At 44.8% G+C, this 57,671-nt stretch carries 55 protein-coding genes and 2 tRNA genes (1 of these 57 running past the window's edge); 23 read left to right on the forward strand and 34 right to left on the reverse strand.

Features of this window, described 5'->3' with window-relative positions; genetic code table 11:
• Positions 1 to 24: 24 nt before the first annotated feature.
• The 6 genes from BKB51_RS08275 to BKB51_RS08300 form a co-directional block, all read right to left on the reverse strand.
• Entirely contained in the window at positions 25 to 381 is a 357-nt protein-coding gene (locus BKB51_RS08275) for a hypothetical protein (RefSeq protein WP_085900616.1), read from the reverse strand.
• Between the two features lie 244 nt (positions 382 to 625).
• The gene (locus tag BKB51_RS08280) at positions 626 to 2,005 is read right to left on the reverse strand and encodes a TolC family outer membrane protein (RefSeq protein WP_085900617.1); all 1,380 of its coding nucleotides are present in this window, start codon (positions 2,003 to 2,005) and stop codon (positions 626 to 628) included.
• Between the two features lie 596 nt (positions 2,006 to 2,601).
• Positions 2,602 to 2,677: transfer RNA gene (locus tag BKB51_RS08285), tRNA-Phe, on the reverse strand.
• A gap of 126 nt (positions 2,678 to 2,803) precedes the next feature.
• Positions 2,804 to 3,007, reverse strand: coding sequence for a DNA gyrase inhibitor YacG (locus tag BKB51_RS08290; RefSeq protein WP_085900618.1), 204 nt, complete (start codon positions 3,005 to 3,007; stop codon positions 2,804 to 2,806).
• A 19-nt stretch (positions 3,008 to 3,026) separates the two neighbouring features.
• Complete coding sequence (locus BKB51_RS08295; RefSeq protein ID WP_085900619.1) at positions 3,027 to 4,202, reverse strand: ribonuclease E/G; 1,176 nt, start codon at positions 4,200 to 4,202, stop codon at positions 3,027 to 3,029.
• A 6-nt stretch (positions 4,203 to 4,208) separates the two neighbouring features.
• The gene (locus BKB51_RS08300; protein ID WP_085900620.1) at positions 4,209 to 4,799 is read right to left on the reverse strand and encodes a Maf family protein; all 591 of its coding nucleotides are present in this window, start codon (positions 4,797 to 4,799) and stop codon (positions 4,209 to 4,211) included.
• A gap of 256 nt (positions 4,800 to 5,055) precedes the next feature.
• Here BKB51_RS08300 and BKB51_RS08305 point away from each other — a divergent pair, with 256 nt between their 5' ends.
• Entirely contained in the window at positions 5,056 to 5,829 is a 774-nt protein-coding gene (locus BKB51_RS08305; RefSeq protein ID WP_085900621.1) for a substrate-binding periplasmic protein, read from the forward strand.
• Between the two features lie 2 nt (positions 5,830 to 5,831).
• Here the strand turns inward: BKB51_RS08305 and BKB51_RS08310 are convergent, their stop codons facing one another.
• The 8 genes from BKB51_RS08310 to BKB51_RS08345 all read right to left on the reverse strand — a co-directional run bounded on the left by BKB51_RS08310 (position 5,832) and on the right by BKB51_RS08345 (position 12,171).
• Positions 5,832 to 6,275 carry an arsenate-mycothiol transferase ArsC gene (locus BKB51_RS08310; RefSeq protein ID WP_085900622.1) on the reverse strand — a complete coding sequence of 148 codons (444 nt, stop codon included), beginning with the start codon at positions 6,273 to 6,275 and terminating at the stop codon, positions 5,832 to 5,834.
• 1 nt (position 6,276) lies between these two features.
• Positions 6,277 to 6,771, reverse strand: a complete 495-nt coding sequence (locus BKB51_RS08315; protein WP_085900623.1) for a UPF0262 family protein — start codon at positions 6,769 to 6,771, stop codon at positions 6,277 to 6,279.
• Positions 6,772 to 6,978: 207 nt separating this feature from the next.
• A complete protein-coding gene (gene hisD / locus BKB51_RS08320; RefSeq protein WP_085900624.1) occupies positions 6,979 to 8,271 on the reverse strand; it encodes a histidinol dehydrogenase in 1,293 nt (430 codons plus the stop codon).
• Positions 8,261 to 8,923, reverse strand: coding sequence for an ATP phosphoribosyltransferase (gene hisG, locus BKB51_RS08325; protein ID WP_085900625.1), 663 nt, complete (start codon positions 8,921 to 8,923; stop codon positions 8,261 to 8,263). Before hisG ends, hisD begins: the two co-directional genes overlap by 11 nt.
• Positions 8,924 to 8,999: 76 nt before the next feature.
• Positions 9,000 to 9,614 (reverse strand): DUF2948 family protein, encoded by a 615-nt coding sequence (locus tag BKB51_RS08330; protein ID WP_085900626.1) that lies wholly within the window; start codon positions 9,612 to 9,614, stop codon positions 9,000 to 9,002.
• Between the two features lie 34 nt (positions 9,615 to 9,648).
• The gene (gene murA / locus BKB51_RS08335; RefSeq protein ID WP_085900627.1) at positions 9,649 to 10,938 is read right to left on the reverse strand and encodes a UDP-N-acetylglucosamine 1-carboxyvinyltransferase; all 1,290 of its coding nucleotides are present in this window, start codon (positions 10,936 to 10,938) and stop codon (positions 9,649 to 9,651) included.
• 189 nt (positions 10,939 to 11,127) lie between these two features.
• Positions 11,128 to 11,682, reverse strand: coding sequence for a dCTP deaminase (dcd, locus tag BKB51_RS08340; protein ID WP_047764680.1), 555 nt, complete (start codon positions 11,680 to 11,682; stop codon positions 11,128 to 11,130).
• A 222-nt stretch (positions 11,683 to 11,904) separates the two neighbouring features.
• Positions 11,905 to 12,171 (reverse strand): hypothetical protein, encoded by a 267-nt coding sequence (locus BKB51_RS08345; RefSeq protein ID WP_085900628.1) that lies wholly within the window; start codon positions 12,169 to 12,171, stop codon positions 11,905 to 11,907.
• A 99-nt stretch (positions 12,172 to 12,270) separates the two neighbouring features.
• Between BKB51_RS08345 and BKB51_RS08350 the strand changes: the two genes are divergently transcribed.
• Positions 12,271 to 12,345: transfer RNA gene (locus BKB51_RS08350), tRNA-Thr, on the forward strand.
• A 152-nt stretch (positions 12,346 to 12,497) separates the two neighbouring features.
• Here the strand turns inward: BKB51_RS08350 and BKB51_RS08355 are convergent.
• Positions 12,498 to 12,707 carry a hypothetical protein gene (locus BKB51_RS08355; protein ID WP_085900629.1) on the reverse strand — a complete coding sequence of 70 codons (210 nt, stop codon included), beginning with the start codon at positions 12,705 to 12,707 and terminating at the stop codon, positions 12,498 to 12,500.
• Positions 12,708 to 13,087: 380 nt separating this feature from the next.
• Between BKB51_RS08355 and BKB51_RS08360 the strand changes: the two genes are divergently transcribed.
• Positions 13,088 to 13,615 (forward strand): hypothetical protein, encoded by a 528-nt coding sequence (locus BKB51_RS08360; protein ID WP_085900630.1) that lies wholly within the window; start codon positions 13,088 to 13,090, stop codon positions 13,613 to 13,615.
• Here the strand turns inward: BKB51_RS08360 and BKB51_RS20630 are convergent.
• The gene (locus BKB51_RS20630; protein ID WP_125911810.1) at positions 13,527 to 14,216 is read right to left on the reverse strand and encodes a hypothetical protein; all 690 of its coding nucleotides are present in this window, start codon (positions 14,214 to 14,216) and stop codon (positions 13,527 to 13,529) included. The two genes, BKB51_RS08360 and BKB51_RS20630, sit on opposite strands and share 89 nt — an antisense overlap.
• Positions 14,217 to 14,461: 245 nt before the next feature.
• Between BKB51_RS20630 and BKB51_RS08365 the strand changes: the two genes are divergently transcribed.
• Positions 14,462 to 15,400 carry a CE1 family esterase gene (locus BKB51_RS08365; protein ID WP_158090180.1) on the forward strand — a complete coding sequence of 313 codons (939 nt, stop codon included), beginning with the start codon at positions 14,462 to 14,464 and terminating at the stop codon, positions 15,398 to 15,400.
• Between the two features lie 16 nt (positions 15,401 to 15,416).
• Here the strand turns inward: BKB51_RS08365 and BKB51_RS21240 are convergent, their stop codons facing one another.
• Both BKB51_RS21240 and BKB51_RS08375 read right to left on the reverse strand, forming a co-directional pair.
• Positions 15,417 to 17,792 carry a calcium-binding protein gene (locus BKB51_RS21240; protein ID WP_085900632.1) on the reverse strand — a complete coding sequence of 792 codons (2,376 nt, stop codon included), beginning with the start codon at positions 17,790 to 17,792 and terminating at the stop codon, positions 15,417 to 15,419.
• Positions 17,793 to 18,041: 249 nt separating this feature from the next.
• Complete coding sequence (locus tag BKB51_RS08375; protein WP_085900633.1) at positions 18,042 to 18,239, reverse strand: hypothetical protein; 198 nt, start codon at positions 18,237 to 18,239, stop codon at positions 18,042 to 18,044.
• Positions 18,240 to 18,470: 231 nt separating this feature from the next.
• Here BKB51_RS08375 and BKB51_RS08380 point away from each other — a divergent pair, with 231 nt between their 5' ends.
• Complete coding sequence (locus tag BKB51_RS08380) at positions 18,471 to 19,109, forward strand: hypothetical protein (RefSeq protein WP_085900634.1); 639 nt, start codon at positions 18,471 to 18,473, stop codon at positions 19,107 to 19,109.
• A gap of 37 nt (positions 19,110 to 19,146) precedes the next feature.
• On the forward strand, positions 19,147 to 20,304 hold the full coding sequence (locus BKB51_RS08385; RefSeq protein WP_085900635.1) for an amidohydrolase: 1,158 nt from the start codon (positions 19,147 to 19,149) through the stop codon (positions 20,302 to 20,304).
• Positions 20,305 to 20,820: 516 nt separating this feature from the next.
• On the opposite strand, the gene BKB51_RS08390 is transcribed toward BKB51_RS08385, so the two are convergent.
• Together BKB51_RS08390 and BKB51_RS08395 are read right to left on the reverse strand one after the other, a co-directional pair.
• Complete coding sequence (locus BKB51_RS08390) at positions 20,821 to 21,963, reverse strand: trans-sulfuration enzyme family protein (protein WP_085900869.1); 1,143 nt, start codon at positions 21,961 to 21,963, stop codon at positions 20,821 to 20,823.
• A gap of 222 nt (positions 21,964 to 22,185) precedes the next feature.
• Complete coding sequence (locus tag BKB51_RS08395; protein ID WP_085900636.1) at positions 22,186 to 22,509, reverse strand: HlyU family transcriptional regulator; 324 nt, start codon at positions 22,507 to 22,509, stop codon at positions 22,186 to 22,188.
• 267 nt (positions 22,510 to 22,776) lie between these two features.
• On the opposite strand from BKB51_RS08395, the gene BKB51_RS08400 reads away from it, so the two are divergent.
• Positions 22,777 to 23,280: a PAS domain-containing protein gene (locus BKB51_RS08400; RefSeq protein WP_085900637.1), complete on the forward strand. Its 504-nt coding sequence runs from the start codon at positions 22,777 to 22,779 to the stop codon at positions 23,278 to 23,280.
• An 11-nt stretch (positions 23,281 to 23,291) separates the two neighbouring features.
• On the opposite strand, the gene BKB51_RS08405 is transcribed toward BKB51_RS08400, so the two are convergent.
• From BKB51_RS08405 to BKB51_RS08430, 6 genes are all read right to left on the reverse strand, one after another.
• Positions 23,292 to 23,684, reverse strand: a complete 393-nt coding sequence (locus BKB51_RS08405; protein WP_085900638.1) for a hypothetical protein — start codon at positions 23,682 to 23,684, stop codon at positions 23,292 to 23,294.
• Positions 23,685 to 23,785: 101 nt separating this feature from the next.
• Positions 23,786 to 25,240: an Asp-tRNA(Asn)/Glu-tRNA(Gln) amidotransferase subunit GatB gene (gatB, locus tag BKB51_RS08410; RefSeq protein WP_085900639.1), complete on the reverse strand. Its 1,455-nt coding sequence runs from the start codon at positions 25,238 to 25,240 to the stop codon at positions 23,786 to 23,788.
• Between the two features lies 1 nt (position 25,241).
• Positions 25,242 to 26,723 (reverse strand): Asp-tRNA(Asn)/Glu-tRNA(Gln) amidotransferase subunit GatA, encoded by a 1,482-nt coding sequence (gatA, locus tag BKB51_RS08415; protein WP_085900640.1) that lies wholly within the window; start codon positions 26,721 to 26,723, stop codon positions 25,242 to 25,244.
• Positions 26,723 to 27,010, reverse strand: coding sequence for an Asp-tRNA(Asn)/Glu-tRNA(Gln) amidotransferase subunit GatC (gatC, locus tag BKB51_RS08420; protein ID WP_085900641.1), 288 nt, complete (start codon positions 27,008 to 27,010; stop codon positions 26,723 to 26,725). Before gatC ends, gatA begins: the two co-directional genes overlap by 1 nt.
• 311 nt (positions 27,011 to 27,321) lie before the next feature.
• A complete protein-coding gene (locus tag BKB51_RS08425) occupies positions 27,322 to 27,762 on the reverse strand; it encodes a YbaN family protein (RefSeq protein WP_085900642.1) in 441 nt (146 codons plus the stop codon).
• Between the two features lie 188 nt (positions 27,763 to 27,950).
• Positions 27,951 to 28,646, reverse strand: a complete 696-nt coding sequence (locus tag BKB51_RS08430) for an NnrU family protein (RefSeq protein WP_085900643.1) — start codon at positions 28,644 to 28,646, stop codon at positions 27,951 to 27,953.
• 248 nt (positions 28,647 to 28,894) lie between these two features.
• Here BKB51_RS08430 and ruvX point away from each other — a divergent pair, with 248 nt between their 5' ends.
• From ruvX to BKB51_RS08445, 3 genes are all read left to right on the forward strand, one after another.
• The gene (gene ruvX / locus BKB51_RS08435; protein ID WP_085900644.1) at positions 28,895 to 29,383 is read left to right on the forward strand and encodes a Holliday junction resolvase RuvX; all 489 of its coding nucleotides are present in this window, start codon (positions 28,895 to 28,897) and stop codon (positions 29,381 to 29,383) included.
• A gap of 339 nt (positions 29,384 to 29,722) precedes the next feature.
• A complete protein-coding gene (locus BKB51_RS08440) occupies positions 29,723 to 29,941 on the forward strand; it encodes a PLD nuclease N-terminal domain-containing protein (RefSeq protein ID WP_085900645.1) in 219 nt (72 codons plus the stop codon).
• Between the two features lie 98 nt (positions 29,942 to 30,039).
• Entirely contained in the window at positions 30,040 to 30,219 is a 180-nt protein-coding gene (locus BKB51_RS08445; protein ID WP_085900646.1) for a PLDc N-terminal domain-containing protein, read from the forward strand.
• A 12-nt stretch (positions 30,220 to 30,231) separates the two neighbouring features.
• Here BKB51_RS08445 and BKB51_RS08450 read toward each other — a convergent pair whose 3' ends face one another.
• Entirely contained in the window at positions 30,232 to 32,418 is a 2,187-nt protein-coding gene (locus BKB51_RS08450; protein ID WP_125911811.1) for a sensor histidine kinase, read from the reverse strand.
• A gap of 333 nt (positions 32,419 to 32,751) precedes the next feature.
• On the opposite strand from BKB51_RS08450, the gene BKB51_RS08455 reads away from it, so the two are divergent.
• Entirely contained in the window at positions 32,752 to 33,978 is a 1,227-nt protein-coding gene (locus BKB51_RS08455; protein ID WP_085900648.1) for a CaiB/BaiF CoA transferase family protein, read from the forward strand.
• A gap of 55 nt (positions 33,979 to 34,033) precedes the next feature.
• Here the strand turns inward: BKB51_RS08455 and BKB51_RS08460 are convergent, their stop codons facing one another.
• Entirely contained in the window at positions 34,034 to 35,287 is a 1,254-nt protein-coding gene (locus tag BKB51_RS08460; RefSeq protein ID WP_085900649.1) for a hypothetical protein, read from the reverse strand.
• Between the two features lie 131 nt (positions 35,288 to 35,418).
• Between BKB51_RS08460 and BKB51_RS08465 the strand changes: the two genes are divergently transcribed.
• From BKB51_RS08465 to rpmG, 8 genes are all read left to right on the forward strand, one after another.
• Positions 35,419 to 36,393 carry an aspartate carbamoyltransferase catalytic subunit gene (locus BKB51_RS08465; protein ID WP_085900650.1) on the forward strand — a complete coding sequence of 325 codons (975 nt, stop codon included), beginning with the start codon at positions 35,419 to 35,421 and terminating at the stop codon, positions 36,391 to 36,393.
• The gene (gene pyrC, locus BKB51_RS08470) at positions 36,390 to 37,691 is read left to right on the forward strand and encodes a dihydroorotase (protein WP_085900651.1); all 1,302 of its coding nucleotides are present in this window, start codon (positions 36,390 to 36,392) and stop codon (positions 37,689 to 37,691) included. The genes BKB51_RS08465 and pyrC overlap by 4 nt, the downstream gene beginning before the upstream one ends.
• A 57-nt stretch (positions 37,692 to 37,748) precedes the next feature.
• Positions 37,749 to 38,366, forward strand: a complete 618-nt coding sequence (plsY, locus tag BKB51_RS08475; protein WP_085900652.1) for a glycerol-3-phosphate 1-O-acyltransferase PlsY — start codon at positions 37,749 to 37,751, stop codon at positions 38,364 to 38,366.
• A gap of 77 nt (positions 38,367 to 38,443) precedes the next feature.
• Entirely contained in the window at positions 38,444 to 39,589 is a 1,146-nt protein-coding gene (gene dprA / locus BKB51_RS08480) for a DNA-processing protein DprA (protein WP_085900653.1), read from the forward strand.
• A 133-nt stretch (positions 39,590 to 39,722) separates the two neighbouring features.
• Positions 39,723 to 42,395 (forward strand): type I DNA topoisomerase, encoded by a 2,673-nt coding sequence (gene topA / locus BKB51_RS08485; protein WP_085900654.1) that lies wholly within the window; start codon positions 39,723 to 39,725, stop codon positions 42,393 to 42,395.
• Positions 42,396 to 42,411: 16 nt separating this feature from the next.
• Positions 42,412 to 44,685 carry a ribonuclease R gene (gene rnr, locus BKB51_RS08490; protein WP_085900655.1) on the forward strand — a complete coding sequence of 758 codons (2,274 nt, stop codon included), beginning with the start codon at positions 42,412 to 42,414 and terminating at the stop codon, positions 44,683 to 44,685.
• Between the two features lie 151 nt (positions 44,686 to 44,836).
• Positions 44,837 to 46,429, forward strand: a complete 1,593-nt coding sequence (locus tag BKB51_RS08495) for a S41 family peptidase (protein WP_085900656.1) — start codon at positions 44,837 to 44,839, stop codon at positions 46,427 to 46,429.
• Between the two features lie 143 nt (positions 46,430 to 46,572).
• Positions 46,573 to 46,740 carry a 50S ribosomal protein L33 gene (gene rpmG, locus BKB51_RS08500; protein ID WP_046507740.1) on the forward strand — a complete coding sequence of 56 codons (168 nt, stop codon included), beginning with the start codon at positions 46,573 to 46,575 and terminating at the stop codon, positions 46,738 to 46,740.
• Positions 46,741 to 46,837: 97 nt separating this feature from the next.
• Here the strand turns inward: rpmG and BKB51_RS08505 are convergent, their stop codons facing one another.
• Positions 46,838 to 48,247: a PleD family two-component system response regulator gene (locus tag BKB51_RS08505; protein ID WP_085900657.1), complete on the reverse strand. Its 1,410-nt coding sequence runs from the start codon at positions 48,245 to 48,247 to the stop codon at positions 46,838 to 46,840.
• A gap of 50 nt (positions 48,248 to 48,297) precedes the next feature.
• Positions 48,298 to 48,675, reverse strand: a complete 378-nt coding sequence (locus BKB51_RS08510) for a response regulator (RefSeq protein ID WP_046507735.1) — start codon at positions 48,673 to 48,675, stop codon at positions 48,298 to 48,300.
• 362 nt (positions 48,676 to 49,037) lie between these two features.
• Between BKB51_RS08510 and BKB51_RS08515 the strand changes: the two genes are divergently transcribed.
• Entirely contained in the window at positions 49,038 to 50,345 is a 1,308-nt protein-coding gene (locus tag BKB51_RS08515) for a DNA polymerase IV (RefSeq protein WP_085900658.1), read from the forward strand.
• Positions 50,346 to 50,366: 21 nt separating this feature from the next.
• On the opposite strand, the gene BKB51_RS08520 is transcribed toward BKB51_RS08515, so the two are convergent.
• Positions 50,367 to 51,188 (reverse strand): EipB family protein, encoded by an 822-nt coding sequence (locus BKB51_RS08520; RefSeq protein ID WP_085900659.1) that lies wholly within the window; start codon positions 51,186 to 51,188, stop codon positions 50,367 to 50,369.
• 298 nt (positions 51,189 to 51,486) lie between these two features.
• On the opposite strand from BKB51_RS08520, the gene BKB51_RS08525 reads away from it, so the two are divergent.
• Entirely contained in the window at positions 51,487 to 52,245 is a 759-nt protein-coding gene (locus BKB51_RS08525) for a GGDEF domain-containing protein (RefSeq protein ID WP_158090181.1), read from the forward strand.
• Positions 52,246 to 52,330: 85 nt separating this feature from the next.
• On the opposite strand, the gene BKB51_RS08530 is transcribed toward BKB51_RS08525, so the two are convergent.
• Both BKB51_RS08530 and aspS read right to left on the reverse strand, forming a co-directional pair.
• Positions 52,331 to 52,831, reverse strand: coding sequence for a hypothetical protein (locus tag BKB51_RS08530; protein ID WP_125911812.1), 501 nt, complete (start codon positions 52,829 to 52,831; stop codon positions 52,331 to 52,333).
• A 243-nt stretch (positions 52,832 to 53,074) separates the two neighbouring features.
• Complete coding sequence (aspS, locus tag BKB51_RS08535) at positions 53,075 to 54,868, reverse strand: aspartate--tRNA ligase (protein WP_085900662.1); 1,794 nt, start codon at positions 54,866 to 54,868, stop codon at positions 53,075 to 53,077.
• A gap of 308 nt (positions 54,869 to 55,176) precedes the next feature.
• Between aspS and rnd the strand changes: the two genes are divergently transcribed.
• On the forward strand, positions 55,177 to 56,328 hold the full coding sequence (rnd, locus tag BKB51_RS08540) for a ribonuclease D (RefSeq protein WP_085900663.1): 1,152 nt from the start codon (positions 55,177 to 55,179) through the stop codon (positions 56,326 to 56,328).
• A 106-nt stretch (positions 56,329 to 56,434) separates the two neighbouring features.
• Positions 56,435 to 57,448, forward strand: a complete 1,014-nt coding sequence (locus BKB51_RS08545) for a M23 family metallopeptidase (RefSeq protein ID WP_158090182.1) — start codon at positions 56,435 to 56,437, stop codon at positions 57,446 to 57,448.
• Positions 57,449 to 57,519: 71 nt separating this feature from the next.
• Here BKB51_RS08545 and BKB51_RS08550 read toward each other — a convergent pair whose 3' ends face one another.
• A protein-coding gene (locus BKB51_RS08550; protein WP_085900665.1) for an RNA degradosome polyphosphate kinase crosses the window boundary here: on the reverse strand, positions 57,520 to 57,671 show its 3' end. Its footprint extends 2,026 nt past the window's final position; only the last 152 of its 2,178 coding nucleotides appear in the window; the start codon falls outside the window, past its right edge — the gene reads right to left on this strand; the stop codon is at positions 57,520 to 57,522.

Raw genomic sequence — 57,671 nt, forward strand, 5'->3', positions numbered from 1 at the left:
GCTCAATCATTCCGCAACAGAAAATTACATTCCCGTCTGGATCGTAACTTCACCTTCGCTATATAGCGTCAATCCGCTGGCGAAGTTGTATACATTCAGCCCCGTCACATCCACACCAGAAGCGGTTACGTGAGAACTTGCAACACCACTGGAAATTAACAATTCCCCAGCTTCCAGATGTACTTGGTTCCCCTCACCCGCAAATAGAACAACAGCTCCAGATTCATCAGGTAGAAGGTCGTCAAGATGAAGAGAAACAACTTCTATTTGATCATCATAAGCTGCCTCAAATGCAGAATAGAAGTAATCGTCTGAAACCAAAGGCTCCAGATTATTCTTCACGGCACCAACAGCCGTATGATCTTTAATGTTGGTACTCATTTCTACTCGCAAGCTAATATAGATACAAATTCGTATCTCTCATTCTGCTATATATAGCATTTATTTAAAATAACAACTTACTTTTGCCACACAAAGAACAAAATCTAAGACATCAAGATTAACACACAGACTTTATGATTGACCCACACAAAGGAAAAGGCGACATGGCCGTTTTTCCATTAAAAGATTCAATCACAAAAAAGGGCGCCAAAGGCGCCCTTTTGAATTCATATCTCAAGAGAGATTAATCAATTAGGCCATCTGCCCAAGATTCGTGCTCAACATTTGCCTGCTCTGGTGCTTGAACACCAAGGCTAGCCATCAGTTGACCACTAAGAGCAAGAATACGGTATGAAGCAAGCTGCTCATTCGTCATCGCAGAAATCAGCTGACCGCGTGAAGTAAACAGTTCATTTTCGGCATCTAGAACATCAAGCAATGTACGCTGTGCAACATCGAACTGATCACGATAAGAGTCACGTGTTTCTGTGTTATACTGAACGGAAGTTGCCAAGTCAGTAACAGATTGACGATTTGCTTCCAGTGCGAACCATGACTGACGCATTTCGCGCTGCGCATCAACAACAGAACTATAACGCTGGTTCTTACTTTCTGACAGACGCGCCAGAGCTTCTTGTCTTGCGGCACGATCAATACCACCACGGAAAAGGTTCCAGCGCAGACGAAGCATTACAGAATTATTTTGCTCATATGAACCTGGTGTCGCATCAAACTCATCGCGATGCTCGCTTGAAGCTTCCAAGTTTACTGTTGGATAGAAAGGAACTTCAGAAAGTTCAACATCCGCCTCGGCAGTACGAACATCAGCTTCGAAAATACGAATTGTTGGGTTGCTGTTTACAGCCAAATCAACGGCCTCATCCAAGCCACCTGGCAACTCAGTCGCAAATGCTTCTGGAGTATTCAGATCTTCAGGGAAGTGACCAACGATACGTGTGTAGTTAGCTTCCGCATCACGCAAATCATTATAAGTCGTGGTCAAAGTGTTTCTGGCACGTGCAGCACGAGCTTCTGATTGAGAAACATCTGCACGGCTTCCGCCACCACCAGCAAGACGTTCTTGCAAGTTACCAACGATATCAATGTGAATTTGTAGGTTATTTTTAGCCAGTTCAAGCAATTCACGCTGTCTCAGAACCTCTAGATACGCGCCAATAGCATCAAGAGCAAGGAACTCGGCGTTTTCACGAACACGGTTAGCAGCAGATTCAACTCGCGCTTTTTCACGTTCAACTGTCGCGCCAGCTTCAAAGCCGTCAAAAATGCGTTGCTGAACTGTGAGAGAAACATCTGTTGGGTTAATGACATCATGCTTACCAGTACCACCAGCTGCACGTGACGTAGAGTCATCGTTACTTTCGATACCTGCACCAGCAGACAAATCAATCTGAGGAAGGTAGAGGCCACGAGCCTGACGCAGCTCTTCGTCAACAGCTTCACGATTATGAGCGACAACCCCGATATCCGGGTTTGTGGCAAGAGCCTGAGTAATAGCTTCCTGCAATGTAACTGCGTGAGCAGAAGACATGGCTGGCACAGCAAGCGCACTCGCAAGAAGTACGGTTTTAAAGCTTACTGCCAAAGTTTTACCAAACTGGCGCATTGGTATTTTTCCCCCGATGCTTCCCTGTGTTCATTGTCGAATCACAGGCAAAATAAAATGACTATTCAGAACCAACAAATAGAATACTGTGCTCCTTTTACAATTCACTGGTCTTGAATGTCAAGAATCCAATAGCGAATACGGCTATTTAAGTAAGCCTGTTGCAAAAAAACCACATACGCATTTTTTACTCATAAAACATCTGCGGATCAGACCTAACCTGAAGCACAAAAGATATAAGCAAAAAACCTTTGTTCGGGGCAGAACTTATCTTAAAAGCCAAACACCTTCAAGTTTCAATTGTGGATTTTCATTTATTTTTCACATCTTATCCGTGCTTTTTATGCGCAAAGGACTCTTTCGATAAATACATTTGGCCAAAACAGAGCAAAAGGATCTAGCTTCAAAGCATAAACGCCCCCTTTCTAATCTATTAAAAAACTTCTTCAGACAATACCTATGCTAAATAGCATTAGATGTTGAAGAAATCAGAATTCATAAGATTAGAGTAACAAGCCGAACGTACCAACCCACAGACGTGGATATTCGTTCTCTTAATTAAGTTAATACTTGTATTACAATGGGAAATTTTAAAATGGTGCCCAGAGGTGGATTTGAACCACCGACACGCGGATTTTCAGTCCGCTGCTCTACCAACTGAGCTATCTGGGCACCGTGGGCTTGCCAAACTCGTTGGCCGCCGATGAAGGGCTTATAGAAAATGATTGAGGTTCTGTCCAGCCCTATTACAAAGAAAATGTAAAAAAAGAGTTTTTTGTTATATTTTCAAACTCTTAATCACACAATTTCGTCATCATCAACACTTCCGACAGGGCGCTCGTCGGTCGGAATCCGATAGCCACCATCAAGCCATCGATTCAAATCAACATCAGCACAGCGCTTTGAGCAAAATGGTTTGTAATTCTCGGCCATCTCTCCGCGACATACAGGGCATATTAATTTGCTAATTTTTTTCTCGGTACTCACGTTTTTCTTAGACATTTTCTTTCACATACAATTTTTATTCAAACACAACGACATCATCAGAAGTCCAAACAGAACTTTCATGTAAGCTAATTTTTGTCCCCGTCTTCTCCTCAACATACGGTAATGCAGTACAAGAGCCCAGAAACTCTACAACACGGTGCGAGGCAACAATCCGTGTTTTCGGTTTTGATTGATGAATACTATCCGACCAAAGTTGCCTTAAGACGCCCATTCCATTCATAAAGGGGGCTTTCTCGTGCCCCAGCCCGCCAATACCAACAGGCGAAAGCAACAGATCTTGCAAACTTAATCCCGCTCTCTTTCTCGTCAACTCCTGTATGCCTGTCATATAAAGCGGCAGCAATTTGTGTCCGACACAATCTTCTTTGAGGATTACCTTAAACCTTGCCTGCAGATTCTTTCGATGATCAGCAGACTTCATATAGGGAAAATCAATGATAATTCGGCCAGCGACATTCCTTAACTTGATTTGCCGACAAATTTCTTCTGCAGCTTCAAGATTAAGTTGATAATGCAGCATCTCAGATCCACCATTATGCTGCATAGTTCCTTTATTTACATCAATAGCCGTAAGCGTTCTTCCCTGCTCAAAGAGCAAGCTACCACCAGAAGGCAGGCTAACCTCCACCTGAATTAACTGCTCAATCTGCTCTTCAATACCTGCATACTCGAAAAGATCAGGCCTTTCCGCTAAGTGCTTAACAGTGGGTCTTCCTTCTTTCCATTCAGACAAATAGCTTTTGATCTCTTGTGCAATTCGGGCATCTGTTACATGAATACAGTCAATTTCACGTTTCTGCCTTAAAATCCATTCGCGTAATCGGTCTGCCGTTTTCAACGCCTTTACACTCGCGGGAAGGTCATCCTTTATTCTCGCCTTTACCCGAACCCCTTTGTCATCAAAAGCCTCTCTTACAGCTTCGACACAGAGATAATTTCCTTCGCTAATTTTATCACCAAGAGTCTTGGGAACATCCTGCAAAGGCAGAAATCCATGTTGCGCTAATCCTATATCAACAAAAGCGGCCCCTAATCCTCGGTCAATTGCCGTAATGCGACCAACATATTGATTCCCCACTATTTGGGGTTTATCAGCACGAATAATCAAAAGATCTTCCAGACGATCCTCTTCCAGACGTGCCGCACGGATCAAACCCGGTAAAAAATCTATATAAATCTCATTGCTCATGAAGCGTCAGAACCCATTTCCAACCAGCATGTTCGTGACCTCAGGCAAAGATAACCCAACAACATTTGTGTAAGAACCGCTTATCCAGGGGATTAATGCCGATGCCCCCCCCTGAATAGCATAGCCCCCTGCTTTCCCCTGCCAATCTCCAGAAGCAATATATGCATCAATTTCACTTTGGTGCAGGCGTTTGAATTTTACAGCAGTTGTTACAACCTTTTTTCTAACCTCTCCATTCGGAAGTACGAGAACATGCCCGGTCAAAACCCGATGTCGTCGGCCAGAGAGTAACGACAGACAATCTCGCGCATCAATCTCGTCCTCTGCCTTGGGTAAAATGCGTCGGCCAACAGCAACAACCGTATCTGCGGCCAAAACAAAGGCATCTTCATGTCTGGTTGAAACCAACGCAGCTTTTTCAAAAGAAATCCGCTTGGCGTAATCAATTGGCAGTTCACGGTTTTTGGGCGTTTCATCAATATCCGCAGGCTCAATGACATCAGGTTTCAAACCTAATTGTTCAAGTAAATCACGTCGGCGAGGCGACCCGGATGCAAGCACAAAAGGAGCTGAAGACTGTCGTATGATAAGATTCATCAATTAACCATTTCATTCAAAAAAACACAGAACAAAGCTCTACCACTCCAAAACACAGTGGGAGGATTGTTCTTGTGAACTACACCTTTGCTAGATAGCAAAATTCCTGACCGCAAACAACGACCTTCCCCAAACATGGGTAATGACGTAGCCCCCCAAAAAAACTTTACTGATGAAAGGGAAATGTTAAGCTTTCTTATAAATGATCTGTCATTAGTTTTGTTTGTTATTCCAAGGGGGGAAGGAAGCGACAAGTATGGTCGTTCGCTTTGCATCCATTTTACTCATTATACTGACACTTGGCTTCCCGGCAAAAGCTGAGAAGCTTGTTCTCGCCTGTAACGAATGGAAGCCGTTGGTCGATGCAACGAAAACAAACCAAGGCCTTTTTGTCGATATCTTGAAGACAGCGGGAAAGCGCGTTGGCTATGATATAGAACATCAAATACTTCCCTGGAATCGCTTAATTACCCTCACCAAAATCGGTGAAATAGACGGTATTTCCTGCTCTACCTTCGTTGCAGAGCACCAAAGCTGGATTACATATACCCAGCAGGCATTCTGGGTTACAGAAGTTGGATTATTTGTTCGCAAAGATAGCAACATAGAACTCAGTCAACTGATTGACTTAAAGCAATATACTTTTGGCGCACTCAAAGGTGGCTCTTACACAAAAGTGTTACAAGGCCTGATCGACGATGACATCAAGCTCATTCCCTATCCCCGTGAAGTTAACGGTATGAAGATGCTGATTGAGGAACGTTTTGATATCCTGTTCACCGGAAACGTTCTCGGAAACTACATCTTGCAAACCAAAAATCTCGATCACGCTGACAAGATCGTTTATCTGGAAACCTTATTTTTGGAAGATATTCACCCCGCAATCAGCACAACTCGTTTGGATGCGTCTCTTATCACAGAACGCCTGAGCGAAGGCTATAAGCTCATAAAAGCCGATGGAACACTCGAAAAACTATTTAAGAAACATAACCTCTATCCCACATCTTACAATGTGAAACTAACAAACTAATGCTATAGATTAGGCTTAAGATCGAGCGTAAATCTTGTTTCTATTTTCTTTTTTAAAAAATCTCTCACCTGACGATAAGATTCCAATCTTGTTTCCCGGCTGCCCTCTATTAATGTTGGGTCAAACGTGTGCCAGAATTCAACATCACAAGCCATCGTTCGCGTCATTTCAACAGCAGAGTGCTGTGCCTCTGGCGAAAGACTGATTATCAGGTCGAAGGAACTATCTTCCAGATCAGTAAAGTTTTTGGCGCGATGCTTTGAAATATCAATGCCAATTTCATCCATCACCTCAATAACGAAGCCATCAATTTCCTGAGACCGCACTCCAACAGAGTCCACAAAGACCTTGTGTCCAAGCAAGTGCTTTAAAATTCCTTCTGCCATTGGCGATCGCACAGCATTATGTGTACAGGCAATAAGAACGGCGTCGGGTAGATCGCTCAACTCAACGCCCCCTGACGTGGTGCAAAGCACAAATCAGTGTAAAGAGACGACGGGCAGTATTGAAATCCATTTCAATTTTGCCCTCCAATCTCTGCTGTAAAATTTCAGACCCTTCGTTATGTAACCCACGACGCCCCATATCAATGGCCTCAATCTTCATGGGGCTGGCCATTTTGATAGCCTCAAAGTATGTCTGACAGACCGAAAAATAATCCTTGATGACCCGCCGTAATGGCGTCAGAGAGAGAATATGCTCACACAAAAACGCTCCCCCTTCTCTATCAATCCTGAATCTTAGGCGATTTTCAACGATGGCCAAATCCAGAATATAAGGCCCGGCTTCAGACCCGAAAGGTAAAAAGTGGTTCTGTTCCAAAATGTCATAGATCGCAATGGCGCGCTCTTTTTCCACATCAGGTGAGCTTCTCGCCAATGATGTCTCATCTAAATTGATATGGGAAAGATAGTGACATGACTTCTGCCCGTCCTGTTCCATCTTCAGCCCCCAAAACATCTAAAAATCAAATGACATTGTCACCGGCAATAATGACATCCAGTGACCTACATACTATGCAAGCGTAATAGGAAACCAACGGAAGAGTAAAGAGGTAAAGCCCCGATCTGAAACAGAATAACCCGATTTGCACTTTATCTTTTAATGCAAATCGGGTTAGGTCTTTTCGAGTCAGGTTAAAAAGAAGATTTAATCTTCTAGGCGCAGAGACACAGATAAAGCGTGCGCTGTAAGCCCCTCTTCCTTCGCAAGGGTTACAGCCGCAGGGCCAATTGCTTTTAAGCTCTGTGCATCACAAGAAATCAAAGATGTCCGCTTCATAAAATCAAGTACAGACAATCCTGATGAGAAACGTGCAGACCTCGCTGTCGGCAGAACATGATTAGGTCCCGCCACATAATCACCAATTACCTCTGCTGTATGACGACCAAGGAACATCGCACCGGCATTTCTGATCTTGTCCGCTAACACCTGTGGTTCATCAACCGCAATCTCAAGATGTTCCGGGGCAATTCTATCCGTCAAGACAACAGACTCTTCAAGATCATCAACAAGAATAATCGCCCCATGATCTTGCCAGCTTTTTCCAGCAATTTCACTTCTGGATAGCGCCTGCAAGTGGATATCTACAGCTTGTTTTACAGCTTCCGCAAAGCTGACATCATCTGTAATCAGAATGGATTGCGCTGCTGTATCATGTTCAGCCTGAGCCAGAAGATCTGCCGCAATCCAACGAGGGTCATTTTTACCGTCAGCAATAATCAGAATTTCTGACGGGCCAGCGATCATATCTATACCAACAGTACCAAACACCTGCTTTTTAGCTGCAGCTACGTAAGCATTGCCAGGACCAACAATAATATCAACCGGATTTATCGTATCTGTACCATAGGCCAAAGCCCCAACGGCCTGTGCACCTCCGATGCGATATATTTCATCAACCCCAGCAATAGAAGCCGCTGCAAGAACCAATGGGTTCAAAACACCATCAGGTGAAGGAACAACCATTACCAATCGTTCAACACCGGCCACCTTGGCTGGAAGAGCATTCATCAATACAGATGACGGATAACTCGCCAATCCACCGGGAACATAAAGCCCCGCAGCTTGAACCGCAGTCCAACGGTGACCCAGCTGAACACCAACTTCATCCGTATATTGTAAATCTTCTGGTTTCTGGCGAGCATGATAGTCCGTAATCCGGTTCGCCGCCAGCTCAAGTGCTTTGATAGATTCAGGAGCACATGCCGCGACGGCTTCTTCGATTTCAGCACCAGAAACACGCATTGAATCTACATCTAACTCAAGGCGGTCAAACCGTTTGGTGTAATCAAAAAGAGCCTGATCTCCCCGACGCTTCACATCAGCTAAAATTTCGGCAACAGCATCATTTACATCAGATGAAACTTCACGCTTAGAAGACAAAAGATCAACAAATTGGCCTTCAAAGTCGGTAGAGTTAGCCTTGAGTTCACTTGGCATTGACTGCCTCCTGAAAGCTGCGAACCCAGTGATTAATTTCATCAGGTCGAGTTTTAAGAGCAGCGCGATTTACAATAAACCGGGATGAGACATCGGAAATCTGTTCGATTTCAGCCAAGCCATTTGCCTTCAGCGTAGCTCCGGAAGAAACCAGATCAACAATACGACGACACAGGCCAAGGTTTGGTGCCAGTTCCATAGCGCCATTTAACTTGATGCACTCCGCCTGTACACCACGGGCAGAAAAGTGCTTTTTGGTTATATTTGGATATTTCGTTGCAACGCGAATGTGGCTCCACTGCGAAGGATCCTCGTTTTCCAACAACGTCGTCGGCGCAGCCACAGACATGCGGCAGTGCCCGATATCCAGATCAACAGGTGCGTATATTTCAGGATAGTCAAACTCCATAATAACATCGCTACCTGCCACCCCGAGATGAGCCGCACCAAAAGCAACAAATGTCGGCACATCAAAGCTGCGTACTCTGATGAGTTCCAAATAGTCAACATTGGTTGCAAAACGTAATTGGCGGCACTTGTCATCAAAAAATGACTCTTCGGGGACAACCCCTGCACTTTTCATCAGGGGGAGTAGTTCTTTAAGAATACGTCCCTTAGGGACAGCCAGGACCATCGGTTCGATCTTGGGCATAATATTAATCCGTTTTCTTTTAAGGCCAGAGGATAAAACTCTCTATAGGCCTGAATAATCTTTTACTTGTTCTCTATCACGCTTCTTCCGGGGAGCGCGTACCCTCTGAATGCTCTTGTTCGTGCCCAGTTTTCGGCCCAGTATTTGATCCAGCATTCGTATCCTGCTCTTTGGCTTCATCATCAACGCCATGACGAGGCTGATAGAGCGTTGGCCATGGCTCACTAATATCGTCCATATGGCAACGAATTTGAGACACCACCAAACGAATTGCGGCACCACCAGAAAAATGGAGCGTAATGTAACCGGGTATCGCTGCAACTGTCAGCAGGTTGAGAATTTCATCTTTGTTTTTTAGATCAACACCTTTGGTTTGAACAGATTTTACCTTGTCAAAACAAAGTCCCGTGTTAACCCGATGAAAAGTTGGCAAATCCTCAACGTCTTCAAAGGGCACATCGTCCTGCTCCGCCTGTCCTGCCGGTGTATCAGGTGCAGATAAAGCACGCTCGCGCAACTCTTGCGGCAACATTTCCCAACAAAAGCGGTTAACGACCAACACAAACCGTTTCTCTTCGCGCAAATAGGCTACATCACACAGAGGAGCCAGGGAATCCTGAAGTAAGCCCGAGAGTGTACGAATGTCCTCGGCGTCACGCGCTCTGATCTTCAGTCTTTTTCCCTCAGTCATATCTTCAAATTCCCAACTGATTCCTATTCAGGCGTCACTCGCCCTTGATACGTTCGATATCGGCACCACAGGCAGCGAGCTTATCTTCAACACGCTCATAACCTCTATCGAGATGATAAACACGGTTTAACACAGTTTCACCATCAGCAACCAGTCCTGCCATAATCAGAGAAAAACTTGCTCTCAGATCAGTTGCCATTACCTCAGCTCCGGTCAATTTCGCTTGACCTCTGACCAATGCAGAAGAACCGTGCACCGTGATATTCGCACCCATTCGGCATAATTCTGGTACATGCATAAAACGATTTTCAAAAATCGTCTCGGTAATCATCGATGCCCCATCCGCAGTGGACATCAAGGCCATTGTCTGCGCCTGTAAATCTGTTGGATACCCCGGGTAAGGCTCTGTCATAATATCAGCACCCGTGACGCGCTCCCCTGAACAGCGCGCAACCATACCGTTATCAAGCTCTTCGATACTTACACCCGCATGGGCAAGTTGATCGATCATGGAACGAAGGTGTTCAGGCCTCGCACCAACGAGTTCCAGTTCCCCCCCTGTCATCGCCGCAGCCATAGCATAGGTGCCGGTCTCAATACGGTCTGGCACAACAGTATGCGTATAGCCATGCAGACGATCAACACCTTCAATCGTTATCGTATCGGTTCCAGCACCCTGAATTTTAGCGCCCATTCCCATCAGGCACTCTGCAAGATCAACAACTTCCGGCTCGCGCGCTGCATTAATCATACGCGTTGTGCCTTTTGCCAACACCGCAGCCATCATGATGTTTTCTGTCGCACCGACAGATACTTTCGGGAACATCACTTCACCACCAATCAAACCTTTTGGTGCTTTGGCGTGGACATACCCTTCTTTAAGTTCAATTTCTGCGCCCAATTGCTCCATGCCCTGAAGATGCAAATCAACAGGACGAGAGCCAATTGCACAGCCCCCAGGCAATGAGACTTCCGCATGACCTTCACGGGCAAGCAAGGGACCAAGAACAAGGATAGACGCTCGCATTTTACGAACCAGTTCATAAGGAGCTTTCGTCGTCTCAATCGTCTTGGCATGCATTTCAAGAACACGCCCGGCACAGCCCTGACTTCCGGCGGAACCGTTCATGTGCAGTTCAACACCATGTTGCGCCAACAGGTTTGCAAGGGTCGTAATATCCGCCAGATGGGGAAGGTTTTTGAGTGTCAGAACTTCATCAGTCAACAAAGAAGCCGTCATCAACGGCAAGGCCGCGTTTTTGGCTCCTGAGATCCAGATTTTGCCTTTAAGCGGGTTACCACCGCGAATTTTTATCTTATCCATCGTACTTTACCGTTTCTGCCTGGTTATCAACTGTCAGACAGGACTATCCAAAGGCTTTGTTCAAATCGTGGCGCTGATTTGTTTAAAGGATCTCAATTCCCAAAATAAATCGTCTTGTTTCAGTTCGCTGCTCAGGCCGAAATATGCAAATGCCTAAGCTAATTTTCCTGCCCTTAAAGGCGAGCTCTATCACAAACGTGGCAGAGTAACGCCACGCTGCTTCATGTATTTACCTGCGCGATCTGCATAGGAAACATCGCAATCACCTTCGCCCTTCAAGAAGAGAAACTGACAAACCCCTTCGTTGGCATAGATTTTAGCAGGGAGCGGCGTTGTGTTTGAAAACTCCAATGTCACATGGCCTTCCCACTCTGGCTCCAGCGGTGTTACGTTGACGATGATACCGCAACGGGCGTAGGTCGATTTACCAAGGCATATAACCAGAACATCGCGTGGAATCCGGAAATATTCGACCGTGCGGGCCAGAGCAAAAGAGTTCGGTGGAATAATGCAGACATCATCATCTTTTTCTACAAAACTCTGATCAGAGAACTCTTTAGGATCGACAATGGCATTATGTACATTGGTAAAGATTTTGAACTCATTGGAAACCCGCGCATCATATCCATAAGAACTGACGCCGTAAGAGATAACTCCCTCACGTCTTTGTGCCTCAACATAAGGCTCAATCATGCCATGGTTTTCGGCCTGTTCTCGAATCCAAGTATCCGGCATAATTCCCACGGCATATCCTCCCAATGTTCACCGATTCCATTCTCTTGCGCGTCACTATCGCGCAAGGTCATAAGCCTTCTACTGTCTTCCGCCCCAAAGCTCAAGATTGAAGATAAGAAGAACAAAAGATTTGTCGTGATAATTCATCTAAAGATGTATAGGCAAATTCCGAAAGATCGCCCGTGTAAAGATCACTTGCATAAATTGACGATCTTAAAAACCAGCGCCAAATTATTTACGCTCTCGAAGCTGACCTTTCCTCTTTTTGAGGTTATCTCTCAGAGCCTTTGCTTCTCGTTCCAGTCTGATTTTGGTCCGTTGCGCCATTTCTTTTTCGGCATTTATGGACTTCTGGCTACGCTGCTTATTATCTGTAAGGCTCTCGCCTGCCGAATTTTCGGTCTTGTCTTGATCTGTCATGGCCGCAGATTGCAAAGTCTTGCCCCACAGGTCAAGCCTCAAGCCAGCAAAACGGCCAATTATCATTCCTGCTGACATTTGTTGTGCATTTAAGGGGATGACAAAATTTTATAAAAAGATAAAAATAGGGCTTGCATTAAAATGCGGGCAGAGGCATATAACGCCCGTCCAAGCGAGGCCGTGGTAGCTCAGTGGTAGAGCACGTCATTGGTAATGACGGGGTCGGCAGTTCAATTCTGCCTCACGGCACCATTTCAAAAAATATTCAGAACTTTTGTAAAAAGGTGTGTTTACCCATCGCACAAAATTTCTGAACAATTACATCGAAATACTAAAACCAAACCTCAGCATCAGATCAACACCTGATACCACACGCCATTCTTTAGGAAATTTAACTGGTTTGGTTAATTAGATCGCGCCGCCCCACGCCGTGCACCACCGAAGTTACCGTGATCGGCATTCATACTCGGACCTTTAATTGAACTAGCTTTACGGTCAAAATGGCTATCTTGCTTTTGCTCTTCAGTTTGATCTGACAAATCAGCATTATGAACTTTCTTTACTGATTTAGCCGCCCTTGCTTTCGCTCGTTCACGCGCTCTAGCTTTCGTCATAAAATCTCACTCTCTGATAAGTATTTTTGAAGTATCAGTAGTTCAAACATCCATAAACAAAAATTTTAAGTGGAATAATTTTGATAAAAATATCTGAAAAATAAATATCAAAACAACATTCATACCATAATTTCTTATAAAAATATTTAAATCAACGACACCATTGGGCGCTTTATTCAATTAATTGTAAAGATAATATTTGATCAAATCAATTAAATACAATCAAAATAATATAATTACTTTAAAGTAATTCTAAATTTATCTCAAACATCGGGACTATGTTTGACACTGCCTGCACATGATTAACAATTGCCCAATACTCTTATTAATGGCATTGTACATATCTCGCTCGTAGTGTGTTCCTTGCCGTGTAAGTTCCGATGACAAAAGATGTTATCACATTAGCCCCCATAACCTTGCCGTCGGATAAAGCCGATATCCTGTTAACGCAAGGCTTGGAGTGGTGGCAAAATTCTGGCGGCATTATAGGCCGCGATCAGGCAACCACACGCATACTGGAAAACTTGCAGATATCGGTTATCCAGCGGGAAGACCGTATCCCCCCGCTTATTCATGCCGGAAATACATCGGTAACAGCTCAGGTATTTGGCCATAACTGGGCGGAAACTTGTACAGGGTCGACCCTTCCCGATGCTGAATTTGATTTGGCTGTCACAGAATCCTATATCAAGGTTCTTGAAGACAACAAACCTGTTGCCCATGAAGTCGTTGCACCACTGGTTCACCCTGTGAAGGGAAATTGTTTGGTCAGCTACCAGCGTCTGCTTTTACCTTGTCGGTTCAAGAGTGGCGGAAATGTTATCGGGAGTATAACAAGCCTGAAATCATTTTATGTTGAGCAAGATATTCCAGGTCATGGCGCCCCATCCACACCAGCCAATCGCTAGGATCGATCTCGCGTGGTTGCTCCACCCAATGGGATCCAATAGGTTCACAATGAAAGTACCCTTCTTTCAGCGCAAAGCCAGATAAACAAAGCTTTTCTCGCATAAACCCATAAACAAAATCCGGCGCCCATTTCAGTAACGCAACTGACAGGGCGAGATGGGACATAATCCCTCCCAAATTCAATCGGGCACAAGAACGATCAACCCAAACATCACCATGATAGACAACTCTTCCGTTAATACGTTGTGCGCCGGGGCTTGATGTCGTCATAAGTTTTCCACCATGCAAGCGCTTGAGCTGCTGCTGCCATAGAGTTGCCAAATTGGTCTCCCCCAGCTCAGAAAGACGCATGACCTGTGTACTGACAGTCCTCCCGTCTTGATCGAAACCTCTGATCCAAAAACCATCTCGAGGCAGAATATCGAAGTATTTGGTACTAAATGGCTCGGAAAGGCGTTTTCTATCTTCAATAGAATTACAAATCCTTTCCAGTTCCTGAAAGTCTTCGCACATTTCTATCGCGATCCCCCTATCAGATAATGTCGTTTCTATATCTGACATCTTCTTTGTTACAGCTTGTATTATTCTTACTTTTTGCATTCGAACACCCTCACTCCCCAGCAGTTAAGAACAGCATCTCAATCAATAACAGATAGTGATTTTCCTAAAGACAGCGAGAATGGCTGCCCAGAATCTGAAAGAACACACCATACAGGAAACAAGATTTTGCGGGGGAAAATGACGCCAGAAAGATCACAATTCCGTGGGTTAATAACTTTATCCTGCTAAGCGAACTGGAAATAGATTACCGTAACGCTTTCGAGCAAATGATCTGTCGAGATTTTATGATAAAGCAAATAATTCCTGCGTTATTTCTTTTCCCCGTTTTCACATCGGGCGCTTCTCACGTTGCGCTCTCTGAAACAGAAAATAATCTTTGCGGACAGATTGGTGACCCGTGCCAAGTTAAGCTTGGTTCATACAATATCTCTCTCCCCAATGTTGCAGGCTCAGGTTCAGGCTCAGCTTCTGGCACAAAAACACATACCAGTATTCCCGCGATTATTTTTTATCACGGGGCCGGAAGGTCTGGGGCTGACACACTAAAGAACACGGCCATGATCAAGACCATGAATGATCGTGGTTATGCCGTTATTGCACCTAGTGGTCTTAAGCGACCCAACTCTCGTTTCGGACCGGGATGGTCTTTTATTCCTCAACGTAAAAAAATGCGCGATGAGCTCGCCTTTACGTATGAAGTTTTAGATGATGCATCTGTCAGGTTTAACATTGATAGAGACAGAGTGTTGATAAGCGGCTTTTCCATCGGCGGGTCTCTCGTTTGGTATTTGGCTTGTCAGGACAATAGAGTTGCCGCCGCCTATGCGCCCATTGCGGGGGCATTTTGGTCACCGGAACCAACTGCAAAAGAGTGCAGCGGCCCTATAAAGCTGATGCAAACACATGGGTGGCGCGATAAAACCGTTCCCCTGGAAGGCCGCCCTCTCGGTGGAGGCACGATCCAACAAGGCGATGTATTCCATAGTCTTAAAGTTATCCGGGAAGTCAATCAATGCGAAGGACTACGGGCAGATGAATTTGACACCAGTTCCACGACACCTGGCTCGGCCCTCTTTTGGCAGCGTTGGTGGACCCGGTGCAATCCGGCAAGCAACTTACGATTAGCCCTTCATACCGGGGGGCATTCCATTCCAAAAGGCTGGGCAAAAATGGCCCTGGACTGGTTTGAGAAAGTCACCACACCAACCAGTAAAACGAATTAATTCTTCTTGTTTTCAGTCAGACAAGAACAAGATTTCCGGACATTTCCAAAGCTGTTTCATCCATCAGATCTGCCTGATAGACAAACGTTGCTATTTCAACAAAATCCTGCCCTGATCCATTAACATCGACAGACAAGATAGAACTTACACCGTCATCTGTAATACGAACAAAGTCTTCGACGTTACTATCAAGTGGATCATAATCAATCAGAAGATCAGAGATATCCAGAATATCGCCCTCTTCTACCGAGAAATCGTATATTTTATCAACTCCGCTGAACGCACTCGCAGCTTCAAATACAAAAACATCTGCGCCGCATTGACCATGCAGAGAATCATTTCCGTCGCCGCCATAAATGATGTCATTCCCCATGCCGCCCAGTATCGTATCATCACCGGCCAATCCGTGAAGGATATCATCACCCTCGTTACCATCAAGCTGATTGCGGCCCTCATCACCCGTTAACTTATCGTCGTGTGAAGATCCGGAAAGGTTTTCTATGTTGATAAGAACATCGCCCTCGGCATCGCCGCCAATTTGTGTTTCACGTGTCAGCGCGACATCCACACCTGTTTCAGAATATCGGTATTTGGCATAGTCCTCTTGATCTCCTCCATCAATAATATCAGCGCCTTTTCCGCCTTCAATATTATCGCGACCAGCAAGGCCCTGAATATGATTGCTTTCATCATTACCAAACAGATGATCTGTATAAGCTTCAGAGTTGCCCCCAATTATATTCTCCACCGATGTATATTGATCTCCTTCGGCAACACCCTGCTCCCCACTGCCCCAATAAAGATCAACAGTAATACCAGTCGTCGCCTCACTATAATCAACCGTATCAATGCCGTCACCACCATTAATGGTATCAGCACCTAAGCCACCGATTATAACGTCATCACCACCCTTGCCATCAATGGTGTCATTACCGGCAAGACCATCAATAATATCATCTTGTTCAGTACCGATCAGAATATCATCCTGATTGGTACCTACAATATCACCGCTCAAGACCAGCTCAGGGATATCATAATCCTTGAGCTCAACCATGTAGGTATCAATATCAGTACTGCTACCGTTACCCCAATTACTGTTAAACAGAATTTTGGTAAAATCCTTGTTCACCGTAGCCTGTGGTTCTGTCCAGTAACCACCTTCCGTAGAATGATGGTTCGCAATATTGAATATCCTTGGGTTTTCAGTTAGCTCAACAGCAAATATTTTCTGATGAAGCCATTCTGAAGCCTCACTCTCATCATAGGTTGAAATGAGTACCCACCCGGGTTTGTCAAAGGCACGTCCGGAAAAGTGCATCGCTGTGACAGAGCCATTCAAATAACTGGGAAACAAGTCAACTTTTTCACCTGTTTGAATATCTATGTAAAAAACACTGCCCCCATTGGCTTGATAATCAATGGAAACAAAGGCGTCATGACCATTTGCGAGCTTCACAAGATCTGAATGTTCTGACCCGTGATGTAGCTGGACAAAGCTAGAGAAATCTTTTGTGTACGCCCGGGTTCCCAATCCTGATTCATGTGACCAGGATGCAATAACGTATTCGCCAGACGGGCTCATTGATACATAGTCAGGTCCTTCAGCTATACCATGTTCTGCAAAATCAAATGTACTGAGGATTTTATCCGTACTCTTGTCCCAAACAAAAATTCCTAATGTATTCCAACTATCATCTTGAGCCATAAAAGCCCATTTCTCCCCATCTTCTGACGGAGATCCCTCGTAACGAGATCGAGAGGCGAATAGATTATCCCAAGGCACACGACCATCAAAGTCGGCTAACTTAACCATTTCGTCGGTCACAACATTCATTTGATAAAACTCGTTATCAACACCATTCGTACCAACAAAATAGATGATATCTGGATTATCCACATCCCACTGTACTTCTGCCGCCCCCGCAGGACCTTGTAACTTTTTGATGTGTGTGCTTGTTTCCGGATCATAAAGGTGCCAATAGCCATCTTCAGCATGCGTCATGACCCTGCTTTCATCCGCGTTAAACGCTTGAATTCGTGAATAGTAACTACGGGCAAAACCAGAAGACGGGTCATTTTCATGATCTGTAATCCGGGTAACAGCCGTCCCATAAACCGGATCGATTATTGTTTGCCCCTGAGCTGGCTCGGAAACATCAGGAACTGGTTCAAAATTTTTCCCTTCTATCAAAGAGCTTTCTGCCAAAGAGCTTTCTGCTTGAACGGTTCCGCTTCTCTCAGGCACATTTTCATCACTGGTTGCGTCATCGTCCACTAGAGTAGATGTTTTGTGACGCAATAAAGAGCTGATAAAATTCCAGTCTCGGTTAACTTCGACATCAGGCAAAGTCTCAACTTCGACTTTGCCATCTTGATCCTGTTCTTGCGACATTTGTCTCCCCTTTTCAAAAAGAATGAAGTTAAATAATCACCATAAATATGCATATAAAATACATGTTATTAGATATAATAACGGCGTCCTAATGTAATTTTTGTGACATAGCACAAACCCTAAAAATCCAGGTTACATCAAGGCGATGGAACCGGAATCCTCAAACCGCTAATTCAGTACTCGCTAATCTCAAAGAGGAAATATTTTTAAAATTTTGACTAATATACAAAAAAATTAACACTCAATTTTTCAACACAAATTATAGCTAACACCTTGTCCTTCAAGTTGCACCATGCCCGACTGATGTCCTTGCTCTCTATATTGCAACAGCAGCTTTTGAGAAACATCAAGAGCAACCGAAATTGACTTAACCCACGGTAACTCACGCGTCAAAACCAGCATTCCTTCTGGGCCATACAAGGTAACGATAAAAGGTTTTGTCATCATTCTATCCTCTTAAATAAATTAAGAACAAAATAAGAACAAATTACTAAAATAATATTAACAAGGCACACTACTCAGCATTATAGCTCACTAATTTGAGATCCTCTTTCCAGGACAAAAAAGAAAAGCACCATATTTCCCTATACCTCTAGAGAGATATCACGTTAAGCTCTTTCTAACGTCGTTCCTTGAAACTATCTCAACGCATTCTCAGGATATGAGACAGGAAAACATATGATACTGCGCCCACTCTTAGCTATAATTCTTATCGTTGGGTTGTCAGCCTGTGCACAAACAAGACCATCAGCCTCTTTGAATAAGCACGAAAAATCTGTTGAGTTTGTCAAAATGATTTTCACAGATAAATTCATCAAAGATGCCTTGTTGGAATCATTTCTAGAATACAAAGCAGAAAATGAAGTAGCCGCAGTCCGTTTGCCTGATAAAGCGCTGGAAGAGATGAATACACTCATAACAGAGGAAATGATCAAAAACAGAGCCAGCCTTATCAACAAAATCGCAATAATTTTCACAGAAGAATTTACCAACGATGAAATCATTGCCCTCCACAGCATAAAGGATTTAGAGTTACTGCAAAATGCGCACGCAAAGTTATTAAAGAACAAAGGCACTGCAGGACTCACCCGACAGGAAATTGATGCCTTGGCAAATATAAAAAATCCTGAATCTTTTATTACCGCCCTCCCAAAACTAGAAAAGCTGGAAAGTCGAATAGAAGCAACCGGAGAAGAATTTGCCGCTGAAATTCTTCCAAATATTCTACCTCAACTTCTGATCATTCTGGAAGAGAACGAGCCACTTCTTGGTGCGTTCTTGTTTACAACAATGCCAAACTTCAACAGAAATATATAACTCTCCCCCCCCAAATATATCTTCTTAGGTTCGATAAATGCTTCTTGATCAGAAAACTCTCGATAAGCTCGCTTCATTTCGGCATGAATTACACCGTTACCCCGAAATTTCAGGCGAGGAGAGAGAAACGAGCGACCGGATCGCTTCTTTTCTTGAACAGTATGATCCTGATAAAATTATCCGCAACCTCGGTGGGTATGGATTAGCCGCCATATATAATGGCAGAGAAGCAGGACCTACAGTCCTCATCAGATGTGAGCTTGATGGGCTGCCGATCACTGAAACTGGCAACTTACCTTACCAATCAACACATCAGGGCAAAGGGCATCTGTGTGGTCATGATGGTCATATGACAATAATCGCAGGTCTTGCTACTTTGTTAGATCGAACACGTCCAGCCAAAGGACGTGTCGTTCTTTTGTTCCAACCGGCGGAAGAAACAGGTGCGGGCGCGAAGGCCGTTATCAATGATCCCGAATTTTCCAGACTAACCCCTGATTATTCCTTTTCTCTCCACAATCTTCCTGGCCAGGCATTACACAAGGTCGGGATCAAAGAAGGTCCTTTTAACTGCGCATCCCAAGGCCTTTGGATTACCTTGGAAGGCAAGACATCACATGCGTCTCACCCCGAAGACGGCATCAGCCCAGCCACAGCAATGTGTGATTTGATTACAGCGTTTAAAGAGCTGCCAAATGCATCTGAATTTGCAGATAATTTTGCCCTTGTGACCATTGTTCATGCTCGTTTGGGCGAAGAAGCCTTTGGCATTACCCCGGGCTTTGCCAAAGTAATGGTTACACTGAGAAGTCAGACAGACAAAGTCATGTCTTTGTTGCAGGAAAAATCAGACGCTCTGATCAATGATGTGGCAAAAAAATACCGTCTGAATGCAGCCTATGGCTATGAGGATGTATTCGCAGCTTCGGTTAATGCCCCGGAAGCAACAGAACTACTTGAGACCGCATTCGCAGATGAGAATATCACACGTGATGAAATGCCTGCTCCAATGCGCTGGTCAGAAGATTTTGGACAGTTTGGTAAAATTAGCAACAGCGCAATGTTCACCCTGGGATCCGGCTTGAACCAACCACAACTCCACAATCCTGATTTTGACTTCCCTGATGAATTAATCGAAACAGGAACTAAAATCTTTCACAGAGTTATCAGAAATATCTTAGGCCCAAGAAATTAATAGAGCTCAGCAGCTAAAAGAAAAACAATTCTTTTAATTGATGTCCACCTTAGATATTCTCCTTTTAGCTTTAAAAAACTTCCTGCCTATATTTTTTTACCAATTAAATTACAAAATGTAATTAGATGGATCATTATGCACAGACATTACGGCGTTATTATTAAATGTTTCCTCTCAGCACTAATTATTGGAACCGTCACGCAATTAACTTCTACCGCAGGCTTTGTTCGATGGGCAGCCGCACAGGGAAATAATTTTAGCTCTAGTTATTGGACTATCGTTAAAGATCGATGGCACACCGATGGTTTAACAACATTTTTAATTTGCATGGCATCAAGCCTGATTATTTATTTAATAATCAGAAAATTCACAACTCAGCAAGAAACTGCAGAGAAGATTATCACCTGGTCCCTCATACCAATCACACTGATCTATAGCGTGATCATGTATCCCAACTTCTCCGACTATTTGTTATAAGCTTAAACTTACGGTCTAAAGGACAAGAACATTATCAGGCTATCCCCGGATAGCCTGCTCCAGATCCTCGATCAGATCCAGAACATTTTCGATGCCGATGGAAAAGCGCAGCAAGTCATCAGGCACAAGTGTTCCCTCGCCTTCTACTAGCGCTCTGTGTTCAACCAGACTTTCCACCCCACCCAATGATGTAGCTCTGACAAAGCGTTTCAAGCGGCCCATAATTGCTGCCGTTTTTTCTTTTCCACCTTCAAAGCGGATGGAAAGCATTCCACCAAAACCATCTGTCATTTGTTTCGCGGCTACTTCGTGATTGGCATGCGATGCAAGCCCTGGGTAAATCACTTCCTTCACACCAGAAAATCCATCAAAATATTGCGCCAGTTTCATCGCGTTCTCGCATGCTCGTTCTACACGCACATGCATGGTTCTCATCCCACGAAGTAAAAGCCAACTTTCAAATGGTCCTAAAATCCCGCCTTGTTGAGCACGGAGCTTACACAGACGTTCCCACCGTGCATCTTCTTGCGCAGTAATCAAAGCACCAGCAACAACATCACTATGCCCATTGATGTATTTTGTCGCGGAATGAAAGACAAAATCAGCCCCGTATTCTATCGGCTTTGTGATCAACGGTGTTGATACAGTGGAATCAGCAACCAACTGCGCACCAACAGAATGTGCAAGATCAGCTGCTTTCTGAATATCAACGACTTCCCAAGTTGGGTTGGCAGGTGTTTCAATCCATAAAATTTCGGTTGGTGCGGCCTTAACAACCGTCACCATATCTGCTTCGTTCCGAGGATCATAAAAGGCAAGTTTGATGTTCCAGTCTTCACAAAAAGAAATGAGCCAGGCACGAAGAGACCAATACATCACCGTCGGTGCGACAATACGATCCCCTGGGCGAAGCGTTTGCACCAATGCTGTTGCAGCTGCCATTCCTGAAGCAAAGAGCTTGCATGATGCGCCATCTTCTAACTCACAAAGAATGGCTTCTGCCATTTCAGCATTTACGCTCTGGTCTCGTGCGTAAATGCGATTACTGTCATAGAGATCGCCCTGTTCATTCCGGGCAAAAGTTGTTGAGGGTTGGATCGGCGGAACAACTGAACCGCTGTCTTTATCCAGATAATGCCCAGCTTGAGCCAGAAGCGTCTCAACGTTACTTTTTTTACCCATAACCAACTCCCATGAAGATTTTGCAAAAGAATAGGGAGAAGAAAAGAGAATGAAAACTCTTTGTTTGATATCTCTCGGATTATTTCCCCATACAGAAAAAATATCGTGAGCGATCAACGGAACTTCATCAGATTAATTTCGTAAAGTTCAAAACCGCATACATTGATATAGGCTAACCAACTACAGGGAACTGTTGAAAGAAAGAGGCATCAACAAAACCAATCAAGTACGCCCTGTTGGCTCTCCGTTTGCGAACAAGCGCTTTCCCTGCTCATCAATAATCTGCCGCCCTTTTCGGTATATAAACGTCACGGCTTCCTCACGTGTGGGAAAAGTATCGGCCCTTAGAAAGAAACGCTCCATATCTGGCTCATCCGGGTTATCACTCACCTTTTTAATGTATCCAGACAAACGCCATTGCCCACTATCAGCCTTATCCGGTGCAGCAACAATCGCGAACCCTTCATAAAGTACAGGCTCTTCCTTTGGTTCAACCTCTTTTTTATCCGAAGAGGAAAATCCAAACAGCTTAGAAAAAAATGACATTTAAACCTGACCTCACATAAACATACAAAATTAATGTATGTACTAATTATTTTACATTATCTCAAAGTTTCATTCGTGAAACATTTGCTAACGAAACTTCTCTGACATGACTTTAGCGTTGGTTACACACAAAATCCACAGTTCCAGGCACCATCCAAGAAATTCAAATGAAGGAAACATTCTGTTTGGATTTCACAGTAAAGTTAAGGATTTCATTACACCCCCTATTTATACTCTAGTGAAACTTATCATTGAAAGCACCCAAGAGTGACAGAAAGCAGATACGAAGTACTCAGATACTATTCAGTAACATCCAAAGAAGAACTCATTGGGTTAAGTAATCGCGCACTTATGGAATGGTGGCTTTCTTTTGCCCCAAAAACGCCTCTTAAAAGTGACTTTGATATTCTGGAACATATTGATCTGGTACCCGATATTTTTCTCGTTAAAAGACTTAATGAGACTGATTTTGAATTTCGTGTTCACGGTGAAAGTGCAAATAACATTTTCGATGAAGACATCGGTAAAATTATTAGTACTCAAGGCCCGCAAAACAATGATAGAGAACGTAAAGATGTCCAGTTAGCTCAGTACTATGTGGAAATTTTAAACCAACCATCATGTGTACGAAACGAGGGTATCCTCTCTTTTCTAAAAAAGAAAAACGTCAAATTTGAATCCCTTGACTGCCCCCTGTTAGATGAACAAGGAAACCTCGCATATATAATTGGAACAATTACCATTTTGGGTCAAAATAAAGGACATTCTTAGCCAATTTATACTTACATTTTTTTTAAATAGGCGTTCCCTTTACAGTACTTGCTAAACCAAGTCCCTCCAGCACTCTCTTCTATAAATTTGATATCAGCCCCACCTGCTGATACACCCAGCAGACCAATGTTAGCATCAAGTTTTCCATCGAGATTAATTTTGCCCCAGAAATCAGCCATGGAGCTTCCTTTTTGGTATATCTTACCAACAATTTGGCCATATTTGACTTGAAATTCAGTAGTCACGCCAGCACAGTCTGCCCCTTTTGCCTCAAGTGTTCCACTCCACATGCCATCAAACACGGTAGGTGTTCCCGAAGTTGGCAATTTCGGTCCAGCACAGGCAGAAAGAAAAATATTAACAAGAATAACTAAACCTAAATACACAACGTTAGCGTTCTTCATAAAACACCCCAAATAACCAATAAAAACAACATTTTAAAATAAAAGGAGCACTTTCAAGTACTTGAAAGCGCTCCGATAAACATTACTGATGCTTTGTTATACTACCCGGCAAGCTTCTTTTTAAGCAACTGGTTCACCATACCGGGGTTGGCTTTACCGCCTGTTGCTTTCATTGTTTGACCAACAAACCAGCCAATCAGCTTTTCATTACCACCACGGAAAGCTTCGACCTGATTAGGATTAGCTGCCATGATTTCATCAATTGCGGCTTCAATCGGTCCTGTATCCGTGATTTGTTTCAGGCCTTTTTCTTCAACGATGGTATCGGCATCTTTGCTGGTTTCCCACATCACCTCAAAGACTTCCTTGGCGATACGTCCTGAAATTGTGTTGTCTTTGATCAAACCTATCAGACCACCAAGTTGTTTGGCTGAAACAGGGGACGCATCCAAAGAAAGGCCACTTTTGTTCAGCGCACCAAAAAAATCACCCATCACCCAATTCGCTGCCAGTTTTGGATCACGGCCTTCAGCAACTTCCTCGTAGAACATCGCTTTTTCACGATCAGCTACCAGAATACCCGCATCGTACGCAGACAGACCAAAGTCGTTGATGAACCGCTCTTTCTTTTCATCAGGAAGTTCCGGGATCGTCGCTTTGATATCTTCAACCCATGCCGGATCAAGAACCAATGGCAACAGATCAGGATCAGGGAAGTAACGATAATCGTGCGCTTCTTCCTTGCTTCTCATTGAACGTGTCGTACCGTTACTCGCATCAAACAGGCGAGTTTCCTGAACGATTTCGCCGCCCTCTTCCAGGATTTTCACCTGACGTTTGGCCTCATGTTCAATGGCTTGCTGAACATAACGAATAGAATTCACGTTCTTCGTTTCTGTACGCGTGCCCAATTCATCTCCTGGTTTACGTACGGATACGTTTACATCAGCACGCATAGAACCTTCGTCCATGTTGCCATCACAAGTGCCGAGGTAACGCAAGATAGATCGAAGCTTGCGCAAATAGGCCCCAGCTTCTTCAGGAGAACGCAAATCCGGCTTGGAAACGATTTCCATCAAGGCCACACCAGAACGGTTCAGGTCGATGTATGATTGTGTTGGGTGTTGATCGTGAACGGATTTACCAGCATCTTGTTCCAGATGCATACGTTCAACACCAACCTCACGAACATCACCACCTTCTAGATCCAGCGTAATCGTGCCTTCACCAACAATTGGTTCAAGGAACTGAGAAATCTGGTAGCCTTGGGGCAGATCAGCGTAAAAGTAGTTTTTACGCTCGAACACAGATTTCATATTGATCTGTGCTCGAAGACCAAGGCCGGTACGAACGCCTTGCTCAACAACTTCTTTGTTCAACACAGGCAACATACCAGGCATCGCAGCATCAACCAATGACACGTGATGGTTAGGATCAGCCCCAAATGCCGTTGCTGCACCAGAGAAGAGTTTGGACTTTGAAATGACCTGAGCATGAACCTCTAGCCCGATAACAACTTCCCACTCGCCTGTATTTCCTTTGATACGATAGCTCATGTTACTTACCTCCCGCCATTAGCTGCGGTAGGGCAGAGAAACCAGCAGCTTCTTCGACAACGCCTGCAACTTTCAAGACAGTCTCTTCATCAAAAGCTTTACCAAGCAATTGCAGACCAAGAGGCGTCCCCTCACTGGAAAGACCTGTTGGCACGGATATACCCGGTAACCCGGCCAAGCTGGCAGGAACGGTAAAGACATCGTTCAAGTACATGGCAATAGGGTCATCCATCTTTTCACCAATACCAAATGCAGGGCTTGGTGCTGTTGGTGTCAGGATTACATCTACACTTTCATAAGCTTTTTTGAAATCATTCGCGATCAAGGTACGAACACGACGCGCTTTGTTGTAATAGGCATCGTAATAACCTGCAGACAGAACATAGGTTCCGATCAGGATACGACGTTTAACTTCATCGCCAAAACCTTCACCACGGGTACGTTCGTACATATCATCAAGGCTTTCACCATCAACGCGCAGGCCATAACGCACGCCGTCATACCGTGCCAGATTTGATGAACATTCTGCTGGTGCGATAATATAATAGGCAGGCAGCGCATATTTGGTATGCGGAAGGCTGATCTCGACAGGCTCTGCGCCCGCAGACTTGAGCCACTCGATCCCCTGTTCCCAGGCTTCATCAATTTCTTTTGGTGTGCCGTCCATGCGATATTCTTTTGGAATACCCACTTTCAACCCGCGAATATCGCCTGTCAGTGCTTTTTGATAGCTCGGCACATCAAGCTTAACGGATGTGGAGTCTTTGGCGTCATAGCCAGCCATCGCTTCCAGCATGATTGCCGCATCGCGCACAGAACGTGTCATTGGGCCAGCCTGATCAAGAGACGAAGCAAAGGCAACAACGCCCCAACGAGAACAACGACCATACGTTGGCTTTAGACCTACAATACCAGAAAACGCAGCGGGCTGACGGATCGAACCACCTGTATCAGTCCCCGTTGCCGCCATTGCTGAACGTGCCGCTACAGACGCAGCAGAACCACCGGATGATCCTCCAGGTGTGAGCTGTGCATCACTATCTTTACGCTGCCACGGATTGATGACATTACCGTAGTAGGACGTAATGTTTGCAGAGCCCATGGCAAACTGATCAAGGTTGGATTTACCCAACATCACGGCACCGGCATTCCATAGATTACCGGATACTGTTGATTCATACGTCGGGACAAAACCGTCAAGAATACGTGACGCCGCTGTTGTTTGCGTCCCTTCGGTACAGAAGAGATCCTTCATTGCAATCGGAATTCCCTCCATCAAACCGGCGTCGCCAGCGGCGCGCTTCTTATCAGAAGCATCGGCCATTTCGAGCGCGATTTCAGGGGTCTCAACGATATAGGCATTAAGCTCGCGGGTTTCTTCCATCGCACTGATATGCGCTTCTGTTAGTTCACGCGCAGAAAAATCGCCTTTTTCCATGCCATCAAGAGCATCAGAAATTGTCAGATTATTAAGGTTACTCATTATTCGACCACCTTAGGAACAGCATAGAAACCATGGGCAGACTCAGGGGCATTTTTTGTCACCCGGTCAACATAGTACCCGTCATTGATCACGTCCTCACGTAAAGGCTGGGTCATTTCGACAACAGATGTCATTGGCTCAACACCATCTGTGTCCAGTTCAGAAAGTTGTTCAATCCAGCCAAGGATTTGGTTCAATTCTCCGGTCAGCTCTTCTTGCTGCTTTTCATCAACCCGGATGCGCGCCAGTCTGGCAATTTTCGCTACCGTATTTTTGTCGACAGACATACTCGGTTCCAATCTTCTATGGATATCGAAGGTATCACGTATTAAATTCGAGCGGAAAATAGCACTCACCCGCCCAAGCTGCAACGCCTGCAGAGCGCTTTTTATCAAGTAAAATTGCTTTTCTATTATTCTACAACGGATGTTGTCGAAAAGGGCCCCAAAATGGCAAAAAAAATGACCCAAGAAAACGTGTCCGGAAATGGGTCCAAGAAATAGACAGTCCTAGACTGCTCAATTAACCGAAAGACATTTGTTTTGTCTCAACCAAATTACCACAGACAAACAAATTTCAGATTGGTAACTTAGAGATCTCATCTTGGCGATTGATCTGAGATTATGGACGGAGGCTGACTTGGACACCTGAGAATAAAAATCGCAACACAAAGCAAACATAAACCGATAAGACCAAGCCCCCATAATGGAACGACTTCTTTATAAGCCACGTAGCCCAAGCTGGCACTCATCATCGTAATTGCCAAAGCCTTCGCTTTAACAGGGATCACCCGGTAACAATCCCAATTCCGAACCATCGGTCCAAAGAGATGATGTTGATAGAGCCAGTTATGAAACCGTTCGGAAGAGTGTGAAAAAGCCCACAAGGCAACAAGTAGGAAAGGTGTTGTCGGCAATAAAGGCAAGACCATCCCGATAAGACCAAGCGCAACGCATAACCAACCCAAGCCAATCAAGCACACACGTCGAATACCCGTTTTTTTAGGTTTCGTATTCTCTGCCAAATCAGGTTTCGACATAAATTCCAGAAAGCCTTTAAGTGTTATTAAGTACAAGTAGGAGATTATTTAGATAAGCAAGGTCATTAAAACAAGGAAGCCAGCAACCCTAACAAACTATAATTAAAAGTTCTTTATCGTGATGTACGTGCTCCAGATAACAATCTCAATCCTTAGAGCGATAGATACCAAAAGCTTTACAAAAAAGCTCAAAGGAACCCGGACAGAGGAGATACATTAAACAAAATCGGATGTAACAACAAAGCAAGCCCCAAACTCAAAATAGCAAAAATAACCCCGAGAAGATCTTTCCATGTTGGTCGGCAGTTTCCACCCTTTATGAGACCAACAAAAGGTATGTTTGATGTTCCGCTGGATATTTCAATCCAGTTTTCTTCTCCCAGCAAACGTCTTTTCCGACGATCGACAATAAACATACCGCCGACAGAAAGGAGAAATAAACCGATAAAGAACAGAACTTCAGCCAAACCACCGTTTGCAAAAAGATGCGCCCCGGCCCACAGCGCAAAGCCCCATAGGATCGGATGCCGAACAATTCCAACTATTCCCATACACGCTTTGTCGTACCCATTGCTCGGCCCAATAGAAAGTGGGTTGGGGCGTAAAAAGCCGACCACAAAGAACAGAAGTGAAAATGGCATAATGTGGGCAGTCGTTCTAGCGGCCCAAGGTTCAAACGGCCACACCTCAATATAAGGAGCTGCCCAAACTTCATGGATAAGCCAAATCAAAACGCCCGTAGAGATAAGAGAATAGAGAATATAATACCCCGCTTTCCCCAACAGACTAATAAGGGCTTGCTTTACCCGACGCATGGGTGGAATTGAATGCAACAGTAAAAAAACGAGAAAAGAGCCGATTAGCCCCCCAAATCCACCAAACATATGCTTTCCGTTTCACATCAACTAGGGTAAATACAAGACACTTATGACCCCGTTATGACAAAGCAACTATCTCTAATCCATAGGACACGCTGTCGCGCATCAAAACTAAGCCACGTGTGGTATATTTGAATTGTTATTTTCCTACAAACAAGTCAAAAATCAGGATGAATAGATCGTCGCTCCTGAGATAACCTTTGCGAGATTATCTCAAAATCATGTGACAAACCGGAACAGATAGGCCAATCAAAGTGCAAGAATTAGATATATACGATCTCCCTGACCTCGTTGACCGCAACAAACGCTTGCTTGGCCTGGATCCAGGTACAAAAACCATCGGCATTGCAGTCTCGGATCGTGATTTCAAGGTTGCTTCACCGGTAAAGACAATTAAGCGCACAAAATTCAAAAATGATGCCCAAGAGCTTAAAGAAATTTGTGATGACAAAAACATTGGTGGGATCGTAATCGGATTACCCGTTAACATGGACGGATCAGAAGGCCCTCGTTGCCAATCCGTCAGAACACTCGCGGACAACCTGCGGACAATTGCCGGCTTTGAAATACCCATCGTCTTTTGGGATGAAAGAATGTCAACATCTGCTGTAGAACGTTTCTTGATCGGGGAAGCCGATATGACTCGCAAACGCCGCGCTGAGGTTGTCGATAAAGCTGCTGCGGCCTATATTCTTCAAGGAGCATTGGATGCAATCCAACGCCAGAATAACATTAATCATTAAATAACACGAATAATCATAAAACAATTCCCTCATTACGGGTATGCATAAATTGCATAAAAAGTAAGATTAATCCTTAAATGAATTTGAATTTATAATAATACAACGAAAAGAGTTCCCTATTTTACAAGAAAGCTCTTTCCCCTAAAAAATACCTCAAATCCAAATCGATAATTCGTCCCCTCATCTTGCTTCCTGACAGGATATCCGTACTTATACGAATGTTTACATTCTCGCATTGCGGGTACTTTCTCTCCCGCATCCACACAAAAAACGTACTTACATCTGTTTTAGCTCGCTAAAAATTTCTTAAAAGAGAAACCTGTCAAAAAGGAAAGCAAAATGTTTAGCCTGGAAACCGGCAGCGTTATTGTTATACCCATTTTTCTTGTCAGTTTATGGGTCGTAGCAAAAATCTTTCAAAGTGAAGAAAGGTCTGCTGTTAAGGTCCTATGGACAATCACAATTTTTATTTTGCCCGCCCTTGGTTGCGCATTGTGGTATTTCATTGGCCCCCGTAAAGAAAGCTTACATCAGGAAAAACTGGGATTTCGCCGATAAAACCCTATATATTCGTAATCATACGAATATCATTTCTGTAAAATAAGATTTACTTTTCCTGCAAGTGATAACAATGCTTTAAATAGAAAGGCATCAAAATGTTTGGCTTCGAATATGGTGGCATCCTGGGTCTCTTGCTTTTGGTTGCAAATATCTGGGCAATTGTGAAAATTTTCCAAAGCGGCGCAACGACAGGCTCGAAAGTACTCTGGATTGTTCTTATCCTGCTCTTACCAGTAATCGGGCTTATTCTATGGTTCTTGATGGGCCCTAAATAGCCCCCCCACGGCTCAAATCGCCTTTTGCTGCGACAGAGAGCTCTCACTAGATTTTGGCCAGTTCAGGATTAAAAGCGTGCCCTTACCATGCTCGCTTTTAATTTCCATTGATCCGCCGTGCATCTCGCAAAGGTTTTTGGATATATATAATCCAAGGCCTGAGCCTTCGTGCTGTTTGCTGATTGAACTGTCTCCCTGGTAAAAAACCTGGCCAATTCTCTCCATATGCTTTTGTTCTATTCCAACGCCAAAATCCTCTATTAAAATTTTGGCGTTGGCATCATCCCCCATACGTACAGAGAAGTTGACAACCCCGCCTGGGTGAGAGAACTTCACCGCGTTAGCCAACAAATTTAAAAGCACTTGTTTTAACGCCCGTTGATCAGCATGGATGGGCGGAATATCATTATCAAAGTCGTAGTTAAGTGTTATCTTTTTCTCCCCGGCCTTAACAGAAATCAAGCGCCCAACAGCTTTTGCTACGGCACAAATATCCGTAGCCTCTGGATGAATTTTATAACTTCTGGCCTCAATCTTTGAAATATCAAGGATGTCAGAAATCAAGCTCAATAAATGCGTACCACTGCTGTGAATATCAGCGGCGTAATCTCTGTATTCCACCGGAGAAACCGGGCCATTTAGTTCTTTTTGTATGATGTCAGAAAAGCCGATAATTGCATTTAATGGCGTTCGTAATTCATGACTCATATTTGCCAAGAATTCTGATTTCGCTTTATTCGCAGCAACGGCTTCATCTTTGGCCAGCACCAAGTCCTGTTCGATTAAAAGTCTCTCATTTTTCTCCAGAACAAGTGATAGAAGATTACTTACGGACTGGGCAAAGGTAACCTCTTCTACGGCCCATTCGGCTGTGACCCCCTGACGCTTTACAGACAAAAAACCTTTTAGGTAATCATGCTGAAAAATACCAACAGTCAGAATGCACTCACCTTCATAGTTGCCGTAGATTAAATGCCAGAATTTATTCAGATAACTTTTTGCCACATCACTGGATGAAACCAAATGTCTGTCGGTCTCAATGCGAAGAATAAGTTCATTTAATTCGTTATCTCGAAGGGTTGGCAAAACTTCTGCATGTTGATCAGGCGCAAATAGATAACGACTATGGCAATGAGCCTCTTCCCTATTTCCATCAAACAACCAAATCGTAGCTTCATCAGCTTTCAACGTACGACTTAAGATCTCTACCGACAGTTTTAAGCTGCTTTCACCTTGCTCGCTGGAGCGAAGATTTTCATCGACAAGAGATTTTAACCCCTGGGCTTGCTCTTCAAGTTTTTCCCTCTTGAATGCACGTATTGAAGCTTCATCCGTCAAAAGGGTGATGACTGAATGCCCCCTTTTGACAATGAGCCATATAATTAACGCCAGAAAAAGAAGGCCTGGCAATATCCAAGGTAAACTGTCCTCAAAAGAGCTTCCCCCTTTTAAAGTCAAATTCCAATCCATAGAACCAATTGGAATGCCCGATTTCGAAAACAAGAGGAATCCATTAACCGGTTCTTCTTTGGACAAGGGAGAAAACTTTAAATTCTTAATACCAAGATATTGCGCAAAAGAGAGTATTTCTGTGAATTCAACTCTGCGTACGAGTAATAGATATCCCTTGTGAGTTTGCCCTGAATCATCAAATTCATGACTATCCGGGTTAATCGCGCCAACTGAAATTATATAAAGAAGGTTATTGTAAACGATAAAGCTTCCCGAAGTTGCCGTTTCGGGCTGCCGGCGCTTAACATTTTGAATTAAATAGTTAACTTCACTTCTAATAGAATTTTTCAGATCTCGTTTATTAAGTAGGCTGGTATTACCAAGGTTAGGATTTTGATGATGAAAAATCTGATTTAGTTGACGATCAAGGACAACAACTTCTGCCAAGCTATTATTATGAGAGAAGGTATCCCCCAAGTTTTCTTTTGCCCAAGCAATCTCATCATCAACCAAAAGATTAAAATAAATTTCATCCCAATAACTATAATCATTAGCCAGATAGATCTGCTCTTTTAGATCCTTATTCAAAAACTCTTGAATCAGGTTTGCATAGTTCTCTTTGACAACAGTATCCTGTTTGTTGACAGCATACCAAAGTGCTCCGATCATCAAAGATAACGTCAGACCAATAACACAGGCAATCTGTATATAAAGCCCGTATACAATTAAGCGGCGTTTTCTATCCAAAATCGTTGCCTGCTTCAAAACCAATAACGCGAATGATAATCTATCCTAATAACTAACGAAATAATTATCAAACCCTTGTTTTAAAATATATAAAATTCATCTATTCAGGATTACTATCGTCATAATTTGAAAGTTATTGCGATAACGGCCTTATTCCCCAAAGCATCTTATGGGTGAAAAAAATTCTACTAAATGGGACAGTTTGAACAAAAGTAGGTGATCAGCACTTTGCCCGTTGCATCTGCTTCCCCCTCTTTTTAGACTTTCCATCTAACAATTGTTTTTGCCGTACAAAATTGGGTTCCCCCCAACTTAAGCTTTGAGGATATTCTTATGACCAAGCCTACTGGTCCTCTGTCAGGATTACGTGTTTTCGATCTTTCACGTATTATGGCGGGCCCAAGCTGTACACAAATGCTCGGTGATATGGGTGCTGATGTCATAAAAGTAGAACGTCCTGGCCAAGGGGATGATACGCGCAAGTGGGGCCCTCCTTTCCTCAAGGACAAAGAAGGCAATGACACAGACGAAAGCGCTTATTACCTGTCTGCGAATAGAAATAAACGTTCTATCAGTTTGGATATTTCTCAAGCTGAGGGGCAAAAACTGGCAAAACAGCTTATTGCGAAAAGTGATATTCTGGTTGAAAACTTCAAGGTCGGTGGGCTTGCCAAGTACGGCCTTTCCTATGATGACTTAAAGGAAGAATTCCCTAACCTTATATACTGTTCTATCACAGGTTTCGGCCAAACAGGCCCCTACGCTCCTCAGGCCGGGTACGACTTTCTCATTCAAGGCATGGGTGGCATCATGAGCTTGACTGGCGAACCCGATGGACAACCAATGAAAGTTGGCGTCGCCATCGTAGATCTGATGTGCGGGATGTACGCAAGCAATGCGATCCTAGCCGCTCTTCATCACCGAAACCAAACAGGCGAAGGGCAATACATCGACGTCTCGCTGCTAGATACCCAAATTGCCTGGCTTGCCAATCAGGGACTTTATTATCTGACGTCAGGCGAACTCCCGCCCCGTTTAGGTAACGGACACCCCAATATTGTTCCTTATAATGTTGTTCCCTCCGATAATGGTCACTTTATTCTCGCCATTGGAAATGATGGCCAATACGAAAAGTTCTGTCACTTTGCTGATTGCATGAACCTGTTTCATGATGAACGTTTTCATACCAATCAAAACCGCATTAGAAACCGGGACGAACTTTATTCTCTCATTGGTGACATCACATCCCAACACCCTTCAGAATACTGGATAGAAAACCTACCTCCTCTTGGCGTTCCCTGTGGACCGGTCAATGATATGAAAGGTGTTTTTGCACACCCGCAAACACAGGCCAGAGAGATGAAAATTTCGATGCCCCACCCAACAGCAGCACAAGGGTCCGTCGACTTAATCGGCAGCCCGATGAAATTCTCCCAAACCCCCGTTGATTACCGCAAATCACCGCCAAGCATGGGACAAGATACACAAGAGGTTTTGGAAGAACTGTTAAGAACAAAACCATTGGAGCTAAAAAAGCTAAAAAAAGGAGGCGTTATTTAACCTATAACGGCTAATTTTCTTTGACCGTTTTCAAAACCATGGGCTTAAAAACGCTTTAATTTTGGTCAATAAGTTCAAGAATCTGCGCTGCTGTTAACTCCAGCGGCGCGAAAGCATGTTTACCTATACGCCTGAAATATTTATCACTTTTTTCCATACGAACTGAATTTTCAAAACTGTCAGAAGGATTATCTTCTTCCTCTGTTATCTCACCTAACTGTGGGGCCGGTTTCAAAGCGGCTGGAAGCCTGGGTTCAGGATTTATACTCGGCGGGATTCGAATACCTTCAAGAGAAACATCCGATGGAATAAAAAACGTTCTTGGTATTTCATTTAAGAAATTACTGGGCGGTGAAAAATCTGCTCTAATGAGACGATAATTTTCGGGGACATATAAAAACTGGTCCATAATCTCACTTTTAGTATCTTCACTAATATTGCCATTAGATGCCGTTAAAACACTTACAGCCTCGTCACGATCAATTCTCAAAACCTCGCCCGTATTCCTAGCAGGTTCCACATACAACTCTTTATAAGGCTTCTTCCCCAAAAGCATGTTAGATGGTGAGTAAATTTTCCTGGCGTCCAGTCGCGATAGCCCTTGAGAAGGTGCATCTTTGCTTCTAATAACCGCTAGACTCATCGATTCTTCAATAACCATACGATCAGGCTTGCGCCCAAGATAGGCAGACACTTCTTTCTGAAAAACTTCCATCCCGGGTTCATTGTCCGGATACATTCTAAAAATTGGACAAACCGTTCCTTTCCCAACGTCATGAGTAATGACCAACTTGTTCGTTTTGTCGGGACTGTTGGCTATCGCAGACGGGATCATTGACAAAGAAACCACACCTTCAACCTTCACAGAATCAGGTACATTCAAATTCCAAACAACACCAGTATGAGATTGAAGGAATAAGAACACAGGTTTCTTAAATTCCCCAACACTTACATTAATTAAACCAGTTGGAACGCGCGCATCAGTACCGCTATCAATCTGAATTGGAGAGACAAAATCGCTGTACCCAGCCTTAACCCAAACAATAAGGGCATCCCTGGAAGGTCGTGCGATACCGCATAAACTGGATTGGCGAGAAGCACTAAGAAAATGCGGATGTTCTACTTCCGGGATCAGCCCAAGCGAGATACCAATTCCCTCCCAGAAAGATGCTGTTACCGATTTACCTGATTTAGACGGAATATCTTCGACAATCTCAATATGACTATCATTTTCAGTAAAACGAAATAAACCAAAGAAAACAGCAAAGCCGAGAAAAAAAACAAAAACAACAAGCCTCAAATCGCTCATATAAACATACCTAAATACTAATAGCTTATTCCCCTTCACATCACTACAACACAAAGTTGAATGCAATCTTAATTTTCAATCAAATTTCATATATTGCACTCTTCTCACTTCGATGACATATTGCGGTTTTAATGACGACATATGCTGAAACGATCGCTGCTGGCCAGACTGGCCACGGGCACCTGCTAGGAATAGAGGGCCTGAGAGCTGATCAGATTTCCAACTTGCTTGACCTAGCCGATGGCTATGTTGACCAGAATCGCGCCGTGAAAAAGACCATTGATTTGTTAGAGGGTCGCACGGTGATTAATCTCTTTTTCGAGAATTCCACCAGAACACGTACTTCTTTTGAACTGGCAGCCAAACGTCTGGGCGCAGACGTTATCAACATGACTGTTGCCTCTAGCTCTATCAAAAAAGGCGAAACACTGGTTGATACCGCCATGACACTCAATGCAATGCATCCCGATGTCATGGTCGTCCGGCATTCAGATTCAGGGGCGGTAAAGCTCCTTTCAGAAAAAGTAAATGGCTCGGTTATCAATGCCGGTGACGGCAGCCATGAACACCCGACCCAGGCCCTGCTTGATGCCCTGACGATCCGCCGTCGCAAAGGTGATCTTTACGGACTGCGCGTCGCTATTTGCGGCGATGTCGCCCATAGCCGGGTGGCCCGGTCAAACATCCATCTGTTGAATACAATGGGCGCGGAAGTTCGCCTGATTGCGCCGCCAACGCTTCTGCCGTCTTCCGTTGACCGTATGGGCGTCGAGACTTTCCACAACATGAAAGAAGGTCTGGAAGGGTGCGATATTGTCATGATGCTCAGGCTGCAACTTGAACGCATGCAGGGATCCTTTGTTCCTTCCGTCCGCGAGTATTTCAGATACTTCGGTCTGGATCAGGAAAAGTTGGCAATGGCAAAGCCAGATGCCTTGGTCATGCATCCCGGTCCCATGAACCGTGGTGTTGAGATTGATAGTGAACTGGCCGATGATCTGGATCGATCACTGATCAGGACACAGGTAGAAATGGGTGTCGCTGTACGTATGGCCTGTTTACATGCCCTGACACAGGGTACCTTGTCAGACGGAGTGAAATCATGAGCCAGCTCGATAACAAGACAAAACGCGCTTATAAAAACGCCCATCTGATAGATCCAGCAAGTGGCCTTGATACAAAAGGCGCCTTATTAACCGAAGGCATCCATATTGCAGATTTCGGCCCCGACCTATTCAAAGACGGTGTTCCAGAGGGTATTGAGACTATCGATTGCCAAGGACATCACCTTGCGCCAGGTCTTGTTGATATTCGGGTTCACCTTCGCGAACCCGGCGATGAACACAAAGAAACTATCCTCACAGCAGGCCAAGCCGCAGCAGCCGGTGGCATCACCTCTATCGCTGCGTTACCGGATTCTACACCCGTACTGGATGATGTCTCCGGCGTCGAGTACGTCGCCCGTCGGGCCCGTGAAGTAAAAATGGTCAAGATTTTCCCCTATGGCGCATTAACAAAGCGCCTTGAAGGGAAAGAGCTAACAGAATTTGGCTTGCTTTCGGAATTTGGCGCAGTGGCCTTTACGGACAGCACCAAAGCCATCGCTAATGCGCAAACTATGCGCCGTGCGCTGAGCTATGCCAAAACCTTTAATGCTCTCATCGTACAACACCCGGAAGAACCGTCTCTTGCTGGCGGCGTCATGAATGGAGGTGAGATCTCTACACGAATGGGCCTGTCGGGTATTCCGACCCATGCAGAGATCATTATGGTCGAACGGGATATGCGTCTTGTGGAAATGACAGGTGGACGCTATCACGCGGCGCATCTATCAACTGCCGGGGCTGTTGAAATTATTCGTCAGGCCAAGGCCCGTGGTTTGCCAGTTACCTGTGATACTGCCCCACATTATTTCTGTCTGAACGAAAACTCTGTTCTTGATTACAGAACTTTTGCCAAGGTATCCCCGCCCCTTCGTTCTGAAGAAGATCGTGAAGCCATCTTCCAAGGCTTGGCAGACGGTACAATTGATGCAATCGCCAGCGACCACAGCCCACATGATCAGGATTCAAAGCGCCTTCCTTTTGCTCAGGCAGAATTTGGTATTGTCGGATTGGAAACTCTTTTCCCGCTCGCGCTTCAACTCTACCATAAAAAAGCGCTCTCGCTTTTGGATTGCCTCGCACTCGTAACCAATAAACCTGCTGAGATCTTGGGATTACCAGTTGGGAGAATTGCAAAGGGTGCAGCTGCTGATCTTGTACTTTTCAACCCGGACAGCCCATATTTCATTGATCCCGAAAAGTTTAGAAGTAAATCGAAGAACTCTCCTTTCACAGGGTTCCCAGCCCAAGGAAAAGTTTTACGAACCGTGGTTGATGGGCGTACAATCTATGAACGATAAAATTTACCGCCTGAGCCCAATCAAGCTCTAACTCAGCCATACAAGGACCTGTATTTTATGCCAGACCCCATATCATGGAGCCATGTGGCTCCCTTTTATCTGTTAGCATTTGCAGGAAGTTATCTGTTGGGGTCTGTTCCTTTCGGACTTGTCATTACCCGTCTCTTTGGCTTGGGGGACATTCGCCAAATTGGATCAGGAAACATTGGGGCAACCAATGTACTACGGACGGGCCGCAAGGGTCTCGCTCTCCTCACCTTGATATGCGATAGCGGGAAAGGTGCTGCTGCCGTTTTGGTTGCAGCCCTTTGGGGACCAGACCTCGCGTTGATTGCGGCCCTTGGCTCCGTCCTCGGTCATCTTTTTCCTGTTTGGCTCAAATTCAAAGGTGGAAAAGGTGTTGCCACAACTCTGGGTGTGGTCATCGCTCTCTCGTGGATGGTCGGCCTTGTGGCCTGTCTAACATGGCTGCTAACGGCTTTGACCCTGCGCATGTCATCCCTGTCAGCCCTTATGGCAATGCTGGCGACCCCCATTGCGGTCTGGGTTATTCATCACGACCTTCAGATGGTTGAATTGACCGCCTTACTGGCTGTTCTGGTTTGGGTACGACATCACGAAAATATCAAACGCCTGATCAAAGGTGAAGAGCCTAAAATCGGACAAAAGAAATGATCATTTCAGTATTCCAGTACACTTCAATATAGCACTTCAGGGTTGACTCATCCCCCAACAACACCCCAAATAAAGGTATGTTGGACACCGTAAAGCCCCCCACAAATCTGGAAGAAAAGCTTGATTGGCTTCAATTAATCCGATCCAGATCTGTCGGACCAATAACTTTTTACAAACTCTTGGAACGCTTCGGATCAGCGCACGAGGCGCTGAAAGCCTTAACAGCAAAAGCGATAAAGAATAATCAAAAAGACCCGGTTATAAAACGGTCAAATATTGATCATGAACTAGTCAGGATTGAAAATTTCGGGGCAGAACTCATCGCTTATGGTGAAGAGAATTACCCACCTTTGCTTGCGCAAATTCCTGATGCTCCACCTCTCATACAAGTTCTTGGCAATACACAGTTTCTCAAAAAAAGAACCGTTGCAATTGTCGGCGCCAGAAATGCCTCTTCAAACGGGATTACTCTGGCAAAAGAACTTGCACAGAATCTGGGTCAATTTGGTTTTCTCATTGCATCAGGTCTTGCCAGAGGCATTGATACCGCCGCACATCAAGGGGCCATACAAAATGGAACAATCGCCGCCGTAGCTGGTGGACTGGATGTCATTTATCCACCAGAGAACAAGCTTCTTTATGAAGCGATTATCGAAAACGGAGCTCTTATTTCGGAAATGCCCTTGGGCAGTGAGCCGCAAGCCAAACACTTCCCACGCCGCAACCGTCTGGTTTCCGGCTTAAGCCGGGGCGTTGTTGTTATCGAAGCCTCCCTCAAGTCAGGATCGATGATTACAGCCAGATTAGCACAGGAACAGGGCAGAGAGACCATGGCCATCCCGGGCAGTCCTCTTGATCCTAGAAGCAAGGGCGGCAACGCCTTGATCAAACAAGGGGCAATCCTGGTCGAAACAGCACAGGATATCGTCGAAGCTCTTGAACGTCCCTTTGATCCATCGATCAAAAAATCAAAAAGAAAAAAGGCTGGAACAGAATCTTCTACACCCCTTTTAAATATCGTAACTGAGAAAAAAACACCCGTTAATGCGGTTGATGCTCGACTTTCTGTAAAAGAGTTGTTAGGTCCTAGCCCAGTATATGTAGATGACCTGCTCCGACAGAGCCAGCTATCGCCAACAGAATTGAATGGTATCTTGCTGGAATTTGAACTGGCAGGACAGATCGAATGGCAGCCGGGAAACCGTGTTGCCTTGATCCCTTGAGAGATATCTTGAGGAAAATTTATGATATCAGGCGTTATTCCCGATATCAGAATATCAGTATCAGAAGTATTAGGTAACAGAACCGATTTCTGTTAGTAACCGAGAATTTTAGACGTAGGTAGTACCCGAAGCTATGAACATTGTCGTTGTTGAATCACCGGCGAAAGCCAAAACAATCAACAAATATCTGGGTGAAGATTATCATGTCCTCGCCAGTTACGGGCATGTGCGCGACCTTCCCCCAAAGGATGGATCAGTGGACCCTGACGAAGATTTTGCAATGTCATGGCAAGTGGATAGCGGATCTGAAAAACGTCTGAAAGATATTATCGCGGCTCTGAAAGATGCTGATCAACTGATCCTCGCGACCGACCCCGACAGAGAGGGAGAGGCTATTTCCTGGCATCTGGCTGAAGAGCTTGAAAGACGGAAAAAACTCAAGGGCAAAAAAGTTTCCCGGGTTGTTTTTAACGAAGTTACGAAAACCGCAATCCAGCAAGCCTTTTCAGAACCAAGAGAACTGAATATGGAGCTGGTAGAGGCTTACCTCGCCCGCCGCGCGCTTGATTATCTGTTCGGCTTCACCCTGTCCCCTGTTCTTTGGCGCAAACTACCGGGAAGTCGTTCAGCAGGTCGTGTTCAATCTGTGGCTCTTCGTCTGATCTGTGACCGGGAATCCGAAATTGAGATTTTCAAACCACAAGAATATTGGACTGTTGATGCCAAGCTTTCGACAGCAGATGGACAGAAATACGGCGCCCGTTTGACACAACTCAGAGGCAAAAAGCTCGACAAATTCGATCTTGCCAATGCTGCCGCCGCACAAGATGCCGTTCAGCTACTGGAAGATGCCACCAGCTTTACGATTAACACAGTCGAGAAAAAGCAATCTCGCCGGAACCCGCAACCGCCCTTTACGACCTCGACCCTTCAACAAGAAGCGTCTCGTAAGCTCGGGTTCGGTGCGTCACGAACAATGCGCATTGCTCAGAAGCTTTACGAAGGGGTTGATCTTGGCGGCGAGACCGTTGGTCTGATTACCTATATGCGTACTGATGGTGTCAGCCTTTCCGCAGATGCCATTACTTCCGGACGCGATCTTATTGCCAAGCAATATGGCAAAGATTATCTGCCCGCAAATCCGCGGGTTTATAAAAGCAAAGCCAAGAACGCCCAGGAAGCGCACGAAGCGATCCGCCCGACAAATCTTGAGTTGTTGCCACGCGATGTCGTTGCCCATCTTGATGATGAAGGGCGTAAACTCTACGAGTTGATATGGAACAGAACCGTCGCCAGTCAGATGGAAAGTGCCATTCTGGATCAGGTTGCCGTGGACATCGACGTTGCCCAAGGGCAAGCCGTTCTTCGCGCCAACGGGTCAGTTTTGAGATTTGATGGCTTCTTAAAGCTATATAAAGAAGACAAAGACGACGAAAAAGACGGTCAGGATGATGACCGTCGCCTACCAAAACTGACCGAAGGCGACATCGCCAACCGCGAAGAGATTGAAAAAGAACAGCACTTTACCCAGCCTCCGCCGCGTTATTCAGAAGCAAGCCTTGTTAAGAAAATGGAAGAACTGGGCATCGGACGCCCGTCAACCTATGCTTCTATCATACAGGTTCTGCAAGATCGCGATTATGTTGTTCTGGAAAAGAAACGCTTCAAACCTGAGGATCGCGGGCGCATTGTTGTTACCTTCTTACGTAACTTCTTCTCCAAGTACGTTGAGTTCAACTTTACCGCTGATCTGGAAACGCAGCTTGATGATATTTCCGCCGGTTCCGTTGATTGGAAAAAGGTTCTCAGAGGTTTCTGGGATGCTTTTCATTCGGCTGTAGATGAAACCAAAGGCCTGACAATCACAGAGGTGATTGAAGCACTCGACGAAGATCTTAGCGATCACTTCTTCCCGACCCCGGAAGATGCGGATGCAAAACATCCAAGAGAGTGCCCGACCTGTGATGATGGACGCCTGGGGATCAAGCTGGGTAAAACTGGTGGCTTCATTGGTTGTTCGAATTATCCCGATTGCCGATATACACGCCAGCTCTCTCTGCCAGATGGTGAAGGCGGGGAAAACGATCTCAGCCAGCCAAAAGAGCTCGGTATTGATCCCGCAACAGAACTTGCGGTAACCCTGCGCAAAGGCCCTTATGGCGTTTATGTTCAATTGGGTGAAGCCGTTGAGAAGACCAAACCTAAACGTGTTTCCATACCCAAAGGAACCCCGATCAGCGATGTAACCTTTGAGCTTGCTCAAGGATTGCTATCTCTACCTCGTGATATTGGCCCTCACCCGGATGACGGTGCCATGATTATTGCCGGGATTGGACGGTTTGGCCCCTATGTGAAGCATGGATCAACCTTTAAGTCCCTGACCAAAGATGACGATGTTCTGATTGTCGGCCTGAACAGAGCTGTTGCCCTGATTGCAGAGGCTCCAAAGCGAGGTCCAGCAGCTGCCCTTAGAACAATCGGCGCACACCCAGAGGATAGCGTTGATATTACGGTTCACTCCGGCAGATATGGTCCTTATGTGAAATGGAACAAAGTGAACGCCTCTTTGCCTAAAGACAAAGAAGTCGACACCATTACACTGGAAGAAGCGGTAGAGCTTTTGACAAAACAGTTGGAGAAAAAGGGTACGAAGAAAAAAGCACCCGCGAAAAAGAAAGCTCCTGCGAAAAAGTCCACTACCAAGAAAACAACAACAAAGAAACCTGCAGCTAAGAAAACAACCGCAGCGAAGAAACCTGCTGCAAAAAAGGCTCTGGCCAAAAAGACGGCGAAAACTGAAGAATAAAAGTTAGGAAAAGGGCGTGACCTCTGATAGAAAATCCCCGCCCTTTCCCACAAAGGAAGCGGTTTTAGACTTTATTGAGCAATCTCCAACTGCTGTTGGAAAGCGAGAAATTGCGCGTGCTTTTAACTTGCGTGGCAACGACAAAATCCCCTTGAAACAGCTTTTGAAAGAGCTAAAGGACGAAGGACATTTTGGGCGCGGGGCCAAACAACGTAAGAATAATATTGATGGCCGCTTGCCCCCTGTTCAGGTTATTGAGCTAACATGCATCGACAGTGATGGTGAACTCATTGCCGTCCCTGCTGCTTGGGAAGAAGATCACCCTGCACCGATGATTTACGTTTTGCCAGATCGCAAAAGCAAATTCGATCTTGTTGTTGGTGATCGTGTTCTTGCCAAACTCAAACGGCTTGATAACAAAAGTTATCAGGGCATTCCTATCCGAAAGCTTGAAGCTGCTCCCCTTAAAATACTTGGTATTTACCAGATTACAGAAGAAGGTGGCTTCGTTCGTCCCGTTGATAAAAAGGCAAAGAAAGATTTCATTCTAAATCCTGACTATGCCAAAGCCGCAAAACACGGTGAGCTTGTTCTTTGTGAAATTCGCAAAGGGCGTTCACGCAAAGGCCTCAAAGAAGTAAAGGTCGTCGAGGTTCTTGGTGGAATTGACAGTTCACGCGCACTAAGTCTCGTCGCAATTCACGAACGCAATATACCCAACCAGTTCCCAGAAGAAGTTTTAGAAGAAGCAGCCGCAGCAAAACAGACCACACTGGGTAAAAGAACTGACCTGCGCGACCTGGCACTGGTCACCATTGATGGGGCCGATGCCCGTGATTTTGATGATGCTGTCTGGGCCGAACCTGATCCAGATACAGAAGGTGGCTGGCACATCATTGTCGCCATTGCTGATGTTGCCCACTATGTCAGAGCCGGAAGTCAATTGGATGATGAAGCTCAAACACGGGGTAATTCGACCTACTTTGCCGATCGGGTTGTTCCTATGCTTCCTGAAGCGCTTTCCAATGGATGGTGCTCGCTTAAACCTAATGAAGATCGCCCTTCCATGGCGGTTCATATGTGGATTGATGCAGACGGAGAACTCAAAAAGCATAAGTTTGTTCGGGCATTAATTCGCTCACAAGCCCGACTGACCTACGAAGAAGTTCAAGAAGCACTTAACGGTTATCCAAGCGATAAAACAGCTGACCTGCTGGATCCTGTTCTAAAGCCGCTAAAGGGTGCTTATGACACGATGCTCAAAGCCCGTCACAAGCGAGGAACACTGGAACTTGAAATCCCCGAATTCCAAGTCGTTATGGACGAATCCGGTGAAGTCACAGATATCGTCAAAAGACAAAGACTCGATAGCCATAAGCTTATCGAAGAGTTTATGATTACAGCAAATGTTGCCGCGGCAATAGAACTCGAAAGCAAGCAACTTCCGTGTATGTACCGGGTTCACGAAGCTCCTGATCCTGTTAAGATAGAAGGTCTCGCAGACAGCTTGCACGGCATGGGGATAAAATTCGCCAAAGGGCAGGTTATTCGCCCCAAAGTCCTGACACAGGTTTTGGAACGTGCTTCTGACTTACCGGAAGCAAAATTGATTAACGAACTTATACTCAGAGCCCAAAGCCAGGCCAGATACGACGCAACAAACCTTGGCCACTTTGGCTTAGCTCTGACAAGATACGCGCACTTTACATCACCAATACGACGCTATTCCGATCTTATGGTTCACCGTGCCCTCATCAAAGGCCTAAAGCTTGGCGATGATGGTTTGACGAGCGATGAAACAACAAAATTCAATGATATTGCAGAGCATATTTCTGCAACCGAGCGACGTTCTGCGGCCGCTGAACGCGATACTGTCAACCGTTTCACTGCCTCATTTTTCTCTCAAAAAATCGGAACGATCTATCCAGGAAAGATCAACGGTGTACACCGGGCTGGCCTCTTCATTACTCTGGATGAAACAGGTGCAGATGGACTGGTTCCCATGTCTTACCTCCCCGATGACTATTACATTCATGACGAAAAGAATCACAGCCTAACGGGACGTCGTTGGGGGCGAGAGTTCAATCTTGGTGATAGCGTTATGGTTCGGATCTTTGAATCGAATCCTATAACCGGGGGTATCGCATTACGTATTGTCGAAGACGATAGTGATGATGAAAAAACTCAACCAACCTCCAAAAGACAGGGTAAAGGTGATCATCGAGGACGTAGAAGGAATAAGGTCGGTACTTCTTCTAGCAGATCTCCAAAAAGAAAAAACCGCAGATAAACGGTACAAAAATTATATTAAAATAACTTAAATACTGACCTTATCTTTTGATATAGTTAGAAAATATACTGTTAAAATTCTATTTGAGTAGTAAACTCACCAAAATTGACCGGTAAATTTGAACAGTAAATCTTTATGGGAGACAGGGTAGATGCCCTTTAACTCAAGATTGCATCTGCGCTATCTCAACTCCAAAACCATTCATAGGTTTTGGGCATTTTGCCTTGTTGCCATTTTAACAGGCTGTAATGCACCTTACCCAATTCAAGAAACTGAATTTCAACCTAAAAACTCTTCACGCCTTTTTGCCGAAGGTTTTAGTCACGTCACTGATTTTTATATTGAAGAAATTGATGTATCTCGCTTGGCCCTCGCCGGAATGGACAACCTGACGACCCTAGATCCTGAATTCGAAGTCATCGACGTGGGTAATTCGGTTACCGTAAATTATGAAGGGCAACCAATCTCGCGGCATAGCTTTCCTTCAACACTGGATAATAGAGCATGGGCCCTTCTGACCTCCAGAGTTATATCTGAAGCCCGCGGCGTCTCCTCCCCCTTTAGAGAAGCGAGCATTGATCAAATACATCAGGCAGTCTTTGACGGTATCTTGGGCGAACTTGATCGGTTCTCCAGATATTCGAGGCCCGATCAGGCAAAAAGCAACAGAGACAACCGCAACGGTTTTGGTGGCCTGGGCATTCGCTACATAAAAGATCCTAAAGGCGCTCATATAATCTCGGTAATGGAAAATACCCCGGCAGAAAGCGTCGGCTTACAAGCAGGCGATATAATTATACGGGTTGGTACAACTGATATCGGAAACCATTCAGAATCAGCTATAACCAAACTTCTTAAAGGCCCCAAGAACTCTAAAGTAAGGATTACAGTTCTACGCAATCCTAAAGCCCCCCAAACCATTGAATTTGAAATCACTCGCAAAAAAATTGTGGTTCAGACAGTAAACTATTCAGCTCTTGGGAGTATCGCTTATCTACAAGTTTCAGGTTTCAACCGATCCACGACCTCGACAATGCGAAAAAAGGTACGGAAAGCGCAAAAGGAAATCGGTAAGGATATAAAGGGCTACATAATTGATCTGAGAAATAATGGTGGCGGACTGTTAAAAGAGGCCGTTAACACAGCTGATCTCTTTATTTCCAGCGGTGCCATCATCTCGACCAGAGGTCGCCACCCGGATAGCCATCAGTACAGTGCAGCCCATAGCCAGGATATAACCAAAGGTTTGCCGATCATTGTCTTAATCAACTCCTATTCCGCATCTTCATCAGAAATCCTCGCAGCAGGCTTACAGGATTCTGGACGCGCTATCGTCGTTGGCAGTAACTCTTTTGGTAAAGGCACCGTTCAAAAAGTGTTCCAACTACCAAACCGAGCAGAGATTGCCGTTACTTGGGCTCGATTCCATGCCCCTTCTGGATATGCGATTCATAAAAGAGGAATTATCCCAGATGTTTGCACAACATCAGAAGGAACGAAAACTGTTGCAGACATCGTCTCCCTTCTGAAATCGGGAGCTTTGCCTATATCGAGTGAAATAAGAGCTTCGTCACCTGCTTTGGACGATGACATTGCTCTTGATAGTATCAAAGCAACATGTCCGCAAAGTGCCGAACCGTCTGAGCTTGAAAAAGAAATAGCCGAGGCATTACTCGAATCACCTGCTTTACTTGATCTCGCCCGTGGGCAACCTGCCCCCGCAACATCAGAGCTGGTTAACTAAACAAAGCCTTATCAATTTACCCATATTTTTGAATAACTTTGGGATCGATTAGAAAATATTAGATCAGGGCTTGACTTGAGGGCTTAAAACGTTATGTTTCGCCCCTGTTATATTTGTAATTTTAGCGCGATGAGGATTTCGCTATGGCTAAGCCGGCTACTCAACTAATTCGCATGGTAAGCACCGCGGACACAGGCTACTTCTATGTAGCAAAGAAAAACCCGCGCACACTTACTGAAAAACTCGAGCTACGCAAATACGATCCCGTTGCGCGCAAGCACGTTATTTTCAAAGAAGCGAAAATGAAATAAGCTTTTAAAGCTTAAAGAAAAAGGCCGCATTTTGCGGCCTTTTTTGTGTTTGATCATCAAGAATCATCACTAGGTTATTTATTGCTTTAAAACGTGATCAGATCGTCACTGTCTGGCCAGAGTTTCCTTGGCTTGAATGCTCAATACACACACAGTTACGCCCCATAGACTTTGCATCATACAAAGCAGTATCCGCACGTGCGAGAAGACTATCAGCCATCTCCATCGGGTCAGACGTCGTCGCGACACCAACAGATATTGTAATAGTTAGGGCGTCAGGAGATCCAGGAACTTCTATAGGCTTGTCCCCCACGCGCGTTCTAAGACGTTCAGCCACAGTAAAGGCTTGTTCTGAGGATGCGCTAGGCATAATAACAACGAACTCTTCGCCACCGTAACGCGCAAGCATATCAAAATCACGAACAGCATCAGCAACCCGCTTTGCAAGAACCTTGAGAACTTCATCGCCACTGGCATGTCCGTAAGTATCATTAACTTGCTTGAAATGGTCGATGTCAAACATAAGTGCAGAGACCGGTTTCGCCGTTTCTGCGATTTCCATAATCGCACGGTCCAGATGCGCATTCATATAGCGACGGTTATAAACTCCCGTCAGCGGGTCTGTGTAGGCCAAAGCAACGCTTTTCTTCAGCATATCAGTCAGGCGATCATGATAACGACGACGCTTGATCTGTGTTTTACACCTAGCGCGTAATTCATTTGGATCTATTGGTTTAACAAGGTAGTCCGTTACACCAATATCCAACCCTTTTGCCAATTGAGAAAGGTTTTCTTCCTCCAGAACCAAAAGAATGGGAACATGTCTCGTCTCTTCATGGGCTCGTAGCTGGGAACAAAGCCTCAGACCGTCCTCTCCACCAAGATCAAGCGCAACAATAAAGAGATCATATGACTTCTCTTGACCAAGCTCGATGACTTCCCGTGGATCACGGGAATGGTCAACATTATGTTCCAGCTCAGTCAGAAAATTGATAATTTTGCTGGCTGTTAAATCGTTGGTTTCCGCCAACAGGATATTTGCATTGGAAATGGCCTCTTCTTCATCTGCCTCACCAGACCCGAGAGAATCAAAGCGAGAAGAAGCTTCTTGGCGGACGCGCAATTCATCGGTCATCATCTTGAGACGAACAAGAGATCTGACACGTGCAAAAAGAGCAACATCATTAAGTGGCTTGGTAAGGAAATCGTCTGCGCCAACTTCAAGTCCACGAACTCTGTCGCTCACTTCACTCAAAGCAGTGACCATAACAACGGGAATATGGCGCATCTTGGGATCATTTTTTAAACGGCTACAAACTTCATAGCCATCCATGCCCGGCATCATTACATCCAAAAGAATGATATCCGGCATTTCCTTAGCTGCGATTTCTAGTGCAGATTGTCCGTCTGAAGCAGTTATCACCTCGAAATACTCTGCCATCAGCTTTGCTTCTAAAAGCCTGACATTAGCAGGTATATCGTCTACGACCAGAATCCTTGCCGCCATAAATGCTGCACTCTTTCAATATTATAAAATAAAACTGACGCAAAGATTTCTTAGTTCAAGAATCTTTCGACAGTTTCTAAAAACTTTGTCACAGAGATCGGTTTTGGAATATAGGCCTCACATCCCCCTTCTCTGATTTTCTCTTCATCCCCCTTCATGGCAAAAGCCGTCACCGCAATCACGGGAATAGCACGAAGGTTGTCATCCTCCTTAAGCCACTTGGTGACTTCCAGACCAGATACTTCAGGTAGCTGAATATCCATTAGAATCAAATCAGGTTTGTGCGTACGCGCGATTGAAAGCGCTTCCATACCGTCTTTCGATTGAAGGATGTTATAGCCTTGAGCTTCCAGCAAATCGTGGAACAGCTTCATATTCAGTTCGTTATCTTCGACAACAAGAACAGTTTTTTCTTTGTTAGTCTGCATAGATGTTTCCTGCCGATGCCTCCTAAAAACACATGGAGAGCCCAATGCGCTTCATTAAATGTCTCAGGTGGTTAACCATATTCACTGAAACAATACCCTTGAATCTCACACTACTCAACTTTAGTTAACATATGGTAACGGAAATATTGCTAAAATTTTCAATAAAAGCCTTTTTTGACTAGCTAACTCACTAGAATCACAAAAATTTCAACCCAGACCTCGCAGAAGCCTCTCCTCTTGCACGCGTCAATTCGTTAATAACCCGCCTCAGTAATAAGACAAGAACAGGCTCTGGGTAAAATCTTGCCAAATTCAGAACATAAAGGGTATAAAATGAGAACAATAAATAAACGTGATTTCTTATGCCTGACCTTTGCAGAGATTGTTTTCATTGGCGTGAAGAAGCGCCAGCTTCCACAGAAAGACCTGTTCGCTGTATAAGCTGTCATTCACCGCGTATAATCAACCACCCTGAGCTCGGTAACTTGACAATGGCGCACATCGATTGTGATGCCTTTTATGCCAGCGTGGAAAAAAGGGATAATCCCGACCTTCAGGATAAACCGGTTATTATCGGGGGGGGGAAAAGAGGTGTCGTCTCAACAGCCTGTTATCTCGCCCGCCTATATGGCGTCAAATCTGCAATGCCAATGTTCAAGGCCCTCAAAGCGTGCCCGACAGCCGTAGTGGTCAAGCCAAACATGTACAAATACAGAGAAGAAGGTCTGAAAGTGCGTGCCATGATGCAGGCCTTGACCCCTCTTGTGGAACCACTTTCAATTGACGAAGCTTTTTTGGATCTATCTGGCACGGAAAGACTGCATGGTCACTGCCCGGCGATTACCTTGGCAAAGCTTATCAAAAGCATCGAAGATGAAGTTGGCATCACAGCTTCGGTCGGTCTTAGTTACAATAAATCTATGGCCAAAATAGCCTCTGATCTCGACAAACCACGTGGTTTTTCTGTTCTAGGACACAGTAATACGCAGGACTTTTTGAAAGACCAGCCCGTGCGACTTATTTGGGGGGTTGGGAAAAGTCTTGAAAGACAGCTTCACCAAGATGGCTTAAGACAAATCAAAGATCTTCTTCCCTACAGCGAAGAAGAGTTGATGAAAAAATACGGTCAAATGGGCCAGAGAATGTTCCATTTCATCAGAGGGCATGATGGGCGAACGGTAAACCCCAAATCACCGACAAAAAGTATTTCCAATGAAACAACTTTTAACGATGATATAAGTGATTTTGAAGAACTCTCGGTCGTTCTCTGGCGACTTTGTGAAAATGTTTCAAGCAATCTGAAGCGAAAACAGTTCGCTGCAAAGACAATTAATTTGAAACTGAAAACAGCTGATTTTCGCCAAATATCACGCAGTAGAAAAGCATTTGCACCCACACAACTTGCCGAAGAAATTTACCAAACAACCCTCCCCCTATTAAAAGAACAATGTAACGGTCAACGCTTCCGTTTAATCGGTGTTGGCGGCAGCGACCTTGTATCACCTGACTTTGCAGACCCTCAGGATTTACTGGACCCAGAAAAAGAAAAGCGCAAAAAAGTCGAAGCTGCTCTGGATCGAGTTCGAAACAAACTGGGTAAGGACAGCATTCAAAAAGGACGTTCTTATAAAGGCGTTACTAAAGCCGATAACAAAGATAATTCACAATAACGGCCCCAAGCTTAATATAAGCTATCCACACTGCGGAGCGCTATTAACCTCAAATCCTGTTAACTTCCCTTTGACAGAGAAATCACCAAAATCCAGATCAATAGCCGACACAACACCATTTTCATAAAGAGTAAGTGTTTGTTCTTGGATTGGCAGAGTACTTTTTGAATTCACCTCATAAAATGCCAGAAAAACTTTCCACGACATTTTCCCTTTTAATTCAGATGCATTGTCGTCTTCTGTATTAGGCAAAATAATGGCAGACACCTTAAAGGCCTCAAGCTCTGCTGTGCCGTCAAATACAGTGCGATTTAAAGCCGTTTCACCGTCTTGAGCGGCAAGAATTATATCCTTCAAAAAGGCTGATGGATAAATCACATCTTTCAGTTCGACACTTTGTTGCTCTGGTTCTGTAATTTCAGCTAAAACATTTTTCCCAGGCTTTTCATCAGAAGATTTTTCACGAGAAGATTTCCCAATATAGCGGCTTTTACCAGATAGATTACCATCCTGTAAGACCGTAAAGCGATATCGCTGCCCATCCAAAGCTTCCCAAGTATTAATTTTGAGATCCATCTGCATGCTTTGTCCAGTACTGTAGACAACGTTCATTGCAAGCTCGTTCGTCATCAACCATCCACGACAATCACTTGTCAGATCATACTCAATCTGCCCCCCCATACTGCTAATCGCTCCTTGGTAAGAGCTATTTAAACGCAGATCATAAGTAGCTTTATGTAGAAGTAAATCGACAGAGTTCTGCCCTGCGGTACTTGCCTGCGAAAACAAGAGGGCTATAGCAGAGGCTGATAAACAAATTACTTTTTTCTGCCATTTACGCATAAAGGAGATCCATTTCTATAATTTAACAAGCCAACACAGCATGATAGGGTCTATTCTAAATACATATCATTTCAGGCGACATTGAGGCATCTTCTTTTCCAACAGACCAACTAGTCAGTTTTTACCCTGCCCCGATCATTCTGGTAAGTTTACTGGTAAAAATTGCACAACAATAAGAAATAAACTAGCCCTCGAAAAATGATACACACCTAAAAACAAACACTTACCCCACGGAAACCAACTGGCATATTATTTGCGTTGTAAACGTCGTTATCTTTAATAGGAAATGGTGGCGAACGTGACATATACGGATGCATTTAACGGATCTGGCTCTTTATATCCTGCAGCTTTGGATAAAGGCGATGATATAAAGCTCTCAGCTGACCGGGATAACCTTATGTTTCGACTGCGGCGCATTGCTTATACTGAACCCAGTAAAAACAAGCGTATATCGGATAAACAGGTTGTCGAACTACTGGAAGCTGCCGCTTTGGCTGAACAGACCCTATCCGAACAACACGAGCGTATTCGCTATCTGGAAAACCTCTCAATTACAGATGAATTGACAAACCTTTTGAACCGCCGTGGCTTTCAACACGAACTAGATCGTACTCTCAGCCGTGCATCGCGCACCGGTGATAAGGGAGTACTGGTTATCTGTGACATGAACCACTTTAAGTCAATCAATGACAGCTATGGTCACATGGCTGGCGACTGTGTGTTAAAAGAAGTGGCCAAAGCGTTGGTTAAACACTGTCGAAAAAGCGATTACATTTCACGATTAAGCGGGGATGAGTTTGCCATCCTTATGCCGAACACAGCTCCTGACAGGGTCGAAGCAATTATCAGTAAGCTTAATAAAATTTTGAATACGCTTGTCGTTCGTTGGGGACAACACGAAATTCCGGTATCTGTCAGTGTTGGATACGAAAACTACGCAGCCGGTACGAACCCAAATCAATTGCTCCACCTTGCAGATAAATCAATGTATCACAACAAGGGTAATCATATAGCTTGTCACCTCGGCAACCGATATGTCGAAAAAAGAACTCTCTAGTTCCTAAACCTCGATCCCAAAAGAAAAACGCCCTGAAATTTTTCAGGGCGTTTTTCTTTTTTTGGTAAATATGAAAGCTAAAGATTTAGCCGCCAAAGCCAACGGGCTTCAATTCATCCGCAAGATAATCTGCATCGTCAAAGATATCAGCCACCTGATCATCCACAATAATTGTGTTGGCTCTCAAGTGATCTGTCTGTGCGTCAATACCCGCAATTTCTTCTGAATAAGCTGATACTTCAGTTGGATCTGTAGCGCCTAGCTGCGCATCTTCCGCAAAATAGCTAACTGAAGTCTCCAAGTCTGAAACGGCAGCGATCTCAATTTCATCAACAGGTGAAAGAGGTGCTAGCGTCGCTTCAGCGACTTCAAAATCCACATACTCGTCGCAAATATCACCCTCCATCAAGCGGATGAGAGCACAATCCTGTTGAGCAACTGCAGAGATACCGTGATCAGTCAGTGTTTTACCGCTAAAAAAGTAACTCGCGACATCAACTGCTAATGACGCAACGCCAATCGCAGGAGGCAACGCACATCCACTCAACGCGAGTGCAAGTGTCGAAGCAACTAAAATTTTCCGCATGATATTCCCCCCAGGAATAACGATAAGCTTTTGAGAATCATGAGTCATTTCGATTCGAAGCGCAAGAAAAATATCAATAAACATCAAATTTTATCTATTTTTCGACGCTTTTTCGACTCCGGACTGAGAACACCAGTTCCAATTCACAACCTCTGCGAGTCAAAATCGCCCCGCTTCATCAAGCAGGGCGATTCGATATTCCACTTATAAATCCGGACTTAATCTGGGCTTATGAGCAAAGACTTAACTCTCGTCAGAATCTTCCAATGGCAGATCAAGTTTGATGTGCAATTCGCGCAAACGATCCTCATCAACTTCGGCTGGCGCCTGCATAAGTGGATCTTCGGCTTTACCGTTCATCGGGAAAGCTATGACTTCACGAATATTTGGCTCATCAGCCAACATCATTACCATACGGTCAACACCCGGTGCAGAACCACCATGTGGCGGCGCACCAAATTTGAATGCTGACAACATACCGCCAAAGCTCTCTTCCACATCAGTATTACTGTAACCAGCAACTTCGAAAGCTTTATACATGATATCAGGACGGTGATTACGGATCGCACCAGACGATAGCTCGATACCATTACAGACGATATCATACTGGTAAGCATTAATGGTCAAAGGATCTTGTGTTTCCAGTGCTTCCATTCCCCCCTGAGGCATAGAGAACGGGTTATGGCTGAAATCAATTTTGCCTGTATCTTCGTCCAACTCAAACATCGGGAAGTCCACAATCCAACAGAACTTGAAAACACCCTTGTCCAACAGATCAAGATCAGTACCCAGCTTGTTACGAACATGTCCGGCAAATTTAGCCGCAGCCAATTCTTTGTCACAAGCAAAGAACACCGCATCGCCATTCTCTAGACCTGCAATTTCTTTGATCTGCGCCAGACGATCTTCATCAAGATTCTTCGCAATTGGCCCCTTAGGAACACCTTCTTTGTCATAAATGATATAACCAAGGCCAGCGGCACCTTCTTTGCGCGCCCAGTCATTGAACTTGTCAAAGAAGCTACGCGGGTTTCCTGCGGTACCCGGTGCCGGAATTGCGCGAACAACATTACCGCCTTCGATAGCACGGGCAAAAATGCCAAAGCTTGATCCGCGGAAAGCTTCTGTTACATCGTTAATGATGATCGGGTTACGAAGATCCGGTTTATCAGAACCATATTTGGCCATCGCTTCTGCGTAAGGAATACGCACGAACGGATAGGGAGAAACTTCGCGCCCTTCGGCAAATTCTTCGAACACGCCGTGAAGCACAGGTTCGATTGCGTTAAACACGTCGTCCTGTGTCACATAGCTCATTTCAAAATCGAGCTGATAAAACTCGCCCGGTGAACGATCGGCTCGGCTATCTTCATCACGGAAGCAAGGTGCAACCTGGAAATAGCGATCAACACCACCAACCATCAACAGCTGCTTAAACATCTGTGGCGCCTGTGGCAGCGCATAGAATTTACCCGGGTGAATACGACTAGGCACCAAAAAATCACGGGCACCTTCAGGACTGGACGCCGTCAAAATAGGAGTCTGGATTTCCATAAAGTCCTGTTCAATCATCCGACGACGCAGGGAAGAGATAACACCGGAACGAAGCTTCAGCTTCTTCACCATCTTTTCACGACGCAAATCCAGATAACGGTAACGCAGTCTTGTGTCTTCACCAGCGTCTTCATCAGAATTTACCTGTAGTGGTAATACTTCTGCGCGGGATTGAATTTCCAGTTCACGAACACGAACTTCAATTTCACCTGTCGGTAAAGCCCCATTGATTGTCTCGGCAGTACGAGTAACAACTTCACCCGTAACTGTGATCACAGATTCAACACGGGTGTTTTCAAGCTTTTCGAAAAGTGGGCTAGAGACATCAACGACACACTGGGTAATACCAAAGCTATCGCGTAGATCTACGAAAAGAAGCTGACCGTGGTCACGTTTACGGTGGACCCAACCAGAAAGGCGAACCTGCTGGCCTTCATCAGAAAGGCGCAGTTCAGCACAATTATGGGAACGATAAGGATGCATAAGTATTTCCTTTGGTATTATAGCTGTCTCGATCTAGCAACTCTGTGTACAGAGCAATAAAAACCAAAGCCCTTTCAGGCCCAGTAAAAATTGAATCCCAACACTCTGCCAAAATCATAAATTATTCCGTTGGAAAAAGGCATCAGATTGGCAATTTGTCAAGGTTTTGCGCCTCAACTTTGAAGAAAGTGAACAAATAATTTTCGCAAGAAGGAAATTATGCGGATACCCCTCTACTCAGAAAGTCATTTTTGCATCTTAACCATATTCATCTTTCTAAGCAGGGATCAGGCACGTATAGTCGCGTCATGACATTGATTACATCCAGTAAAGAACTATCAGATCTCTGCCAGGAACTGGCAAAATCTGATGTCGTAACCGTTGATACAGAGTTTCTTCGGGACCAGACCTATTGGCCCAAACTCTGTCTTGTTCAACTCGCAGATGCCAACAACTTTGCAGCAATAGACGTGCTGGCTCCTGATATCGACCTGACTCCCCTGTTTGATTTGATGAAAAATCACGCGGTTCTAAAAGTGTTCCACTCTGCCCGACAGGATCTGGAAATCTTTTGCCTTCTCATGGACGAGGTTCCCGCACCCCTTTTTGACACGCAACTGGCTGCTATGGTCTGTGGTTTTGGCGATTCGATTGGCTATGACAATCTCGCTAAAAAACTTTTGAACGTGGATATTGATAAATCTGCACGCTTTGCAGATTGGTCCAAGCGTCCCCTGACGCCCAAACAAATTTCTTATGCCATTTCAGATGTTACCCATCTACGCGACATCTATGCAAAATTACGCTCACAGATTGATAAAAGTGGCCGCGAGCATTGGTTGGCCGAAGAAATGGCCATCCTCGAAGATCCGGAAACCTATCGTCAAGACCCTGATACGGCTTGGCTCAGACTTAAAACAAGATCGAATGATCGTCGTTATCTCGCAATCCTGAAAGAGCTGGGCGCATGGCGGGAACGCGAAGCTCAGCGGCGGAATACACCACGCAGCAGAGTGGTCAAAGACGAACAGCTTTATGATATTGCGTCCAACCGTCCAACAAATGCCAAGGAACTTTCCAAGACCCGCGGCGTCTCGATTGATATGGCAGATGGTCGCCTCGGAAAAGAAATCCTTGCGGCAGTCAAGATTGCCATGGACCTACCCAAAGATGCCTGTCCAAAAGCAAAAGAACGCCACATTCCGAATAATGGACTTGCAGCGATCATTGATCTGCTAAGAGTATTGCTCAAGCAGTGCTGTGATGAATTTGATGTCGCACAAAAGCTCATTGCCAATAGCAGCGATCTGGAAAAAATTGCAGCAGATGATAATGCCAAGGTCCGCGCACTATCCGGTTGGCGACGGGAAGTCTTCGGCGAGAAAGCGCTCCGATTAAAAAAAGGTCTCATTGCTCTTAGCATCAAGGATGGCAAGCTTGTCGTGGAGGATCTCGGCTAAACTGCAGAGAACTGTTTTCAATCTCTGTAATAGTTTTGTTTCTGCCGGTATACTCCGTAGCGGCATTGTGTGTGCTGGCATTTTTTATGCCAGTATAGCTTTTCAATTGAGCTCTCAGTCTTACGCTTCGCCAGCAAAGCCACCCGCACCATTACTTGCTTTTCCAGTTGCTTGCGATACCGATAGTGATTGTTTTATTCAGCATTATTTTGACTACGCACCAGGTCCTGAGGCACTTGATCATACCTGCGGCATCCTTACTTACAACGGGCATCAAGGTATAGACATCAGGGTCAGCTCCCCCGAATGGAAAGAAAGCGGCTTCCCCGTTCTTGCTGCCGCAAAGGGCAAAATAGAAATTATTAAAGACGGAATTCCAGATCGCGCTCTCAATCAGCAGGAAATAAAATCTTCCCGAGGGCTTGCGCCTAAACCCAGCAATTCCGTTGTCATAAACCACGGAAATGGCTGGCGCACACATTACGGACATTTACGCCAAGGAAGTGTCATTGTTAAACCCGGACAGAATGTCGCCCAAGGATCTCTTCTCGGCTTGGTTGGTCTCTCCGGATCAACCAGTTTTCCCCATCTGCACTTTCACCTTTCATACAGAGGGCAGAATATTGATCCCTTTACTGGGATGACGGGTAGTGAAGGCTGTGACCAAGCTGCAACAGGGCGTTCTTTTTGGTCAGCCGAGGCCAATGCCAAACTTGGTTATAAAGATGCCGGTGTTTTCCGCACAGGGTTTTCGGATCACTTTCCTGATTATGAAGAGCTGGATACTCAGAAAGTTGAGATCAGCAACTTCCCTGCAGAAAGCAAAGAGTTCTATTTCTGGGTCAGCTTGTGGGGTATTCGTCAAGGAGACATGGAAGAGCTAAAAATTTTACTGCCCGACGGTGATATATACCAGCGAAGTGACGAGATCGAGAAAAGTTCCGTGCAGGGATTGAGGGGTTTTTTCTATAGCAGAAGCCTTCCCCTACCTGCAGGCACATACCACGTAAACTACAAACTCCGCCGCCTGAAGAACAAGCACAGTCCGGAAACGATTATCAATATTGACCGCTCAATGGAAATTGAATCGCCCAGAGAACTATTCACTTCACCGAACTGACGCTTTGAAGCATCCCCTCAGATTTCAGAATAATAGAGAATAATAGTTTCACTAAACCTGAGCTCGACTTCCTATAGAAGTCGCTTCAACCTTGGTGTCGATCTTTTATCTTTCAGTGAAGTCCCTCGCCCAGACAGGGAAGGATTGTTCATAAAATAATTGTGCGCAGAGAAACTGTCTTCGCATCTCTCTTTACGAATATAGCTGCCATCCGATTGCAGAT

This window comes from Kiloniella majae, assembly GCF_002118315.1.
GTDB classification, from domain to species: domain Bacteria; phylum Pseudomonadota; class Alphaproteobacteria; order Kiloniellales; family Kiloniellaceae; genus Kiloniella; species Kiloniella majae.

Coding starts and splice junctions, on each gene's coding strand:
- BKB51_RS08275 (WP_085900616.1), bottom strand. CDS start 381: ATGAGTACCAACATTAAAGATCATACGGCTGTTGGTGCCGTGAAGAAT.
- BKB51_RS08280 (WP_085900617.1), bottom strand. CDS start 2,005: ATGCGCCAGTTTGGTAAAACTTTGGCAGTAAGCTTTAAAACCGTACTT.
- BKB51_RS08290 (WP_085900618.1), bottom strand. CDS start 3,007: ATGTCTAAGAAAAACGTGAGTACCGAGAAAAAAATTAGCAAATTAATA.
- BKB51_RS08295 (WP_085900619.1), bottom strand. CDS start 4,202: ATGAGCAATGAGATTTATATAGATTTTTTACCGGGTTTGATCCGTGCG.
- BKB51_RS08300 (WP_085900620.1), bottom strand. CDS start 4,799: ATGAATCTTATCATACGACAGTCTTCAGCTCCTTTTGTGCTTGCATCC.
- BKB51_RS08305 (WP_085900621.1), top strand. CDS start 5,056: ATGGTCGTTCGCTTTGCATCCATTTTACTCATTATACTGACACTTGGC.
- BKB51_RS08315 (WP_085900623.1), bottom strand. CDS start 6,771: ATGGAACAGGACGGGCAGAAGTCATGTCACTATCTTTCCCATATCAAT.
- hisD (WP_085900624.1), bottom strand. CDS start 8,271: ATGCCAAGTGAACTCAAGGCTAACTCTACCGACTTTGAAGGCCAATTT.
- hisG (WP_085900625.1), bottom strand. CDS start 8,923: ATGCCCAAGATCGAACCGATGGTCCTGGCTGTCCCTAAGGGACGTATT.
- BKB51_RS08330 (WP_085900626.1), bottom strand. CDS start 9,614: ATGACTGAGGGAAAAAGACTGAAGATCAGAGCGCGTGACGCCGAGGAC.
- murA (WP_085900627.1), bottom strand. CDS start 10,938: ATGGATAAGATAAAAATTCGCGGTGGTAACCCGCTTAAAGGCAAAATC.
- BKB51_RS08345 (WP_085900628.1), bottom strand. CDS start 12,171: ATGTCAGCAGGAATGATAATTGGCCGTTTTGCTGGCTTGAGGCTTGAC.
- BKB51_RS08355 (WP_085900629.1), bottom strand. CDS start 12,707: ATGACGAAAGCTAGAGCGCGTGAACGAGCGAAAGCAAGGGCGGCTAAA.
- BKB51_RS08360 (WP_085900630.1), top strand. CDS start 13,088: ATGACAAAAGATGTTATCACATTAGCCCCCATAACCTTGCCGTCGGAT.
- BKB51_RS20630 (WP_125911810.1), bottom strand. CDS start 14,216: ATGCAAAAAGTAAGAATAATACAAGCTGTAACAAAGAAGATGTCAGAT.
- BKB51_RS08365 (WP_158090180.1), top strand. CDS start 14,462: ATGATAAAGCAAATAATTCCTGCGTTATTTCTTTTCCCCGTTTTCACA.
- BKB51_RS21240 (WP_085900632.1), bottom strand. CDS start 17,792: ATGTCGCAAGAACAGGATCAAGATGGCAAAGTCGAAGTTGAGACTTTG.
- BKB51_RS08375 (WP_085900633.1), bottom strand. CDS start 18,239: ATGATGACAAAACCTTTTATCGTTACCTTGTATGGCCCAGAAGGAATG.
- BKB51_RS08380 (WP_085900634.1), top strand. CDS start 18,471: ATGATACTGCGCCCACTCTTAGCTATAATTCTTATCGTTGGGTTGTCA.
- BKB51_RS08385 (WP_085900635.1), top strand. CDS start 19,147: ATGCTTCTTGATCAGAAAACTCTCGATAAGCTCGCTTCATTTCGGCAT.
- BKB51_RS08390 (WP_085900869.1), bottom strand. CDS start 21,963: ATGGGTAAAAAAAGTAACGTTGAGACGCTTCTGGCTCAAGCTGGGCAT.
- BKB51_RS08395 (WP_085900636.1), bottom strand. CDS start 22,509: ATGTCATTTTTTTCTAAGCTGTTTGGATTTTCCTCTTCGGATAAAAAA.
- BKB51_RS08405 (WP_085900638.1), bottom strand. CDS start 23,684: ATGAAGAACGCTAACGTTGTGTATTTAGGTTTAGTTATTCTTGTTAAT.
- gatB (WP_085900639.1), bottom strand. CDS start 25,240: ATGAGCTATCGTATCAAAGGAAATACAGGCGAGTGGGAAGTTGTTATC.
- gatA (WP_085900640.1), bottom strand. CDS start 26,723: ATGAGTAACCTTAATAATCTGACAATTTCTGATGCTCTTGATGGCATG.
- gatC (WP_085900641.1), bottom strand. CDS start 27,010: ATGTCTGTCGACAAAAATACGGTAGCGAAAATTGCCAGACTGGCGCGC.
- BKB51_RS08425 (WP_085900642.1), bottom strand. CDS start 27,762: ATGTCGAAACCTGATTTGGCAGAGAATACGAAACCTAAAAAAACGGGT.
- BKB51_RS08430 (WP_085900643.1), bottom strand. CDS start 28,646: ATGTTTGGTGGATTTGGGGGGCTAATCGGCTCTTTTCTCGTTTTTTTA.
- BKB51_RS08440 (WP_085900645.1), top strand. CDS start 29,723: ATGTTTAGCCTGGAAACCGGCAGCGTTATTGTTATACCCATTTTTCTT.
- BKB51_RS08445 (WP_085900646.1), top strand. CDS start 30,040: ATGTTTGGCTTCGAATATGGTGGCATCCTGGGTCTCTTGCTTTTGGTT.
- BKB51_RS08455 (WP_085900648.1), top strand. CDS start 32,752: ATGACCAAGCCTACTGGTCCTCTGTCAGGATTACGTGTTTTCGATCTT.
- BKB51_RS08460 (WP_085900649.1), bottom strand. CDS start 35,287: ATGAGCGATTTGAGGCTTGTTGTTTTTGTTTTTTTTCTCGGCTTTGCT.
- BKB51_RS08465 (WP_085900650.1), top strand. CDS start 35,419: ATGACGACATATGCTGAAACGATCGCTGCTGGCCAGACTGGCCACGGG.
- pyrC (WP_085900651.1), top strand. CDS start 36,390: ATGAGCCAGCTCGATAACAAGACAAAACGCGCTTATAAAAACGCCCAT.
- plsY (WP_085900652.1), top strand. CDS start 37,749: ATGCCAGACCCCATATCATGGAGCCATGTGGCTCCCTTTTATCTGTTA.
- dprA (WP_085900653.1), top strand. CDS start 38,444: ATGTTGGACACCGTAAAGCCCCCCACAAATCTGGAAGAAAAGCTTGAT.
- topA (WP_085900654.1), top strand. CDS start 39,723: ATGAACATTGTCGTTGTTGAATCACCGGCGAAAGCCAAAACAATCAAC.
- BKB51_RS08495 (WP_085900656.1), top strand. CDS start 44,837: ATGCCCTTTAACTCAAGATTGCATCTGCGCTATCTCAACTCCAAAACC.
- rpmG (WP_046507740.1), top strand. CDS start 46,573: ATGGCTAAGCCGGCTACTCAACTAATTCGCATGGTAAGCACCGCGGAC.
- BKB51_RS08505 (WP_085900657.1), bottom strand. CDS start 48,247: ATGGCGGCAAGGATTCTGGTCGTAGACGATATACCTGCTAATGTCAGG.
- BKB51_RS08510 (WP_046507735.1), bottom strand. CDS start 48,675: ATGCAGACTAACAAAGAAAAAACTGTTCTTGTTGTCGAAGATAACGAA.
- BKB51_RS08515 (WP_085900658.1), top strand. CDS start 49,038: ATGCCTGACCTTTGCAGAGATTGTTTTCATTGGCGTGAAGAAGCGCCA.
- BKB51_RS08520 (WP_085900659.1), bottom strand. CDS start 51,188: ATGCGTAAATGGCAGAAAAAAGTAATTTGTTTATCAGCCTCTGCTATA.
- BKB51_RS08530 (WP_125911812.1), bottom strand. CDS start 52,831: ATGCGGAAAATTTTAGTTGCTTCGACACTTGCACTCGCGTTGAGTGGA.
- aspS (WP_085900662.1), bottom strand. CDS start 54,868: ATGCATCCTTATCGTTCCCATAATTGTGCTGAACTGCGCCTTTCTGAT.
- rnd (WP_085900663.1), top strand. CDS start 55,177: ATGACATTGATTACATCCAGTAAAGAACTATCAGATCTCTGCCAGGAA.